Origin of the sequence: Sphingopyxis sp. DBS4 (genome assembly GCF_024628865.1) — a bacterium.
In the GTDB taxonomy this organism is placed as follows: domain Bacteria; phylum Pseudomonadota; class Alphaproteobacteria; order Sphingomonadales; family Sphingomonadaceae; genus Sphingopyxis.
This window is the reverse complement of sequence record NZ_CP102384.1, coordinates 2904076-2959007: the sequence shown is the minus strand read 5'-3', so window position 1 is coordinate 2959007 and position 54932 is coordinate 2904076. Positions and strand designations below refer to the sequence as shown.

General features: G+C 66.2%; 58 protein-coding genes and 1 tRNA gene (2 of these 59 only partly in view). 22 read left to right on the top strand and 37 right to left on the bottom strand.

Translation table 11 applies throughout. The features are described 5' to 3' along the window. The 5 genes from NP825_RS14095 to NP825_RS14075 all read right to left on the bottom strand — a co-directional run. Positions 1-1064 carry the 5' portion of a M28 family peptidase gene (locus NP825_RS14095; protein ID WP_257544598.1) on the bottom strand. Its footprint begins 256 nt before the window's first position, so the window shows 1064 of its 1320 coding nt (coding positions 1-1064); it begins with the start codon at positions 1062-1064; its stop codon lies beyond the left edge, outside the window. Positions 1065-1135: 71 nt separating this feature from the next. After that, entirely contained in the window at positions 1136-1660 is a 525-nt protein-coding gene (locus tag NP825_RS14090; RefSeq protein ID WP_257544596.1) for a hypothetical protein, read from the bottom strand. Between the two features lie 185 nt (positions 1661-1845). Further along, positions 1846-2400: a hypothetical protein gene (locus NP825_RS14085; protein WP_257544594.1), complete on the bottom strand. Its 555-nt coding sequence runs from the start codon at positions 2398-2400 to the stop codon at positions 1846-1848. A gap of 179 nt (positions 2401-2579) precedes the next feature. Next, entirely contained in the window at positions 2580-3428 is an 849-nt protein-coding gene (locus NP825_RS14080; protein ID WP_257544591.1) for a glycine zipper 2TM domain-containing protein, read from the bottom strand. A 128-nt stretch (positions 3429-3556) separates the two neighbouring features. After that, positions 3557-4045: a GAF domain-containing protein gene (locus NP825_RS14075; RefSeq protein WP_257544589.1), complete on the bottom strand. Its 489-nt coding sequence runs from the start codon at positions 4043-4045 to the stop codon at positions 3557-3559. A gap of 150 nt (positions 4046-4195) precedes the next feature. Here NP825_RS14075 and NP825_RS14070 point away from each other — a divergent pair, with 150 nt between their 5' ends. Further along, a complete protein-coding gene (locus NP825_RS14070) occupies positions 4196-4495 on the top strand; it encodes a DUF4282 domain-containing protein (RefSeq protein WP_257544587.1) in 300 nt (99 codons plus the stop codon). A 161-nt stretch (positions 4496-4656) separates the two neighbouring features. Here NP825_RS14070 and NP825_RS14065 read toward each other — a convergent pair whose 3' ends face one another. From NP825_RS14065 to NP825_RS14015, 11 genes are all read right to left on the bottom strand, one after another. Next, positions 4657-6819, bottom strand: a complete 2163-nt coding sequence (locus tag NP825_RS14065) for a prolyl oligopeptidase family protein (RefSeq protein ID WP_257544585.1) — start codon at positions 6817-6819, stop codon at positions 4657-4659. 96 nt (positions 6820-6915) lie between these two features. Beyond that, positions 6916-8430 (bottom strand): TIGR01777 family oxidoreductase, encoded by a 1515-nt coding sequence (locus NP825_RS14060; protein WP_257544583.1) that lies wholly within the window; start codon positions 8428-8430, stop codon positions 6916-6918. After that, the gene (locus NP825_RS14055; RefSeq protein ID WP_257544581.1) at positions 8427-9134 is read right to left on the bottom strand and encodes a DUF4166 domain-containing protein; all 708 of its coding nucleotides are present in this window, start codon (positions 9132-9134) and stop codon (positions 8427-8429) included. Before NP825_RS14055 ends, NP825_RS14060 begins: the two co-directional genes overlap by 4 nt. 10 nt (positions 9135-9144) lie before the next feature. Further along, positions 9145-9720, bottom strand: coding sequence for a GbsR/MarR family transcriptional regulator (locus NP825_RS14050; RefSeq protein WP_257544579.1), 576 nt, complete (start codon positions 9718-9720; stop codon positions 9145-9147). Between the two features lie 396 nt (positions 9721-10116). Further along, complete coding sequence (rplQ, locus tag NP825_RS14045; protein WP_257544577.1) at positions 10117-10536, bottom strand: 50S ribosomal protein L17; 420 nt, start codon at positions 10534-10536, stop codon at positions 10117-10119. Positions 10537-10652: 116 nt separating this feature from the next. After that, positions 10653-11711, bottom strand: coding sequence for a DNA-directed RNA polymerase subunit alpha (locus tag NP825_RS14040; RefSeq protein ID WP_257544575.1), 1059 nt, complete (start codon positions 11709-11711; stop codon positions 10653-10655). A 100-nt stretch (positions 11712-11811) separates the two neighbouring features. Beyond that, positions 11812-12201: a 30S ribosomal protein S11 gene (gene rpsK, locus NP825_RS14035; RefSeq protein ID WP_003040416.1), complete on the bottom strand. Its 390-nt coding sequence runs from the start codon at positions 12199-12201 to the stop codon at positions 11812-11814. Positions 12202-12279: 78 nt separating this feature from the next. Continuing rightward, on the bottom strand, positions 12280-12648 hold the full coding sequence (gene rpsM / locus NP825_RS14030; protein ID WP_184098428.1) for a 30S ribosomal protein S13: 369 nt from the start codon (positions 12646-12648) through the stop codon (positions 12280-12282). 329 nt (positions 12649-12977) lie between these two features. After that, entirely contained in the window at positions 12978-13763 is a 786-nt protein-coding gene (locus tag NP825_RS14025) for a 3'(2'),5'-bisphosphate nucleotidase CysQ (RefSeq protein WP_257544544.1), read from the bottom strand. A gap of 10 nt (positions 13764-13773) precedes the next feature. Next, positions 13774-15117, bottom strand: coding sequence for a TldD/PmbA family protein (locus NP825_RS14020; RefSeq protein ID WP_257544542.1), 1344 nt, complete (start codon positions 15115-15117; stop codon positions 13774-13776). A gap of 100 nt (positions 15118-15217) precedes the next feature. Then, positions 15218-15616: a hypothetical protein gene (locus tag NP825_RS14015; protein ID WP_257544540.1), complete on the bottom strand. Its 399-nt coding sequence runs from the start codon at positions 15614-15616 to the stop codon at positions 15218-15220. 306 nt (positions 15617-15922) lie between these two features. Between NP825_RS14015 and NP825_RS14010 the strand changes: the two genes are divergently transcribed. Together NP825_RS14010 and NP825_RS14005 are read left to right on the top strand one after the other, a co-directional pair. Further along, a complete protein-coding gene (locus NP825_RS14010; RefSeq protein WP_257544538.1) occupies positions 15923-17857 on the top strand; it encodes a prolyl oligopeptidase family serine peptidase in 1935 nt (644 codons plus the stop codon). A gap of 71 nt (positions 17858-17928) precedes the next feature. Next, positions 17929-19191, top strand: coding sequence for a SulP family inorganic anion transporter (locus tag NP825_RS14005; RefSeq protein WP_257544536.1), 1263 nt, complete (start codon positions 17929-17931; stop codon positions 19189-19191). Between the two features lie 157 nt (positions 19192-19348). Here NP825_RS14005 and NP825_RS14000 read toward each other — a convergent pair whose 3' ends face one another. The 12 genes from NP825_RS14000 to NP825_RS13945 form a co-directional block, all read right to left on the bottom strand. Then, the gene (locus NP825_RS14000) at positions 19349-19963 is read right to left on the bottom strand and encodes a hypothetical protein (RefSeq protein WP_257544533.1); all 615 of its coding nucleotides are present in this window, start codon (positions 19961-19963) and stop codon (positions 19349-19351) included. 106 nt (positions 19964-20069) lie between these two features. Further along, positions 20070-20585 carry a demethoxyubiquinone hydroxylase family protein gene (locus NP825_RS13995; RefSeq protein ID WP_257544531.1) on the bottom strand — a complete coding sequence of 172 codons (516 nt, stop codon included), beginning with the start codon at positions 20583-20585 and terminating at the stop codon, positions 20070-20072. Continuing rightward, on the bottom strand, positions 20582-21064 hold the full coding sequence (locus tag NP825_RS13990) for a disulfide bond formation protein B (protein ID WP_257544529.1): 483 nt from the start codon (positions 21062-21064) through the stop codon (positions 20582-20584). Before NP825_RS13990 ends, NP825_RS13995 begins: the two co-directional genes overlap by 4 nt. A 109-nt stretch (positions 21065-21173) precedes the next feature. After that, positions 21174-22562 (bottom strand): S41 family peptidase, encoded by a 1389-nt coding sequence (locus NP825_RS13985; protein ID WP_257544527.1) that lies wholly within the window; start codon positions 22560-22562, stop codon positions 21174-21176. A gap of 110 nt (positions 22563-22672) precedes the next feature. Next, positions 22673-23890, bottom strand: coding sequence for a murein hydrolase activator EnvC (locus NP825_RS13980; RefSeq protein ID WP_257544525.1), 1218 nt, complete (start codon positions 23888-23890; stop codon positions 22673-22675). After that, on the bottom strand, positions 23887-24315 hold the full coding sequence (locus NP825_RS13975) for a 23S rRNA (pseudouridine(1915)-N(3))-methyltransferase RlmH (protein ID WP_257544523.1): 429 nt from the start codon (positions 24313-24315) through the stop codon (positions 23887-23889). Before NP825_RS13975 ends, NP825_RS13980 begins: the two co-directional genes overlap by 4 nt. A gap of 32 nt (positions 24316-24347) precedes the next feature. Then, positions 24348-24731, bottom strand: a complete 384-nt coding sequence (gene rsfS, locus NP825_RS13970; protein ID WP_257544520.1) for a ribosome silencing factor — start codon at positions 24729-24731, stop codon at positions 24348-24350. After that, the gene (locus NP825_RS13965; RefSeq protein ID WP_257544518.1) at positions 24728-25381 is read right to left on the bottom strand and encodes a nicotinate-nucleotide adenylyltransferase; all 654 of its coding nucleotides are present in this window, start codon (positions 25379-25381) and stop codon (positions 24728-24730) included. Before NP825_RS13965 ends, rsfS begins: the two co-directional genes overlap by 4 nt. Further along, positions 25378-25674: a type II toxin-antitoxin system RelE/ParE family toxin gene (locus NP825_RS13960; RefSeq protein ID WP_257544516.1), complete on the bottom strand. Its 297-nt coding sequence runs from the start codon at positions 25672-25674 to the stop codon at positions 25378-25380. Before NP825_RS13960 ends, NP825_RS13965 begins: the two co-directional genes overlap by 4 nt. Next, the gene (locus tag NP825_RS13955) at positions 25671-25925 is read right to left on the bottom strand and encodes a CopG family ribbon-helix-helix protein (RefSeq protein ID WP_257544514.1); all 255 of its coding nucleotides are present in this window, start codon (positions 25923-25925) and stop codon (positions 25671-25673) included. Before NP825_RS13955 ends, NP825_RS13960 begins: the two co-directional genes overlap by 4 nt. Before the next feature lie 91 nt (positions 25926-26016). Next, positions 26017-26583, bottom strand: coding sequence for a hypothetical protein (locus NP825_RS13950; RefSeq protein ID WP_257544512.1), 567 nt, complete (start codon positions 26581-26583; stop codon positions 26017-26019). 47 nt (positions 26584-26630) lie between these two features. Beyond that, positions 26631-27914: a glutamate-5-semialdehyde dehydrogenase gene (locus tag NP825_RS13945; RefSeq protein WP_257544510.1), complete on the bottom strand. Its 1284-nt coding sequence runs from the start codon at positions 27912-27914 to the stop codon at positions 26631-26633. 227 nt (positions 27915-28141) lie between these two features. On the opposite strand from NP825_RS13945, the gene NP825_RS13940 reads away from it, so the two are divergent. The 5 genes from NP825_RS13940 (at position 28142) to NP825_RS13920 (ending at position 32011) form a co-directional block, all read left to right on the top strand. Then, positions 28142-29275 (top strand): DUF3667 domain-containing protein, encoded by a 1134-nt coding sequence (locus NP825_RS13940; RefSeq protein WP_257544508.1) that lies wholly within the window; start codon positions 28142-28144, stop codon positions 29273-29275. Positions 29276-29326: 51 nt separating this feature from the next. Continuing rightward, positions 29327-30958 (top strand): alkaline phosphatase, encoded by a 1632-nt coding sequence (locus tag NP825_RS13935; RefSeq protein WP_257544506.1) that lies wholly within the window; start codon positions 29327-29329, stop codon positions 30956-30958. Positions 30959-31024: 66 nt separating this feature from the next. Continuing rightward, the gene (locus NP825_RS13930; RefSeq protein ID WP_257544504.1) at positions 31025-31348 is read left to right on the top strand and encodes a helix-turn-helix transcriptional regulator; all 324 of its coding nucleotides are present in this window, start codon (positions 31025-31027) and stop codon (positions 31346-31348) included. Next, the gene (locus NP825_RS13925) at positions 31345-31782 is read left to right on the top strand and encodes an SRPBCC domain-containing protein (protein ID WP_257544502.1); all 438 of its coding nucleotides are present in this window, start codon (positions 31345-31347) and stop codon (positions 31780-31782) included. The genes NP825_RS13930 and NP825_RS13925 overlap by 4 nt, the downstream gene beginning before the upstream one ends. A 10-nt stretch (positions 31783-31792) precedes the next feature. After that, positions 31793-32011, top strand: a complete 219-nt coding sequence (locus NP825_RS13920) for a hypothetical protein (RefSeq protein ID WP_257544500.1) — start codon at positions 31793-31795, stop codon at positions 32009-32011. Here NP825_RS13920 and NP825_RS13915 read toward each other — a convergent pair. Further along, positions 32002-32925 carry a crotonase/enoyl-CoA hydratase family protein gene (locus NP825_RS13915; protein WP_257544498.1) on the bottom strand — a complete coding sequence of 308 codons (924 nt, stop codon included), beginning with the start codon at positions 32923-32925 and terminating at the stop codon, positions 32002-32004. The genes NP825_RS13920 and NP825_RS13915 overlap by 10 nt on opposite strands. Before the next feature lie 325 nt (positions 32926-33250). Here NP825_RS13915 and purC point away from each other — a divergent pair, with 325 nt between their 5' ends. From purC to NP825_RS13900, 3 genes are all read left to right on the top strand, one after another. Continuing rightward, positions 33251-34027, top strand: coding sequence for a phosphoribosylaminoimidazolesuccinocarboxamide synthase (gene purC, locus NP825_RS13910; RefSeq protein ID WP_257544496.1), 777 nt, complete (start codon positions 33251-33253; stop codon positions 34025-34027). A 141-nt stretch (positions 34028-34168) separates the two neighbouring features. Further along, positions 34169-35314, top strand: a complete 1146-nt coding sequence (locus tag NP825_RS13905) for a diguanylate cyclase (RefSeq protein WP_257544494.1) — start codon at positions 34169-34171, stop codon at positions 35312-35314. A gap of 42 nt (positions 35315-35356) precedes the next feature. Continuing rightward, positions 35357-38257, top strand: coding sequence for a pitrilysin family protein (locus NP825_RS13900; RefSeq protein WP_257544491.1), 2901 nt, complete (start codon positions 35357-35359; stop codon positions 38255-38257). 179 nt (positions 38258-38436) lie between these two features. Here NP825_RS13900 and NP825_RS13895 read toward each other — a convergent pair whose 3' ends face one another. From NP825_RS13895 to NP825_RS13885, 3 genes are all read right to left on the bottom strand, one after another. Continuing rightward, a complete protein-coding gene (locus NP825_RS13895) occupies positions 38437-38859 on the bottom strand; it encodes an addiction module antidote protein (RefSeq protein ID WP_257544489.1) in 423 nt (140 codons plus the stop codon). Positions 38860-39140: 281 nt separating this feature from the next. Continuing rightward, complete coding sequence (gene bfr, locus NP825_RS13890) at positions 39141-39623, bottom strand: bacterioferritin (protein ID WP_257544487.1); 483 nt, start codon at positions 39621-39623, stop codon at positions 39141-39143. Positions 39624-39723: 100 nt separating this feature from the next. Beyond that, positions 39724-39897 carry a bacterioferritin-associated ferredoxin gene (locus NP825_RS13885; RefSeq protein WP_095387519.1) on the bottom strand — a complete coding sequence of 58 codons (174 nt, stop codon included), beginning with the start codon at positions 39895-39897 and terminating at the stop codon, positions 39724-39726. 181 nt (positions 39898-40078) lie between these two features. Between NP825_RS13885 and purS the strand changes: the two genes are divergently transcribed. Together purS and purQ are read left to right on the top strand one after the other, a co-directional pair. Then, the gene (gene purS / locus NP825_RS13880) at positions 40079-40309 is read left to right on the top strand and encodes a phosphoribosylformylglycinamidine synthase subunit PurS (protein WP_058812514.1); all 231 of its coding nucleotides are present in this window, start codon (positions 40079-40081) and stop codon (positions 40307-40309) included. 22 nt (positions 40310-40331) lie between these two features. Beyond that, positions 40332-40997 carry a phosphoribosylformylglycinamidine synthase subunit PurQ gene (purQ, locus tag NP825_RS13875; protein WP_257544476.1) on the top strand — a complete coding sequence of 222 codons (666 nt, stop codon included), beginning with the start codon at positions 40332-40334 and terminating at the stop codon, positions 40995-40997. Here purQ and NP825_RS13870 read toward each other — a convergent pair. Together NP825_RS13870 and NP825_RS13865 are read right to left on the bottom strand one after the other, a co-directional pair. Then, the gene (locus NP825_RS13870; RefSeq protein WP_257544474.1) at positions 40959-41354 is read right to left on the bottom strand and encodes a hypothetical protein; all 396 of its coding nucleotides are present in this window, start codon (positions 41352-41354) and stop codon (positions 40959-40961) included. The two genes, purQ and NP825_RS13870, sit on opposite strands and share 39 nt — an antisense overlap. Positions 41355-41361: 7 nt before the next feature. Continuing rightward, positions 41362-42111, bottom strand: coding sequence for a queuosine precursor transporter (locus tag NP825_RS13865; protein ID WP_257544472.1), 750 nt, complete (start codon positions 42109-42111; stop codon positions 41362-41364). A 71-nt stretch (positions 42112-42182) separates the two neighbouring features. On the opposite strand from NP825_RS13865, the gene NP825_RS13860 reads away from it, so the two are divergent. Continuing rightward, positions 42183-42259, top strand: a tRNA-Arg gene (locus tag NP825_RS13860). A 337-nt stretch (positions 42260-42596) separates the two neighbouring features. On the opposite strand, the gene NP825_RS13855 is transcribed toward NP825_RS13860, so the two are convergent. Continuing rightward, positions 42597-42764 carry a hypothetical protein gene (locus NP825_RS13855; protein WP_257544470.1) on the bottom strand — a complete coding sequence of 56 codons (168 nt, stop codon included), beginning with the start codon at positions 42762-42764 and terminating at the stop codon, positions 42597-42599. Between the two features lie 188 nt (positions 42765-42952). Between NP825_RS13855 and ahpC the strand changes: the two genes are divergently transcribed. Together ahpC and ahpF are read left to right on the top strand one after the other, a co-directional pair. Further along, on the top strand, positions 42953-43516 hold the full coding sequence (ahpC, locus tag NP825_RS13850; protein ID WP_257544468.1) for an alkyl hydroperoxide reductase subunit C: 564 nt from the start codon (positions 42953-42955) through the stop codon (positions 43514-43516). A gap of 146 nt (positions 43517-43662) precedes the next feature. Then, positions 43663-45246 carry an alkyl hydroperoxide reductase subunit F gene (gene ahpF / locus NP825_RS13845; protein WP_257544466.1) on the top strand — a complete coding sequence of 528 codons (1584 nt, stop codon included), beginning with the start codon at positions 43663-43665 and terminating at the stop codon, positions 45244-45246. Here ahpF and NP825_RS13840 read toward each other — a convergent pair whose 3' ends face one another. Then, positions 45247-46164, bottom strand: a complete 918-nt coding sequence (locus NP825_RS13840) for an AraC family transcriptional regulator (protein WP_257544464.1) — start codon at positions 46162-46164, stop codon at positions 45247-45249. Between the two features lie 93 nt (positions 46165-46257). Between NP825_RS13840 and NP825_RS13835 the strand changes: the two genes are divergently transcribed. After that, positions 46258-47001, top strand: coding sequence for an SDR family oxidoreductase (locus NP825_RS13835; protein ID WP_257544462.1), 744 nt, complete (start codon positions 46258-46260; stop codon positions 46999-47001). A 5-nt stretch (positions 47002-47006) separates the two neighbouring features. Here NP825_RS13835 and glpD read toward each other — a convergent pair whose 3' ends face one another. Further along, positions 47007-48518, bottom strand: coding sequence for a glycerol-3-phosphate dehydrogenase (glpD, locus tag NP825_RS13830; RefSeq protein ID WP_257544460.1), 1512 nt, complete (start codon positions 48516-48518; stop codon positions 47007-47009). Positions 48519-48700: 182 nt separating this feature from the next. Here glpD and zwf point away from each other — a divergent pair, with 182 nt between their 5' ends. The 5 genes from zwf to NP825_RS13805 all read left to right on the top strand — a co-directional run. Further along, a complete protein-coding gene (gene zwf / locus NP825_RS13825) occupies positions 48701-50104 on the top strand; it encodes a glucose-6-phosphate dehydrogenase (protein ID WP_257551468.1) in 1404 nt (467 codons plus the stop codon). Positions 50105-50310: 206 nt separating this feature from the next. Then, positions 50311-52152, top strand: coding sequence for a phosphogluconate dehydratase (gene edd / locus NP825_RS13820; RefSeq protein WP_257544457.1), 1842 nt, complete (start codon positions 50311-50313; stop codon positions 52150-52152). A gap of 101 nt (positions 52153-52253) precedes the next feature. Then, positions 52254-52874, top strand: a complete 621-nt coding sequence (eda, locus tag NP825_RS13815; protein WP_257544455.1) for a bifunctional 4-hydroxy-2-oxoglutarate aldolase/2-dehydro-3-deoxy-phosphogluconate aldolase — start codon at positions 52254-52256, stop codon at positions 52872-52874. 189 nt (positions 52875-53063) lie between these two features. After that, on the top strand, positions 53064-54626 hold the full coding sequence (locus NP825_RS13810) for an HAD-IB family hydrolase (protein WP_257544453.1): 1563 nt from the start codon (positions 53064-53066) through the stop codon (positions 54624-54626). A 105-nt stretch (positions 54627-54731) separates the two neighbouring features. Then, a protein-coding gene (locus NP825_RS13805) for a glycerol-3-phosphate 1-O-acyltransferase (RefSeq protein ID WP_257544451.1) crosses the window boundary here: on the top strand, positions 54732-54932 show its beginning. It continues 2142 nt past the right edge of the window; the window shows 201 of its 2343 coding nt (coding positions 1-201); its start codon is at positions 54732-54734; its stop codon lies off the right edge, out of view.

The following is a 54932-nucleotide window of genomic DNA, read 5'->3' as shown; positions in this document are numbered from 1 at the left end:
ACCTGCGCCGGCGCGGGCGGGGCGTCGGCCAGCTCGGTGACGAGCGCGGCGTTGAGCGCGGTGACGCGGGCAAGGTAGGGAAAGTCCATCGCGTCGACCGTATCGCCGTGGGTGCGGCCGTTCTCGGTCCGCAGATCCTGATGCTGCCGGTCGTAATTCTCGATCCCGACGGTGAAGCGGATAGCCGGATAGCCGAGTTCGAGCGACGGCATATGATCACCGCCGCGGCGGAAACGGTCGGGGCGCCGCACCGCGAGCACCTCGAGTCCGATCGCGGGATGGTGCTCGGCGGCGCGCACCGCCGCCTTGGCGAGCGCGCGCGACGGGCCGTCGTCCTCGCCGCCGATGCCGCGCCGCGCGAGTTGCGCCGCCAGATCCTCCGACGCGCGGATGCCTTCGCTGAACACGCGGACGCGGTCGTCGACGACCGTGCCGTCGGTGCCGCGGGTGTTGCCGACGATGTCGTTGTTGAGCATCGCGGCAACCTGCCACCCCTTTTCCCTGGCATGGCGCGCGAGCAGCTTGCCGCCCCACAGGCCCTGCTCCTCGCCCGACAGCAGCGCATAGACGATCGTCGCACGATGCTTGTGCTGGGACAGCAGGCGCGCGGCCTCCAGCACCAGCGCAGTGCCCGACCCGTCGTCGTTGGCGCCGGGCGCATCGGCGGTGATGTTCATGACGTCGGTCACCCGGCTGTCGATATGGCCGGCGATCATGATGACGCGGTCGGGGTCGCTGCCCTTTTGAATCGCCAGCACATCCTCGACGATGACGCCGTCGGGCGCGCGCGGCCCCTCGAAGCGGTCGCTGATCCGCTCGACAGTGAGGCAGCCGCCGCACGCCTTCGACAGCCGCGTGAATTCGGCGGCGCCCCAATTGCGCGCCGCGCCGATGCCGCGCCTGGGATCGGTCGTGGAAGATAGCGTATGGCGGGTGCCGAAGGAGACGAGCTTTTCGACCAGCGCCTTTAGCCGCGCCGGGTCGGCGGCCGGGGTTTCGTCGCTGGCGGCGACGACGGCCGGGGTGGCGAGAAGCAGCGCGGCTGCGAGTGCGTATCGAAGCATGCCGCTTCATGCGGCGTTGCGCGCGCAAAGAAAAGCCCCCTCCTTTTCACGAGGAGGGGGCTTTCGTCTCCCTACCGCAGGCCAGAATAATCGATATCGACGACGCGGCCATAGCGGATGTCGCAGCTGAACTTGCCCTTGTCGTAAGAACCGCCGCGGCCCCAGCGGCCGCCATAGCCGTCGCGGACGACGACGCGGCCCTTGACCTTGTAGCCGTCGCGCTTGCGGTCGATGCTCGTCACCTGGGTGACGTCGGTGCGGCCGTAGCGGCTGGTGCCGCGCTCGACCGCGCGCACGCACTGACTGACCGCGCTGCGGCTGTTGCCATAGCGGTTATAGTCATAGCCATAGCCGTAGCGCGGATCGTCGTAGCGGCCGCGATAGCGATCGTCATAGCGATCGTAACGGTCATTATCGGACGCCGACAGGATTGCGGCGAGACCGCCGAGCACGACGGCGCCCGCGATGATCTCGCCCGCGCCGATCCCGTCGCGATCATAGCGGTCGCGCGCCGCGGCGGGCGCGGCGCTGACCAGCATCGCGCCGGCGGTGGCCGCACCAATCGCGGCCTTGGTGAAGGAAGTTTTCATAGCCATGGTTCGGTCTCCAATGAGCGCAGGCGGCACCCGTGCAGCCTGTTGGAGCCCTTGTAGCGAGTCGGCGGTGACACGGCCCTGAACCTTTCGCTTATCTGCGGTTCAGCCTTGGTTTTGCCGGGGTTCATAAAGGAAAAGGACCCCCCGCCGACGCGAAGGGCCCTTTTTGCGATACAGGCCGTTCGTCAGCCGAAACTGACGTCGACGACCCGCCCGTTCTTGTAGCTGCATCCAAAGTTCTTCACCTCGCCGCCGAGCCGCGAGGCGGTGCCGGTCACATACCAGCCGCCATTGTTCGGCTCGGTGCCCGTGATGCTGTCGACGCGCGCGTCGTTGCCCATCTCGCCCTCGACCGCCCAACTGCATGCGTCGGAAGCGCGCGCTTCGGCCTCGCCGTCGCCATAGGGGCGAACCTCGGTGGTGCCGCTGCCATAGGCGCCGCCGTCGTCATTGCCCTGCGGTTCGTAGTTCGGCGCATCCTGGCGCGGCTCGCGATAGGGCGGCTCATAGGGATAGTCGCGGTCGCGGGGCTGGGTCTTGTCCTTGCTCGCGGCGCCGATCACGGCAGCGATGGTGCCGAGGACCAGCAGGCCGCCGATCACTTCGCCGGTGCTGACATGATCGCGGTCGCGATAGCCCCAGCCACCGTGACCATAGCGGCCGCGTGCTTCGGCGGGAACCGCGGCCACCGAAGTCAGGACGATCGCCGTCGCGGTGGCGAAGCTGGTGAACTTACGCATCGAGGGACACTCCCACGTGCGGGGTCAGGACGATCCGGCCCGCAATCAGGTCGCTCTAGGCGCCTCATGCTTTCGCGGCGCTGAACCGGTTTCGGCGCAAGACGAAGCGAAAGGCCCGCCATCCCGAGGGACGACGGGCCTTCCGGGACCAGATGAGTCGACCAGACCTGTCCGGGCAATCAGCAGGCGCAGCGCGGCTTGGGCCGCGGCTTCCACTTGCGCTTGGCGACCGTGCGTTTGCGCACCGGCACGGTCTCATAATAGGTGCGGGTGCTGGTCTCGACCCGCTCGGTCACGACCGGCGCGCCGGGGATGATCGTCGTGACGACGACGCCCGGAGTGTAATAACCATAGCTGCCATAGCCATAGCTCTGGGCATAACCGCCCTGATAAGGGCCGCCGGGGTAATAGCCGCCCGGATAGCCGCCGTGATGGTGACGGCCGCGGCCCGCCCACCATTCGTCGCATTTCTTCTTGTCGGCTTCGCTCCCGACCGCGGCACCGGCCAGCGCGCCGAGCCCGCCGCCGATCAGCGTTCCCGCAGTGCGGTCGCCGCGCCCGGCGACGCGGTTGCCGACGACGCCCCCCACGACACCGCCGACGACCGCCCCGGTCACCGTGCCGCCCCGGCCGCAGCGCCTTGCCATCTCCGCATCCTGCGGATCGTAACCGCCCGCATAGGGGCCGTCATAATAGGGATCATATTCGGGCGGCGGCGGATAGCCCGCGCCCGGGCGGCCCTCGACCGTCCCTTCATAGCTGCCGTCGTAGCGGCGGCCATCGGGCGCTTCATAGGTACCGTTCCACGTGCCGGTCCAGCGACCCTCGGCATCATAGGTGCCGCTCACCTGGCGATAGTCGACCTCGCTCGGGACGCGATCGGGATAGCCGGTATAAACGCGCGCGTCGGGCGCCGTCGGGCTGCCGTAGTCGAGCCTGGTATCGTTGGCGGCGGGTTCGGCGCTGTTCGCGTGGCCTGCAAGCAGCAGCGTTCCCGCCGCGATGCCCAGAAGCAAAATCGTCCGCATGCCAAACTCCCTGCTACCCTGGCCGTCGATCCGCAACGGCGGCGACAAGCGATTGGTTAACAGCCTGTTAGCAAATCGAGCCGATTTTCGCGAATCCGTTAACCCTGAGTTTGGCGTCCCAATTTGGGTCAGGGAGCGAGCGCGGGCGCAATCCGTGCGACGAGCGCCTCGGCCCCCGCCTGATCCTCGGCGGTGAAACGCGATGGGTGCGGACTGTCGAGGTCGAGCACGCCGATCAGCCGGCCCTCGACGACGATCGGCACGACGAGTTCGCTGCGGCTGTCGGCGTCGCAGGCGATATGGCCGGGAAAGGCGAAGACATCCTCGACGCGCTGGGTTTCGCGAAGCCGCGCCGCGGCGCCGCAAACGCCCTTGTCGAGCGCGATGCGGATGCATGCGGCCTTGCCCTGAAAGGGGCCGAGGACGAGTTCGGTGCCGTCGAAGCGATAGAAGCCCGCCCAGTTGAGATCGGGGATCGCCTGCCAGATCAGCGCCGCGACATTCGCCATGTTCGCGATGCCGTCGGGCTCGCCGGCGACGAGAGCGGCGGCGGCGTCGGCGGCCTCGGCCCAGAGTGCGGCAGGATCGGTGGCGGTGAACGACAGGGCATAGGACATGGCGCTGCCTATGTCGGGGTGCGAGGGACGTTTTGCAACGACATTCGGCGATGTCGCCTCGGGCTTCCTATTCGGCGGAAAACGTGCAAGCTTGGGTTGGGGCATCGGGGCAGGGGCCGCGATGCTGGTGTCGGAGTAGGGGAGAAGATAATGAACGGTTTTGAAATCGGTGATCTTTTCAAGTTCGACAAGATGGTCGCACCGACGGTGCTGAAGATCGTCTATTGGCTGGGGCTGATCGGTATCGCGCTGGCCTGCCTCATGTCGATTATCGGCGCCATCTCGATGATGTCCTATTCGGCGGCCACCGGTCTCGGCACGCTGATTCTGTCGATCATCGCGCTCGCGTTCGGTGCGCTGGTCTGGCGCATCGTCATCGAGATTTACATGGTGATCTTCAGCATCAACGACCGGCTGGGCGAGATCCGCGACCGCCTGCCTCCCAAATAAGCGAGCTTGACGGCGGCGTCATTCCCGCGAGTGGAAAATAGCCGTGTGCTCCCGCGAAGGCGGGAGCCCATCTCCTGCCGGTGCAAGATGGAACCGGCAGGAGATGGGTCCCCGCCTTCGCGGGGACACAGGCTTTTCCGATCGAAGACTCTCCAGCGGCCCTATTCGACCGCCAATCCGGTCCATTTCGCGGCAAAGGCGTATTTGTCGGCCGCTTCGGCAATGATCTTGTCGGTCGGCTTGCCCGATCCGTGGCCGGCGCGCGTCTCGATGCGGATCAGGTGCGGTTTGGGACCGATGTCCGCGTGCTGCAACGCGGCGGTATATTTGAAGCTGTGACCCGGCACGACGCGGTCGTCGGTGTCGGCGGTGGTGACGAGGATCGCCGGATAGGCCGTGCCGCCCCTGATATTGTGATAGGGCGAATAGGCCAGGAGGTTGCGGAAATCGGCTTCCTTCGACGGATAGCCATAATCGTCGACCCAGTAGCGCCCCGCGGTGAAGCGGTCGAAGCGCAGCATGTCCATCACGCCGACGGCGGGCAGCGCCGCGGCGAACAGGTCGGGGCGCTGGTTGGTGACCGCACCGATCAGCAGGCCGCCGTTCGACCCGCCCTCGATCGCGAGCTGGCCTTTGCCGGTGATCCCTTCGCCGATCAGATATTCGCCCGCGGCGATGAAATCGTCGAAGACATTCTGCTTCTTGTCGAGGCGGCCGGCGTCGTGCCACGCCTTGCCATATTCGCCGCCGCCGCGCAGATTCGCGACGACATAGACTCCGCCCGCGTCCATCCACGCGAGCTTGGTGGGGGAGAAACCGGGGGTCATCGACACATTGAAGCCGCCATAACCATAGAGCAGGGTCGGCGAGCCTTTCGAGCGATCGAGGCCCTTTTTCATGACGACGAACATCGGCACCTCGGTGCCGTCTTTCGACTTGTAGAAGCGCTGCTCGACCGAGAATTGCTTGGGGTCGAAAGTCAGCTTGGGTGCGGCGAACACCTCGCTTTTCCCGGTGACGGTATCGAGGCGATAGATCGTCGTCGGGGTCGCGAAGCTCGAAAAGGCATAGAAGGTTTCGGGGTCCTTCGGATTGCCGCCAAAGCCCGCCGCCGACCCGATATCGGCGAGGTGGATGGCCGAGATCGGCTGGCCGTCGAGCCCGACCATCTCGGCCTCCGACTTCGCATCGCCGAGATAGGACAGGATGATGCGATCGCCGACGCGCGAGGCGCCGACCAACGTCGCCTCATTCTGCGCAACCAGTTCGGTGAGTTCGCCGGGTTTGCGGATATCGAGCGACACGAGCCGCTGACGCGGTGCGTCCTTGTTGGTCAGGAAGGTGAAGCGCGTGCCTTCGTTGGCGACATATTCCCAATTGTTCGCATAATCGTCGACGAGCGCGATCGGCTTGCCCGCACCCTTCTTGCCGATCGGATACAGGGTCAGCGCATAGCGTTCGTCGGTGCCCTCGGACCCGGTGACGAGCAGATATTTGCCGTCGTCGGTCACTTGCGCGCTGTTGTTGAGCTTCGGCTTGTCGGGGGTCGCGTGGATCAGCGTGTCGGCGCTCTGCGCGGTGCCGAGGCGGTGGAAATAGACCGCGTGATTTTCGTTGAGCGACTGAAAAGCCTCGCCTTCCTTCGGTTCGGGGAAGCGCGAATAGTAAAAGCCGCTGCCGTCCTTCGCCCAGGCGAGCCCCGAGAATTTCACCCAGCGGATCTCGTCGCCGGTATCCTCGCCGGTCGCGACGTCCTTGACGCGGACGATGCGCCAGTCGGTGCCGCCGTCCTGCACCGAATAGAGCAGGTGCGTGCCGTCCTCCGACGGCTCCCATTCGGCGAGCGCGGTGGCGCCGTCCTTCGCCCAGCCGTTGGGATCGATCAGCACCCGGCCCTCGCCCTTCAGCCCGTCGCGGACGAACAGCACCGATTGCGGCTGCAACCCGTCGTTGCGGCTGTAGAAATAGCGCGATCCCGCCTTGCGCGGCAGGCCGAAGCGCTCGTAATTATAGAGCTCGGTCATCCTCTCCTTGAAGCTCTCGCGCCCCGGCAGCGTTGCCAGATAGGCATCGGTGACCTTGTTTTCGGCCGCGACCCACGCGGCGACCTTGGGGTTGACGCGGACATCGTCTTCCAGCCAGCGATAGGGGTCGGCCACATCGACGCCGAACTGCGGATCGACCGTGTCGCCGCGCGCGGTCGCGGGATAGGCGAACGCGGGTGCGGGTGCGGCGGCGGATGAGGTATCGGCTGCGTGGGCGGCTCCGGGGGCGGTCATCAGCAGGGCCAGCGCCAGCGGCGCGCGAAAAGGGGTACGGGGCATGGCAAGGCGATCCTCATCGTCAGAGTAATATTCGTGCGCCGCACTGTAAGGATGGAAAAGGACGGGGCAAGTGCGATCTCGTCCCGGGGCCTGACCCTAGGCGGCGATAGGCAAGGCAGCCGCCGCTTCACCCGCAACCGCCGTCTTTCGCCCGTCATGTTCGACCGGCGGGCTGTTGCCGACGATCCGGTCGAACGCGGCGTCGATCGTGGGGTAGGCAAAGACGAACCCGCTTTCGAGCGCGGCGTGCGGCAGCACATATTGCCCGCTCAGCAGCAATTCCTCGGCAAAGTCGCCAAGCGCCAGCCGAAGCGGCGCTGCCGGGACCGGCACGATCGCCGGCCGTCTCAGCGCGCGCGCGAGCGCCGCGGTGAAGGCGGCGTTGCTGACGGGTGCCGGGGCGGTCGCGTTGACCGGGCCGGCCAGGCTGGGCGTGGCGATCGCGTGGATGATCAGACGCACCATGTCATCGCGGTGTATCCAGCTCATCCCCTGCCGCCCATGGCCGAAACGACCGCCGAGTCCGAATTCGAAGGGGGTCAGCATCCGCGCGAGCATCCCGCCTTCGGCCGCCAGTACCAGCCCGGTACGCAGCGTGACGAGACGGATGCCGGATGGTAACCCGCGCTGCGCGGCCGCTTCCCATGCGGCACAAAGCCGCTGTGAAAAACAAGGGGTGCCGCCATCGGCTTCCGTGAGCGGCGACGCATCGCGCAGGCCATAGATGCCGATCGCCGATCCCGACACGATGACCTCGGGCTTGTGATCGAGCCGCGCGGTAAGCCGCATGACCGCCCGGGTGACGGCGAGACGAGATCGGAGGATGCGCCGCCGCTTGCGCAGGGTCCAGGGCGAATCGGATATCGGCTCGCCTGCCAGGTTGACGATCGCGTCGATCCGGCAGCGCGCGTCGATGACGTCGAGGCTGGCGACGGGGCGCACCGCCGGGGGCAGCGCGGCCTTGGCCGGGTCGCGCGTCAACACCATCACCTCGTGTCCGCCCGCCGCGAGCGCCGCGACCAGACGGCGACCGATAAAGCCGGTGCCGCCGGTTACCAGAATGCTGTGCCGGTCGAGCAGCGCCGACGCCAGGCTGGCCGGATCGGTCTCGATCAGGCGGCGTGCGCGCGCTGCGGCGGCGAGGTCGCGCATTCCGAACAGGATGACACCGGCCGCGGCGGCAAGGCAGGCCCAGCTCAGCCAGCCATGGTCGGCGCGCGGCAGCGCACTCGCCTCGCCGGCCCATCCGAGGAGTTGGGGCACCAGCATCGCGAGGATGACGCCATAGTTGAGCGTCAGCAAAGTGTGCGTGACGCGTTCGGTTGCCGGGAGCAGGCGCGAGCGATCCTCCTCGACGAAGTCCCACAGGGTGATGACCAGCTCGACAAGGAACAAGCCGATAAGTGCGGCTGCCCAGTTCCCCCGCGGCTCGAACCAGCCGAGGGTGATGAACAGCACCGCGTAGAGCAGGTTGCGAACACCGTGGAGGATCAGCTCGGTCCGCTGCGATGCGCGCCAGGCCAGACGCTCGGTCCCTTCATGGTGATAGAGGGTGTCAAAGGCGCCCATTGCCATTTGCACCATCACTGCGGTCCACAACCAGCCCGTCATGATAGGTCTCCTTCGCCGGGGGCCGGGTCGCGAAACCGCCCGACCTGGTGCATGATCTCGCCGAACCAGCGGTGGTGCAGCGTCAGCGTGAAGAGGAATTCGCCGCTCCCGATATCGATGTGGTCGATGGTCAGCGCGCCGGGGCACAGCCAGGCAGGCAGGCGCCATCGGTGCCCCCCGAACTGCCAGAAATAGTCGGCTGAGTGAAAGGTCAGGCCATCGGGTCGCGCCGCGATGTTCAGGGTCATGCCAACGCCTCCGCCGACATGCTCTTCCAGTCCCGTTTCGCCGGCGAAGCGCTTGGCGCTGTGGATCACCTGGGGGAAGCCGTGGCGCCGGGCATAATGGCGCGTCCAGCATTGACCCCCGCGATGATCCTCGCCGACGGTGACCACCGCCGCGACGCCGACATCGCCCGACAGCGGCAGCGGAGCGCCGATGACGCGGCACAATTGCGCGAAGACCCATCCCGCGGGCGTGCGTTCGGAGGCGATGATCTCGCCGCGATAGATGGCGAGGCGAAGGCCGGTCAGCCGCTTGGAAAAGCGCCGCCGTACCGTTTCGGGTAGCGCCGCCCAGTCGTCGGCGGGAAGCAGGCGGCGAAAGCGATAATCATAGAGGGGCGCGCCATCGTCAGGATCGCGTTCGTGCCGAGCGAAGGAAAGGCCGCCTTCCAGGCTCTTTTGCTGCCGCAATTCTCCCACGATCCGTCTCCTATTTTGCCGCTTTGCCCTTGCCGGGCCGCCAGTTGATCAGCTTCGTCACCCCGGCACCGAGCTTGATCAGCCGCATCAGCGCGGGTTTGGGCACCTGCAGCATCTCATCGTGCCAGCGGCTCATCACCGTCACGAAATCGAGCATTTCGCCAAGCCGGGCTTTCGCGTCGGCACTGAGGTCGGGGTCGGTCGCGGCGCGGGCGACGCAGGCTTTCAGTGCGGCCTCGGCCGGGTCGACCTCGCGCGCCTTGCGACCCGCCGCGATGCGGGTGACCATTTCCCATATGTCCTTTTCGGCGGTGAAATGGTCGCGCCGGTCGCCGAGCAACGGCACGCGCTCGATCAGCCGCCAGCCAAGCAGTTCCTTGATCGAATTGGAGACGTTCGAGCGCGCGAGCCCGAGCAGCTCGGCGATCTCCTCGGCGTGCAGCGCGCGGTCGCTGACGAAGAGCAGCGCGTGGATCTGCGCCACCGACCGGTTGACGCCCCATTGGCTGCCAAGATTGCCCCAGTGGAGAATGAACTCGGTAGCAGCCGGGGACAGCTTTGCCGTATGTTCGATAATTTCTGTCATAACAGAAATATCTGATGAAAGGGATGTAATGTCAAGCGGCGGCTTTTTTCGGGAATGGCCGGTCTCGACCGATTGCGGACCTATCTTTCATCGTCATGCCGGACTTGATCCGGGATCCATTCTCGCAGCGCCGGTTGATGGATCCCGGATCAAGTCCGGGATGACGAGAGCCTGAAAGTCGCGCGCAGCATCTCTTATCTTCGTCATTCCCGCGAAAGCGGGAACCCAGAGCGTGCGTCGGCTGACCCCACTCCGGGTTCCCGCTTTCGCGGGAATGACGAAAGTTGGGAAGGGGTTGCTCCCCACCCCAATGCAGCCTCGCCTTCGACCCAAAAGAAAAGGGCGGCCATCCTTTCGGACGCCGCCCTTGATCCTGTGTCGCTGGAAATCCGCGTCTTACGCGTCTTCCAGTTCCTCGTCGGTCAGCACCGGGCCCGAATCCTGGCCCTTGGCATCGACGTCGCGGTCGACGAATTCGATGATCGCGATCGGCGCCGCGTCCGAGGCGCGGATGCCGGCCTTGATGATGCGGGTGTAACCGCCGTTGCGGTCCTTGTAGCGCTCGGCGAGGACGTCGAACAGCTTCACGAGCTGGGTGTCGTCCATCAGGCGGCTCATCGCCAGACGGCGATTGGCCAGACCGCCGCGCTTCGCGAGCGTGACCAGCTTTTCGATATAGGGACGCAGTTCCTTCGCCTTGGCGACGGTCGTCGTGATCTGCTCATGCTTGATGAGCGAGGCCGACATGTTGCGGAACAGGGCCGTGCGATGTGCGCTCGTGCGCTGAAGCTTCCGGCCACCCGATTTATGACGCATGATATAGTCCTTCGTTCGTTAAGAGCCCGTGTGAGGTAGCCCAGACCAGGTTGCTTGCGGGGCAACCCATTCCCGTTGCAGCTGGACCCCGGCGTTCGCCGGGGCACAGTCTGGAATTACCCAAGCAGTTCCTGCTCGAGCTTCTTTGCCATTTCCTCGATATTTTCCGGCGGCCAGCCGGGGATATCCATGCCGAGGCGCAGACCCATCGACGACAGCACTTCCTTGATTTCGTTCAGGGACTTGCGGCCGAAGTTCGGGGTGCGAAGCATTTCGGCTTCGGTCTTCTGGACCAGATCGCCGATGTAGATGATGTTGTCGTTCTTGAGGCAGTTTGCGCTGCGAACCGACAGTTCCAGCTCGTCGACCTTTTTGAGAAGGAAGCGGTTGAGTTGGTTGACGTCGGACTCGTCGGCGGTGGTCGACGGCGCCGCCATGCCGATCATGCCGCTGTCGTTCATCGCTTCTTCGAAGTGGACGAAGACCTGAAGCTGGTCCTGGAGGATGCGCGCGGCGTAAGCGACGGCGTCTTCCGGGGTCACCGTGCCGTCGGTTTCGACGGTCAGGCTCAGCTTGTCGAAGTCGAGTTCCTGGCCGATGCGCGCATTGTCGACCTTGTAGGCGACCTGGCGGACGGGCGAGAAGAGCGAGTCTACCGGGATCAGGCCGATCGGCGCGTCGGCCGGGCGATTGGCGGTCGCGGGGACGTAGCCCTTGCCGGTGTCGGCGACGAGTTCCATGTTCAGCGTCGCGCCGTCGTCGAGGTGGCAGATGACATGGTTCGGGTTCATCACCTTGATGTCGCCCGACACCATGATGTCGCCGGCCTTGACGGTCGCGGGACCAGTGGCCGAAAGCTGCAGCCGCTTCGGGCCTTCGCCTTCCATCTTGAGCGCGATCTGCTTGACGTTGAGGACGATGTCGGTGACATCCTCGCGCACGCCGGCCAGGCTCGAGAATTCGTGCAGGACGTTCTCGATCTTGATCGATGTGATGGCCGCACCCTGGAGCGACGAGAGCAGAACGCGGCGCAGCGCGTTGCCGAGCGTCAGGCCGAAACCGCGCTCAAGCGGTTCGGCGACGAAGGTCGCCTTGCGCTTGCCGTCGCCGCCGGCCTTGATTTCCAGGTTGCTGGGCTTCTTCAATTCCTGCCAGTTCCGGATATTGACAGTCATGGACTTCCCTTTGCTTTGGGCGGGACGGGCAGGGGTCGGCTACCCATCCAGCGAGAGATTTGGTGCGGGCGAGCCCCGGCGGGGCGCGCCCGAAAAGGCGTCAGACGCGGCGGCGCTTGGCCGGGCGGACACCATTGTGCGGGATCGGCGTCACGTCGCGGATCGACGTGATGTGGAAACCGACCGCCTGCAAGGCGCGGAGCGCCGATTCACGACCGGCGCCGGGGCCCTTGACCTCGACTTCGAGGGTGCGGACGCCGTGCTCGGCGGCCTTCTTGCCCGCATCTTCGGCGCAGACCTGCGCCGCATAGGGAGTCGACTTGCGGCTGCCCTTGAAGCCCATCATGCCGGCGCTCGACCAGGCAATTGCATTGCCCTGCGCGTCGGTGATGGTGATCATCGTGTTGTTGAAGGTCGCGTTGACGTGGGCCACACCCGACGAGATATTCTTGCGTTCGCGCCGACGAAGGCGCTGCGGTTCACGAGCCATGTTGAAATCCTGTCCTAAATCCTGAAGCGGGCCGGGGCGCAGCCGTCGAAGGGCGGCCACCGGCGCGGAAAAACCGGCTTACTTCTTCTTGCCGGCGATCGGCTTCGCCTTGCCCTTGCGGGTGCGCGCATTGGTGTGCGTGCGCTGGCCGCGGACGGGAAGGCCCTTGCGATGACGCAGGCCGCGATAGCAGGCGAGGTCCATCAGGCGCTTGATGTTCATCGCCGTGTTGCGGCGAAGGTCACCCTCGACCGTGTGGTCGGCGTCGAGCGTTTCGCGGATCTGGAGGATTTCGGCGTCCGAAAGATCCTGGATGCGACGGCTGTGGTCGATGCCCAGCTTGTCGGCGATGTCGACGGCGGTCTTGCGGCCGATGCCGTGGATATAGGTGAGCGCGATGATAACGCGCTTGTTGGTGGGCAGGTTGACGCCCGCGATACGTGCCATGCTGTTCTTTCTCCTGCTCCACAGGACTCGCTGGCAGACGAGTCCTATCTCAAAGCGTCTGATTTCCAACGCAAAAAACGGACCACGAATACGCTAGCCGCGTTTCGCCGTCCGGTCAGGCTGTCGGAATGCATGCGCAACTAAGGTGAGTCGGGCCGAAAGTCAAGCAATGTGCCCGGCTTTGCGGTGGGCCGAAGGGCGATGGCCTGCCTTAAAGCTACAAAGGATACGGACGGAACGCTCGAAACTGTATCCTTTGTCGCCTTAAGCCCTCTTTGGCGCGGCGATAATCGATACTGGCATCGACCGACAAAGTAGGAAAGCGCCGATTACGAAGTCAACGCTACCGCGCGTTCGTGCAGCCGCCCCACGACGGCGCGGTGGATCCCGGGGGCGCAGGCGATGACGCCGAAGGCCTGCGCGCGCGGGGTGTTGAAGACCAGCGGCTCGCCGAAAGCGTCGGTGACGACCGCGCCCGCTTCGGTCGCGATCAGTGCCGCGGCGGCGACGTCCCATTCGAACCCCCAGCGCAGCGTCGCGACCAGGTCGGCGCGGTCGTCGGCGACGAGCGCCATGCGCAACGCGATGCTGTTCGGCTTGGTGACCATGATCAGGTCGCGGTCGATCTTGGGCAGGCTGTCGGCGGGGACGCGCGATCCGTCGAAGATCATCCGGCGGCTCGCGCGCAGCGCCTCGCCGTTGAGCGTCGCGCCATGCCCCTTTTGTGCGACCCACAATTCGTCCAGCGCGGGGGCATAGAGGACGCCGAGTTCGGGCGTGCCGTCGACGACGAGCGCGACCGACACGCACCAGCCGGGGCGGCCGCGGATGAAATCGCGCGTGCCGTCGATCGGATCGACGCACCACATCGCGCGGCACGCCAGGCGGTCTTCATTGTCGGCGGTCTCTTCGGACAGCCAGCCGGCGCGCGGCTCGATCGCGCCGAGCACCGCCTTCAGCCGCGCATCGACCGCCAGGTCGACGTCGCTGACCGGATTGTCGTGCGACTTGTTCCAGACGCTGACCGCCTTGCCCTCGCCGCGCCAGCGCGCCATCGCCATGTCGCCGACCTCGCGGGTCGCGGCGATCACGGCTTCGAGGTTATGGCCGGGCATGGCGGAAGGCCTAGGCGCTCGCGACGGTCATGCCGTCGATACGGAGGGTCGGCGCATTGACCGCGTGGCGAAATTCGAGGTCGTTGGCGGGGATGAGCGCGGCGAACATATCGACCAGATTGCTCGCCACCGTAAATTCGGCAATCGGGCCCGCGATCCGACCGTCGCGGATGACGAAGCCCGACGCGCCGCGACTATAGTCGCCGGTGACGGGATTGACGCCCTGGCCGATCAGCTCGGTCAGATAGACGCCTTCCTTGATGTCGGCCATCAGCTCCTCCGGGCTCAGCGCCCCCGCCGCGAGGTGAAGGTTGCTGGCGGTCACGCCCGCCGCGCCGCCGCCGCGGCTGGCATGGCCGGTGGGCTGGAGGCCGAGCTGTTTCGCCGACGCCGTGTCGAGCAGCCAGCCGGTGATCTTGCCCCCGGTCACGATGTCGCGCGGTGCGGTCGGCAGGCCCTCGCCATCGAAGGCGCGGCTCCGCAGGCCGCGCGGCCGGTGCGGATCGTCGCGGATGACGATGGCGCTGTCGAAAAGCGGCTGGTCTTCCTTGCCGAGCAGGAAGCTGGTGCCGCGCGCGACCGCAGGCCCGGCAATCGCGGAGAGAAGATGGCCGACGATGCCGCCGCTGACGCGCGGATCAAGCAGCACCGGCACCTTGCCGACCGGCGCCTTGCCGGGATTCAGTCGCGCCACGGCGCGGATGCCCGCGCGCGTGCCGATCGCTTCGACACTTTCGAGATCGGACAGGTGGTGCGCGCTGTGCCAGCCATAGTCGCGCTGCATCGCCGCGCCTTCGCCCGCGATGACGCTCGCCGACAGGCTGTGTCCGCTCGACCCATAGCCGCCGGCGAAGCCGTGGCTGGTCGCGAGCGCGAAGCGGGTGCGGCTGTGGCTGGCGCTGCCGCCTTCGCTGTTGGTGACGCCTGCAACCGCGCGCGCCGCTTCCTCGACCGCGAGGGCGGCTTCGCGCAGCGCCTGCGGATCGGCTTCGCTGCCGTCGTCGAGATCGAAATCGGGCACTGGCCCCTTGAACAGCCGGTCCTCGGGTGCGAGGCCGGCATAGGGATCTTCCGGCGCCTCACGCGCCATGGCGACGCAGCGCTCGACCAGTTTGGCGAGCTCGCCGGCATCCATGTCGGCGGTCGACACGCTGGCGCTGCGCTGGCCGACGAAGACACGGAGCGAAATGTCCTGTCCTTCGGACCGCTCGACATCCTCGAGCGCGCCGAGGCGCATCGAGACCGAGGTGGCGGCGTTGCAGTAATAGAGCGCGTCGGCGGCGTCGGCGCCGGCTTTCGTCGCGGCGTCGCAGAGCATCTGCGCGCGATCCAGGGCTTCGGAAACGGTCAGCATGTCCGCGCCCTATACGGCGCGCGGGCCAGCGTCAAAATCTATGTCGGATTCGATACCTCCGTCATCCCGGCCTTCGCCGGGATGGCGAGATGGGAAAGGATCAGCGCGCGATCGCGGCGATGGCGTCGGTAGCGGCCATCGCGCCGCTGACCCACAGAAAGGGCAAAGTCAGCGCGGCGGCCCACAGGCGGCGGACGTCGCGGCGGAAACGCGCGTGGAGGCCCCAGCTCGCCAGCGCCTGGCGGCTGAGATGATACCAATGGCGTTCGGTCATCCGCGCGATCGGGACGGCGAGCGCGAGGAGCATGACGAGCGCCACCGCGATCAGCGCCGACGGCGCTCCGGCGGCGACTGCGCTCGTCACGAGCCATATCTGCAAGGCGGCAAAGGCGATGAGGGCGGCGGCGGCGTGGACGGTCATGCGGCGACCCAGGCTGCGTGCCGGCGGTACGCTTGCAGTCGATCGGCGCCAGAGGCGCGGTCCGAACGTCGATGCCATGTTTTCAGCCCCTCCGGCTGGCGATTCCCAGAAACGCCACGTTTTGCCCCAAAAATTCCCAAGTCAAGACACTCTGCCAGCGATTCGTTAATTTTTGCATTCGCTTCGTCGCGGATTCGCCACGAATCCGGGTTGGGATGCCTCAATCGCTGCCATATCGGCGCTATTCGCCGTATTTTGTGACCATTTCGCGATGAACGGCCCTGGCCGGTCGATGGTGAAGCGGTTTCCGCCCGCAACCTTTGCATCAGATAGCCGAGCGGGTATCGCTTGCCGCTCGTCTTCGGCAGCAGGGGAAAATCATCGATGCGTTATCTGGCCGCTCTCGCCGCCCTGACCCTACCGCTCGCGTCCGCGGCCGCCGCCGACGGCGAAGCGGCGGTCGAACCGCGGCCTGCGGCGCTCGTCGCCGACGGCGTGCCCGCGGTGCCCGCCGAGCTGACCGCCGCGACGCGCCCCTATATGGAATATCGCGGCGCCGCCTTCGTCGGCTGGAATCCCGCCGACAAATCGATGCTGATCGCGACGCGCTTCGGCAACACGACGCAGCTTCACCGTGTCGCCCGCCCGCTGGCCGCGCGCGAGCAATTGACCTTCGAAGCGGAACCGGTCGCACATGGCGGCTGGTCGCCCGCCAATGGCGACGTGATGCTGGTCCAGAAGGACGTCGGCGGCAGCGAATTCTATCAGATCTATGCGATGAACGACGGGCGCCTTCGCCTGCTCACCGACGGCAAGAGCCGCAATTCGCTCGATGCGTGGAGCAAGGACGGCAGCCTCGTCGCTTTCACCTCGACGCGGCGTAACGGCCGCGACAACGATATTTACGTCATGAACCCGCGCGATCCCGCGTCGATGCGGATGGCGGCGCAGGTCGACAGCAACGGCTGGTCGGTCGCGGGCTTCGCGCCCGACAAGAGCTGGGCGCTGGTCGTGCGATCGGCCTCGATCGAAAAGACCGACCTGTTCCGCCTCGACCTCGCAAGCGGCAAGATGACGCCGATCGGCGATCACAAGAAGAAGATCGCTTTCGAGGGCGCGTCCTTCGCGCCCGACGGCACGATCTGGGCCACGAGCGATGCCGGCAGCGACGTGCTGCGCCTCGGCACCCTCGACCCGAAGACCGGCGCCTTCACGCCGCGCGGCCCGGCCGAAAAATGGGACGTCGAGGCGTTCGACATCTCGCCCGACGGGCGCTTCATCGCCTATGCGATCAACGAGGCGGGGGTGAGCCGGTTGCGCGTGCTCGATGTCGCGAGCGGCGCCGCGCGGACGGTCGATGGGCTGCCCGCGGGCGTGATCGGCCATCTCGAGATTGCGCCGTGGGGCGCGATCGGCCTCGGCTTCACCTCGGCGCGTAGCGCCGCCGACGCCTATAGCGTCGATCCCGAAACGCTCGCCGTGACGCGCTGGACGCAAAGCGAGACCGGCGGGCTCGACGCCGCGCGCAACATCGAGCCCGAACTGGTCACGATCAAGAGCTTCGACGGTCTGGAGATGTCGGGTTTCCTCTATCGCCCCGATCCCGCGAAATTCCCCGGCAAGCGCCCGCTGATCATGCACGTCCACGGCGGGCCGGAAAGCCAGTGGCGCCCCGAGTATCTGGGCAGCACCAACTATATCGTGGGCGAGTTGGGGGTCGCCTATTTCTACCCCAACGTCCGCGGCTCGACCGGCTATGGCAAGCGCTTCGTCGGCCTCGACAACGGGCCGTTCAAGCGCGAGGACAGCGTCAAGGACATGGGCGTGTTCCTCGACGCGCTGGCGAAGGATCCCGGGCTCGACGCGGCACGCTTCGGGCTGACCGGGCGCAGCTATGGCGGCTATATGTGCTATGCCGCCGCGACGCATTTCGCCGACAAGCTGCGCGCGAACCTGTGCGTCGTCGCCATCTCGAACTTCGTGACCTTCCTCGAGAATACGCAGGAATATCGCCGCGACCTGCGCCGCGTCGAATATGGCGACGAGCGCGACGCCGCGCAGCGGGCGAAGCTGATGGAAATCTCGCCGCTCACCCGCGTCGCCGACATCAAGAAGCCGCTGTTTGTCGTCACCGGCGCCAACGACCCGCGCGTCCCGGCATCGGAGGCCGAGCAGGTCGTGGCCGCCGTGCGGGGGAACGGCGGCACCGCCTGGCATCTGGTCGCGACCAACGAGGGGCATCAGTGGGGCAAGAAGGAGAATGTCGATTACACCTTCTGGACCTCTCTGCTTTTCTGGAAGCAATATCTGCTGAACTGACGCACGCGACTTGACCGCAGTGCGGGCCGAGGCCTAGCGGCTTTTGGCAGGTTCTTGCCCAAGGAGATGCGATGCGCCGGCCCAAGCTGCTGGATACGATGCGCGATTACAGCTGGCCGCTGTTCCGCGCCGATGCGTTGGCCGGGGTCAGCGTCGCGCTCGTCGCGCTACCCCTCTGCATCGCGATCGCCATTGCGTCGGGCAGCACGCCCTTCGTCGGGCTCGTCACCGCGATCATCGGCGGCTTCATCATCTCGGCGACGAGCGGCAGCCGGGTGCAGATCGGCGGGCCGACCGGCGCCTTCATCGTCGTCGTCTATGGCGTCATCCAGAATCACGGGATGGACGGGCTGATCGTCGCGACGATCATGGCGGGGATCATCCTGACGATCGCCGGCTTCTTCCGCGCCGGCCGGCTGATCGCGCTGGTGCCCGAGCCGGTGATCGACGGCTTCACCATCGGCATCGCGACGATCATCGCCGCCAGCCAGCTCCAAGACGCGCTCGGCCTGTCGGCGGGCAAGGTTCCCGCCGACATGATCCCGAAGATCGAGGCGCTATGGGCAGCGCGCGCGACACTCAGCCCGGCGGCGCTGGGCGTCACCGCCGCGACCGTCGCCGCGATCCTGCTGCTGCGGCGCTGGCGTCCGCGCTGGCCGGTGCTGGTGATCGCGGTCGGCCTTGCTTCGCTGGCGGTCGCCGCCTTTCACCTGCCGGTCGATACGGTGGGGTCGCGCTTCGGCGCGCTGCCGTCGGGGCTTCCAGCGCCCCACTGGCCGCAGGTGACGGCGGATCGTCTGATCGAACTGCTGCCCTCGGCCTTCACCATCGCCTTTCTCGCGGGGGTCGAATCCTTGCTGTCGGCGATCGTCGCCGACCGCATGTTCGGCGGCCATCACCGCCCGAGCGCCGAACTGCTCGCGCAGGGCTATGCGAATATCGTCTCGCCTTTGTTCGGCGGGCTTCCCGTCACCGGCGCGATCGCGCGGACTGCGACCAACGTCCGCGCCGGCGGGCGCACACCTGTCGCGGGGATGGTACACGCGCTGGTGATCCTTGCGGTGCTGCTCGTCGCGGGAAAGCTTGCCGGCGCGCTGGCGTTGCCGGCGCTCGCGGCGGTGCTGCTCGTCACCGCGCTGAACATGGCCGAGCCGGAGAAGTGGCGCGAGCATCTCGCGCTGCCGCGCGACGAACTGCTATTGCTCGTGCTGACGCTGGTGCTGACGGTGTTCGCCGACCTGACGATCGCGATCGGGGTCGGGGTGGCGCTCGGCCTGCTGCTGCGCTGGTGGAAGGGACGCGGCCCGACGCCATGGACGCCGCGCGAGGGGTGAGCGGCCGGGTTTCCTGACCGTCCGCCTCCTTGAAGGAATCGTCATCCCGGCGAAGGCCGGGATCTCGCCGATGCGTCAGGCCGAGACGGTGAGATCCCGGCCTTCGCCGGGATGACGAGATAAGGAAGGCGATATTTCAGCCTAAGCCGATCACGTTCTAATTCTTCGGCGGCACCGGCAGGTCGCCTGCGTCGGGTTCGGCTTCCGATGATGCGGGGGCGGGCCCTTGGCCGCTGGCCTGGCGTTCGAGCTCCTCGGCCGCCTTCTGCCGTTCGGCGAGCGCTTTCTCCTCGGCGACCACCGCAGCTTCGACCTCGTCCGCCGCGGCGTCGATGCCCGCAATCCGCTTGGCGCGTTCGTCGGCGATCATCGCCTGCCAGTCGGTCTTGTCGGCTGCCTGGCGCTCGGCCTTGGCGCCCGCGAGGAGCGCCTGCGTGCAGCCGGTGAAGCCGCCGAGTCCGACCGGCGAGCAGCTGTCGGTGCCGAAGCGGCCGACGCGCTCCATCGAGGTCACGCGGTTGAGCCACGCCTGATTGCGCGGGTCGAGCGGATCGCCACCGCGGAAGATCTGCGGCACGCGATACCGATCCTGTTCGGGCAGGCGGTTGCAGACGACGATCTCGTCGGGGCTCGACTGCTCGCACTTGTCGTCGCCATAGATGATCACCTGATTGATCTTGTCGGCGTTCACCGTGTTGGTTTCCTGCGCGGCGGCAGGGAAAGCGGCGAGGCTGCTGGCGAGGAACAGCGCGGCGAACGGCAGGCGGGTCATCACTTTTTCCTTCATTGCGTTTCGGCCGGAATGGCACGCGCTCTCTGCATAGTCCATGAACATCCCGTCATCCTTCGCACCCGGCGATGACGGGGGAGATTATCTATCAGATACGCTTGGACAGCGCGATGGCTGCGCGGCAGCCCGCGCGAATCGCGAGGCTGAGCAGCGGATAGCCGGGCGAGCTTTCGGCCCCTGCAGCGAGCGCGGCTTCCTTGTGTTCGAGCTCCTCGGCGCGGAAATCCTCGACCGCGGCGCTGAGTTCAGGGTCGCTGTCGCCGAGTTCGTCGATCTGATGGCGATAATGCCGGTCGATCTCGGTCTCGACCGCGGCGGTGCAGGCCATCGCGGCGCGCGGTCCCATTGCCGCGGTCACCGCGCCCAGCGCAAAGCCCGCGACGTTCCAGACGGGCTGGAGCGCGGTCGGCCGCACGCCGCGGCGTGCGACCATCGCGTCGAAGAAGGCGCGGTGTCGTTCTTCTTGTTCGGCCATATGCGCGATCTCGCGCGCCATCGGGTGACGGTCGCCCATCACCGCGAGCTGGCCGGCATAGATGCGCGTCGCGCCATATTCGCCGGCCTGGTCGACGCGGATCATCGAGGCGGTACGGTGCTTGCTCATGCCGCCGATGTGGTCCGGCGGCGCAGCAAGGTCAAGACGAGCGCGGCGGCGGCGAGCGAGAAGATCGCATTGAAGCCGGCGAGCGAGATGCCGAACAGCCGCCACTGCGCGACGTCGCAGCGGATGATCGGCGCCGCCATGATCTCGTCGAGCGAAATCGGGCCGCTATGGCTGGTGCTGCACGTCGTCAGCCCTTCCCACAATCCATATTCGACCCCGGCGTGGAAAATGCCAATCGCACCGCTGACCGCGATTGCGACGGCGGCGAGCAGAGTCAGCGCGCGCATGACCTTGTCGTTGCGATTGAGGAGCAGCGCGAGCAACGCCAGCACGATCGCCGCTTGGTGCGGCCAGCGCTGCCAATAGCACATTTCGCACGGATGGAGGCCAAAGCCGAACTGCGACACGAGCGCGCCGCCATAAAGAAGCAGCGGCGCGGCGAGCGCGACGAGCGGCGCGGCAAGGCGGGATTGGAGCATCAACACTTACCTTGAACTATAGTCATTCCGGCGAAGGCCGGAATCTCGCCGGTGCGTCAGATACAGAAGGCGAGGTCCCGGCCTTCGCCGGGACGACGGATTGAACAAATCAGTTGCGTGCGGCCGGTTTCGCGGGCGGCTTGCCGCCCTGCGCCAAGCGCGGGGTCGCCGGGCCGATCCGCCCGATCGTCTGCAGCGCATAATAGAGCTGATAATCCTTGATGCCCTTGGCCTTCAGCTCGTCGGCGGTCGCGGTGAAGCGCGGATCGTCCTTCTCGTCCTTTTCGAGCAGGCTGTTGTCGACCTTCTTCTCGTTGATCAGATGGCGGCGCAGGTCGCTTTCGCGGAAGCGCGGGCGATCCTTGTAATCGGGGTCCGAAAGCTGTGGCACGCGAATGTCGGGCTCGATCCCGCCTTCCTGCACGCTGCGGCCCGAGGGGGTGTAATAGCGCGCGGTCGTCAGGCGGAGCGCGGTGGTGTCGGTCAGTGGCAGCACCGTCTGCACCGATCCCTTGCCGAAGCTGCGTTCGCCCATGATCACCGCGCGATGCTGATCCTGCAGCGCGCCCGCGACGATTTCGGAAGCGGAGGCGGAGCCCGCGTCGATCAGCACGATCATCGGCGCGCCGCCGGCAAGGTCGCCGGGTTCGGCGAAATAGCGTTCGATATCTCCCTTCTTGCGCCCGCGCTGCGAGACGATCTCGCCGCGGTCGAGGAAGATGTCGCTGACCCCCACCGCTTCGTCGAGCAGCCCGCCGGGGTTCGAGCGCAGGTCGAGCACCCAGCCGCGCGGTTTGTGGCCGAGCGACTTTTCGACCGAGATCATCGCGGCCTTGAGGTCGCGGGTCGCGTCGGCGGAGAAGCTGGCGATGGTCAGCACGCCGACATCGTCCTTCACTTCCCATTTGACCGGCTTCACGTCGATGATCTCGCGGGTCAGCGTCATCTCGATCGGCTTGTCCTGACCCTCGCGCACGACGGTGATCTCGACCTGGGTGCCGGGACGCCCGCGCATCTGCTCGACCGCTTCGTCGAGGGTCATGCCGAAGATCAGTTCCTTGTTGATATGCGTGATATAGTCGCCCGCCTTGACGCCCGCGCGGTCGGCGGGTGTGTCGGCGGTCGGCGCGATCACCTTGACGACGCCGTCCTCCATCGTGACCGACAGGCCGAGCCCGCCATATTCGCCGTCGGTCTGGGTGCGGAGATTGGAATAGTCGCGCGCGTCGAGATAACCCGAATGCGGGTCAAGGCTGGCGAGCATCCCGTTGATCGCGCCCTCGATCAGCTTGTCGTCGCTGACCGGCTCGACATAGTTGGATTTGACCTCGAGAAAGACATCCATGAAGCGGGCGATTTCCTGTTGCGTCGAGGCGTCGACGGTCGCCATCGCCCCGGTCGCGAGCGGGACGAGCGCGAGGGTCGAAAGCGCCGCGGCGCCCTGCCACAGCGCGAAACGGCGCCGGGAAGAGGAGGCAGTCTGGGTCGATTCGGTCATGGTCATCTTTCAATCGCGCAGGCGTGAACCCGCCTTATAATCCCCGACGGGCCATCGTCCTACGGAATTTTGGGGGCGTCAAGCGCGAGTTCCGGGACAGAGACATGGGGTCACCCCAACATTCGGGCGATATCCACGGGCCGTCCGGCGCGCCGCAGTTCGACGGTAATCCGACTGTCGTCGGACCCGGCGCGGCCGATCGGCGCCCCGGCATCCAGCGTGTCGCCGACCCCCGCCGACAGCGCGATCATCCCGGTGACCAGCGAAATCCAACCGCCGCCATGGTCGATGATGACGATCTTGCCATAGCCGCGATAATCGCCCGCGAAGCTGACGCGCCCCGGTGCGGGGGCGACGACCTGCCCGCCCGGGCGCGCCGCGATGGTGATCCCGCGCGAGCGGACGCCGCTGTCATTGACTTCGCCCAGTCCCGCGACGATGCGCCCGACAACGGGCAGGCGATAGACGCCGCGCGCAAGCTCGGCCTCGGCCGGTGCAGGCGGAGCCGTCCGCATCACCGCGCTCGTCGGATCGCGCGGGCGCGGGATCGGGCCCGCGAGCTGGGCCAGTTCGCCGCGCACTGCGCCGTCGGTTTCGAGTGCATCCATCAGTTCGACGATGTCGCGCGCCTTTTCGCCCAGCCCGAGGGCGCGGTCGGCTTCGAGCTGGGCGCTGCTCATCAACTCGCGCGAGCGCAGCCGTCCCTCGTTTTCGAGCCGGGTCAGCGCGTCGCGGCGCTGGGCGAGTTCGGTCTTGCTCGCAGCGAGTGCCTGCAGCGCGATTCCCTGCTGCTGGCGGACGGCGCGTAGTTCGGCAAGCTCGCGGCGCACGCCCGCCGTCCGTTGCGCGATCACCGGCATGGCGGCGTCGATCACGGCGCGCGCATGCACCATGTCGGTCAGCGATCCGGGCTGGGCGAGTACGCTCACCGGGGGTTGGCGGCTGAGTTGCTGCAACGCGGCGGTAAGCTCCAGCAAGGGCTGCCGCTGCTCGGCGAGCCGCGCCTCTTGCCCCTTCAGCCGCCGTGACACCAGCGCGATGCGCGCTTCGCCGGCATTGATGTCGGCTTCGGCCGACTGGATGCGTGCGGCGAGGGCGGCGCTGCGCTTCTTCAGCCGCTCGGCCTCGTCGTGTGCGGCGGTCGCCTGCGCTTCGAGCGCGGCGCTGCGCGTCATCGCGTCGGCCGATTGCCGCTTGGCGGTCAGAAGCTGCTCGCGCTCGCGCGCTGCGATCGCCTGAGGGTCGAAGACATCGTCGCTTTGCGCGACCGCCAGCGTGCCGCCGACGGCTGCGAAGCCCAGCGCCAGCGGGAAGGCCCAGCGCCTCATTGCCGCCCCTCGCGGTGATAGGGGTGCCCTGCAATGATGCTGGTCGCGCGCCACAATTGCTCGGCGAGCATCGCACGCGCCATCAGGTGCGGCCAGGTGGCGCGGCCGAACGCGATGACCCGGTCGGCACCCTCGCGCTCGGCGGGCGTGAAGCCATCGGCGGCGCCGAGGCAGAAGCGCGCCTCGCGCACCCCGCCGTCGCGCCATTTTTCCAGCAATTTGGCGAATTCGAGCGAGGAGAGCTGTTCGCCGCCTTCGTCGAGCAGGATGGTGCGGCTATTCTCTGTCGCGGCGGGCATGCGTCCGCCGGTATCGGGAAGCTCCGAAATCTTCTGCGCCCAGGTCACGCGCTTCATGTAGCGCTCGACCAGCTCGGCCTCGGGCCCGCGCCCGATGCGCCCGCGCGCGATGATGTGCAGCAACATGACGCCTCGCCTACGTTAGCGAGGCAAAGGCGTCAATTTACCGCGGCAACCGGCGGCGCGTCGCCGAACGACCACATGCGCTCGAGGTTGTAGAAGCTGCGCACCTCGGGGCGGAACAGGTGGACGATCACGTCGCCCGAATCGATCAGCACCCAGTCGGCGTTCGGCAGCCCCTCGATCCGGACGCTGCGGCCCGTTTCCTGCTTGATGCGCTGCGCCAGCTTGTCGGCGATCGCCGAGACATGACGCGTCGACCGGCCGCTCGCGATCACCATATGATCGGCGATGCTGCTCTTGCCGGCAAGCGGGATGGAGATGGTTTCCTGGGCCTGATCCTCGTCCAGCTGGTGGAGAATCAGCGCGTGGAGCGCGTCCACGCTGTTGGCGGGTGCGGCATCCTTACTGGCGGCTATCAAGCGGTTTCATTCCTTTCATCCATGGCCAGCCGCGAATGCGTGACAGGGTCGCGCATCGCGCGGCCTGCATAGCTCTCGAACCAGCGGGGGTTGGCCTGCCGTATTGCAGTTGCGGATCGCACGTCGGGCGAAAAACGCAGGAACACGAGGGCAGGCGGTCTCCAGTCCGTCCAGTGACGTTTCTGGTCCGCGGGCCGGACAAAGCGCCGCAGCCAACCCATCGCCTTCGCAGCGTGGGTGCGGCCATTATAGCCCGGACGCGCGATTACCGCAATCGGCATCAATCGCGCGATCCCCCGCCAGTCGCGCCAGCGGGGCAATTGGGCCAGATTGTCGGCGCCCATGATCCAGATGAAGCGGCGATTGGGATAGCGCTGCACGAGCTTTTTCAGCGTATCGACGGTGTAGCGGGTGCCGAGTTCGGCCTCGATCGCGGTCGCGCGGATCGGCGAACGCCGCGCCATGCGCTGCGCCGAGGCTAGGCGGGCGGCAAGCGGCGCCATGCCCTTTGCGGGCTTCAGCGGATTGCCCGGCGAGACGAGCCACCACAGTTCGTCGAGATCCAGCGCTGCGATCGCATCGAGGCTGATCGCCCGATGCCCGCCATGCGCCGGGTTGAAGCTGCCGCCGAGGAGCCCGGTGGTGATCAATCTTGAGGGACCGGGCGCCAATCGTTGCGCTCTTGACGCACACGCAACACTTCTATTCCGTCATTCGCTGTCCGATAAATCAGGATGTGACGACTTTTACGCGGCCGCCACTTGCGCCAGCCCTCAATTTGCAGCGGCGATCCGCCATGAGGGTGATCCAACAGCCAGTGCGCCGCCTCAATCAAGCTGGCAATGATCTGTCGTGCGAAGACGGGACTATAGGTTTCCACCAGATATCTCTCGATGGCGTGGAGGTCGTTTATAGCCGCTTCGGTCCAGATCACCCGCTTCATGCGGCGTTGCGCTTGCCCAGCTTTTCGGCGAACATGGCCTCAACTTGTTCCTGTGTGAAATAGCGGCCCTGCTCGATGTCACGTTCGCCCTCGCGGACGAATTCGATGAACTCCAATTCCTCCTCGATATAGCGTTCGATGGCTTTCGCAATCACCCATGCCCGGCTGCGATCCAGTTCTTTTGCTAGCGTGTCGATTCGAGCCGAAAGATCGGACGTTACGCGCGTGGAAATGACGGTCGGTTTGGTCATGCGGCTAGCGTATCACTTGTATACAAATGATTCAAGATTGCATCTGCCTCGGGGTTCGTTTGCGCTCAGCGCGATGCGGCTTTGACTGCGCTCAGTTGGCAATATTGGCCGGTCGGTTTGCCGTTTGCGTCCAATATCCTCGCGGCGCCGTAAAGACGCAAGCGATGCTCGTTAAGCGATGCCCCTCGGTCCGCGATATTCGTGCGGAATCGCCTAGCGCATGCCTTGCCGAACGGGGTCGCTTCGATGCAGGCGCGGTAGGCCGAAAGAGCGAGCGGCGAAAAGGGGATAACGCTACATTTTCTTCATAATCGGTCATGTCGGCGTTTGAGATGCCCCATGGGCGGCGGAGACTGTGTTCGGCCCAATCTTTCGCAACGTCGATAGGCGGATCGGTGGCATAGCGAGGCGCGATCTCGACTCGCAGAAGATCAAAACAAGGCGGCAAGGCGTCAGCGATGGGTTCAAAGTTAAGTGAGATGACGGTTTCGCCCGACGGTTTTGATGGTCGCAGACGTTCGTTGCGGTCAAGCGCGCTATAGACCCCCGGAATCAGGACATTATATACCAGCCTCTGCGTTTCTTCCTCATCGGCGAAGGCCAAATGAAGAGCATCGCGCGCTACAAGCCAGAGAAACGGCAGCGCGGCGAGCATCAAGGCAAGCGTGACGAGATACGGCCATCGCCTGCGCTTTCGCGGTGGGCTCAAGGCCGCGTCTGCCCCGTCCCCCGCACCAGCCACTTATAGGTGGTGAGCCCTTCGAGCGCGACCGGGCCGCGCGCGTGCAGCCTTCCCGTCGCGATGCCGATTTCGGCGCCGAGGCCGAATTCGCCGCCGTCGGCGAACTGGGTCGAGGCGTTGTGCATGACGATCGCGCTGTCGACTTCGGCGAGGAAGCGGTCGGCCGCCGCCGCGTCCTCGGTGACGATCGCGTCGGTGTGGCGGCTCGAATGCGCGTCGATATGCGCGAGCGCGCCCGCGAGGCCATCGACGATGGCGATCGAGACGATCGCGTCGAGATATTCGCTGTCCCAGTCGCCCGCCGATGCCGCATCGACATGCGGGCTGAGCGCGACGACATCGCGGTCGCCGCGCACCTCGCAGCCCGCCTGGACCAGCGCGTCGACGATGGCGAGCGGCGCGGGATAGGCGCGGTCGATCAGGATCGTCTCGGTCGCGCCGCAGATGCCGGTGCGGCGCATCTTGGCGTTGACCGCGAGCGGCAGCGCTTTCGCCGAATCGGCGGCGCCGTCGATATAGAGGTGGTTGATCCCGTCGAGATGCGCGAGCACGGGCACGCGCGCTTCGTCCTGCACGCGCGCGACGAGGCCCTTGCCGCCGCGCGGAATGATGATGTCGACCAACCCCTGCGCGCGCAGCAGCGCGCCGACCGCGGCGCGGTCCTGCGTCGGGACGAGTTGCACCGCGTCGGCGGGCAGGCCGCTTGCCGCGAGGCCGGCGGCGAGCGCCGCGTGGATCGCGCGGTTGCTGTGCACCGCCTCGCTGCCGCCGCGCAGGATCACCGCATTGCCCGACATCAGGCCGAGTGCGGCGGCGTCGGCGGTCACATTGGGGCGGCTTTCATAGATGATGCCGACAACGCCGAGCGGCACGCGAACGCGGCTGAGTTCCATGCCGTTGGGGCGCACCGCGCGGTCGATCTCGCGCCCGACCGGATCGGGGAGCGCCGCGACGGCATCGACCGCATCGGCGATCGCGCTCAGCCGATCCTCGTCGAGCCGCAGCCGGTCGAGCATCGCCGCGGTCAGTCCGCCAGCCTGCCCAGCCTCCATGTCGCGGGCGTTGGCGTCCAGGATTTTCGCCGCCTGCGTGCGAAGCTGCGCCGCGCCTGCGCGCAGCGCCGCCGCCTTTTCCGTGGTGGACGCGACCGCGAGCCGCTTCGCCGCTACGCGTGCGCGCGCGCCCATGTCGGCGATCAGCGCGTCGGCGTCGGCGGGGCGCGGCGAGGTGAGGGCTTCGGCGTTCATCGCGCGGCCCTATCATGATTCACGCGGGTGCCGAAAGCCCTCGTTGCGCAGGTTGCAACGCCCCATTAGAGCGGGTAGCCAATCGTGATCGTCATGGCGGGAAGCTGCAGGCGACAAAGCAATCTCCAGCCATCGGCGAGACAGCAGCATGGCTGGAGATTGCTTCGTCGCTTCGCTCCTCGCAATGACGCCGGGATCGATCCAACAATCCTATCCAGTCGGGGCGCATGAGCGGGGACATCGAAAGCATCGGGGCGGCGATCACGGCGGGGCTGGCGGGCTCGGCGGTTGAGCCCAGGCACGGCGGCACCGGGGGGCACGGCGGCGCACGCTGCCTCAATTGCGGGACGAGCCTCGTCGGGTCGCATTGCCATCGCTGCGGGCAGAAGGCCGACGTCCATCGCAGCTTCGGCGCGATCGGGCACGACCTTGTCCACGCGATCTTTCATTTCGAGGGCAAGCTGTGGAACACGCTGCCGCTGCTCGCGTGGCGGCCTGGCGACCTCACGCGGCGCTATATCCACGGCGAGCGCGCGCGCTTTATTTCGCCGCTGGCGCTGTTCCTCTTTGCAGTGTTCCTGACCTATGCCGTGCTCGCGATGGTCGGCGCGGGCGGCGGGCTCGGTCAGGAGTTGAACAAGGCCGCCGCCGAACAGACGCGCGCGGCGGCGATCAAGGACAGTATGCAGGACGAGGTCGATCGGATCGACATCGAACTGGCGAAAAAGGACTTGCCCGCGGCGCGGCGCGGCGAATTGCAGGCCGAGCGCGACACGCTCCAGAAGAGCGCCGGCTATCTGGGCGTAACGCGCAGCCGCAGCGCAGAGGAACGCGAAGCCGACCGCGCCGCAGGCCCGCCGGTGCTTGCCAACCCGGTCGAGCAGGTAAGGACGAGCGCCGATTTCGTCACGCGGAACAAGGTCGGCTCCGGCATCCCGTTCATCGATCACGGCATGGAAAAGGCGTTCGCGAATCCCGCGCTGATCCTCTACAAGGTGCAGGCGAACGCCTATAAGTTCGCGTGGGCGCTGATTCCGCTGTCGCTGCCCTTCCTATGGCTGCTCTATCCGTTCAGCCGACGTTTCCACACATATGATCATTTCGTGTTCGTGACCTATTCGATCAGCTTCATGCTGCTGATGTTCGTGGTCGTGCGCTTGCTCAACCTGACGATGTTTGGCGAGATCGCCACCTTTGCCGCGCTGCTCTATGTGCCTTTCCACATGTATCGCCAGCTTCGCGGCGCCTATCGATCGTCGCGGATCGGGGCGTTGGCGCGAACGAGCCTGTTGCTTCTCTTCAGCCTGTTCGCGGTGATCATGTTCATGCTGCTGCTGCTCGCGCTCGGCGCCGCGGGCTGACGAGGAGTTGTAACGCGGATCGGGCAAAGACCCGGCAAAGGGAGACATGCGATGCACCAGCTCTGGGGTGAAATCGACCGGCGCCTGCTCATCAAGCTCGGCACTGCGGGGCTTGCGGCGATGGCGCTGCCCGGCGCTGCGCAGGCGATGGCGGCGCAGGGCTTTACCCATGGCGTCGCGAGCGGCGAGCCCGGCACGAACAGCATCCTGCTCTGGACGCGCTATGCCGCGCCGTCGGACACGCGGCTGACGGTCGAGCTGTCCGCAACGCCCGATTTCACGGCGGTGGCGGGCGGCGGCAGCGTCACCGCCCAGGGCGAGCGTGACCATACCGCCAAGGTCACCGTCGACGGGCTCGCGCCGGGTCGCTGGTATTTCTACCGCTTCATCGCGCCCGACGGCACCACGTCGCCGACCGGTCGCACCCGCACTTTGCCGCAGGGGCCGACGAGCGCTTTCACGCTCGCGCTCTTCTCCTGCGCCAACATGCCGTTCGGCTGGTTCAACGCCTATGGCCATGCGGCGGCGCGCGGCGACATCGATCTCGTCGCGCACGTCGGCGATTATTTCTACGAATATCGGGCCGGAGATTATCCTACGGCGAAGGAGGTGGTGCCGGGGCGGCTGGTGCAGCCGCCGCAGGAACTTGTGGCGCTTGCCGACTATCGCCTCCGCTATGCCGCCTATCGCGCCGACCCCGATCTGCAACGCCTGCATCAGCTTTTTCCGATGATCGCCCAATGGGACGATCATGAATTCGCCAACGATACCTGGAAGGGCGGGGCGGAGAACCACAATGCGGGCGAGGGAAGCTGGGCCGACCGCAAGGCGGCCGCCGAGCGCGCCCACAGCGAATGGATGCCGGTCGCGGAAACCCGCTGGCGCGACTATCAGGTCGGCGACCTCGCGACGATCTTCCTTCCCGAAACGCGCGTCACCGCGCGCGACGAACCGTTCGATCTCGGCGCGCTGCTGGAAGGAAAGAGCGACGTCGCGGCGACGCTCAAGACCTTCGCCGAAACCGCCTATCGCGACCCGCAGCGCCAGTTGATGGGCGCCGAGCAGGAAAAATGGCTGTTCGACGGCTTCACACAGTCGGTGAAGGCGGGGACGCGCTGGCAGGTCTGCGCGCAGCAGATCGTCATGGGGCCGCTCTTCACCCCGCCCGAATCGCGGGACTGGTTCGGTCCCGACCAGCCCGATTTCGTGAAGCGCCGCGTCGAGGTGGCACAGCTTGCCGCGAAGGCGGGGCTGCCGCTCAACATGGATGGCTGGGACGGCTATCCCGCCGCGCGCGACCGCCTGCTCGCCGCCGCGCAAAGCGCCGATGCCGACCTCGTCACCCTGTCGGGCGACAGCCACAATGCCTGGGCGTTCGACCTGGCGCACGACGGCCGGCCGGCGGGGATCGAGGTCGCCGGACAGAGCGTCAGTTCGCCGGGCTTCGAGGCCTATACCCCGGGCATATCGGACGAAACGCGCGTTTCCGCCTTGCGCGCCTCATCGCCGCAGCTTCGCTGGGCGAACACGCGCGATCGTGGTTACGTGACCGTCGCGCTGGCCCCCGATCGGGTGACCGCCGACTGGCATAGTGTCGCTTCGGTGCGCGCGCATGACCTTCAGCTGACGAGCTCGCACCGCATGACCGCGACGCGCGGGCGGCGGACTTATGACACGGCCTGACGCGAGCGCTTGACACATTCATAACTATATGGTTATGAGAAATCCATAGCCACGGAGTTATGGATTATGACCGCATCCCCCGACCTTCTGTTCCGGGCGCTCGCCGACCCGACCCGGCGTGGCCTGTTCGAGCGGCTTTGCCTCGATGGCGAGCAGACCGTCGCGGCGCTGACCAGCGGCGCGGGAATCTCGCAGCCTGCGGTGTCGAAGCATCTCGGCGTGCTCCGGCAGGCGGGGTTGGTGCTCGACCGCCACGAGGGGCGGCAGACGCATTACAGCGCGCAGCAGCGCGCGCTCGCGCCGCTGGTCGACTGGACCGGCCGCATGACTCGCTTCTGGGAAGCGCGGTTCGACGATCTCGAAGATTTGCTGAAAAGGATGGATCAATGAACGCATCGCCCGACGTCCGCACGGTCACCGTCGAACGCGAAATCCCGCATCCGCCCGAAAAAATCTGGCGCGCGCTGACGACGCAGCATCTGATCGAGGAATGGCTGATGAAGAACGACTTCGGCCTCGACCTCGGTCATCGCTTCCAGCTTCGCGGCGACTGGGGACAGGTCGAATGCGAAATCCTCGACGTCGATCCGGGGCGGATGCTGTCGTACAGCTGGAATCACCCGCACGCGGACCCCGCGTTCGACCTCGAAAGCGTCGTCACCTTCACGCTCGAACCCGCGGATGCCGGGACGCTGCTCCGCGTCGAGCAGACCGGCTTCCGCCCCGAGCAGAAGCAGGCGTTCGGCGGCGCGCAGGGCGGCTGGCGCATTCATCTCGAAAATCTGGAAAAAACCGTCGCGGCGCTCGATGGCGCGCGCGGATGAGGAGAGTGTCATGACCTGGATCCGGCCGTTCCACCGCTGGACGTCGATCGTCTTCACCGTGATCGTCGCCGCCATCTTCGCGACGCTCGGCATCGGCAGGCAGCCGGCGCAATGGGTCTATTATCTCCCGCTCGCGCCGCTGTTCCTGCTGACCCTGACCGGCCTCTACCTGTTTTTCCGCCCCTATTTCAAAGCGCGGCAGGTCAAGGCTGGGGCGCCTCAGCCATAGGGCGGGCTTTCCTCGAACTCGTCGAACCAGGGATAGTCGTTCGCGACGCTGGCGGTGAAATTGGGCGCGCGCTTTTCGAGGAAGCTCGTCACGCCCTCGACGGCGTCGGGGCTGCGGCCGCGTGAGAAGATGACGCGGCTGTCCCAGCGGTGCGCGCTCATCGGGTGCGGGGCGCCCATCATGCGCCAGAGCATGTGGCGGGTGAGCGCGACCGAGACGGGGGCGCTGTGCTCGGTCATCTCGCGCGCCTTGGCGATGGCGGCGTCGATCAGCGCGCCCGGCGCGTGGACCGACTGGACGAGGCCCTTTTCATGCGCTTCGGCGGCGGAGATCAGGCGACCCGAATAGCAGAGGTCGACCGCGTTCGCGATGCCGACGAGGCGCGGCAGGAACCAGCTCGACGCCGCTTCGGGGACGATACCGCGCCGCGCGAAGACGAAGCCGTAGCGCGCGGTCTCGCTCGCGAGGCGCGCGTCCATCGGCAGCGTCATCGTCGCGCCGATCCCGACCGCGGCGCCGTTGATCGCGCCGAGCACCGGCTTCTTCGCCGCGAAGATACGCATCGACACGCGCCCGCCGCCGTCGCGGACGAGCGGATGCGACCAGTCGATCGTGCCATCCTCCGCGACCGGGCTCGGCGGCGTGCCTTCGGGAAGCTGGCGCTGCTTGTCGGCGCGCTTGTCGTAATCGAAGGTGTCGCCGCCCGACCCCAGGTCGGCGCCCGCGCAATAGGCCTTGTCGCCATGGCCGGTGAAGATCACCGCGCGCACCGCGTCGTCGGCATCGCACTCGTCCAGCGCGTCGATGATCTCGGCCATCATGTCGGCGGTGAAGGCGTTCATCCGCTCGGGCCGGTAGAGGGTCAGGACGGCGATGCCGTCCTGCTTGTCGAGGCGAATCTCGTTGTAGCTCATGTCTCTCTCCTTGGGGATCGAGCCATGGTTGCAAGCCGGGCGGGCGAAGGCAAGCTCTAGTTTACGTAAACGTAAGTGGGTGAGGGGATGTGGCGTGGTCCGATACCCGGATTCGTCATTCCCGCGAAAGCGGGAACCCAGCAGCAACGCTGGAACGGGGTTCGCGCTTTCGCGGGAATGACGAGGGGAATGGCGGGACGCGATGCCGGGGATGACGCGCCCGCGCTTTGTCGCTATAGGCGCCGCATCGCCCCGGCGGCGCGCCTCTTGCCTGAGTCGCTTTCGCCGGGTTCTTCTTTTGGTTCCGACAGAAAGTCCGCGCGCCATGGCCCGTCGCCGCCAGATCTACGAAGGCAAAGCCAAGATCCTCTACGAAGGCCCCGAACCGGGTACGTTGATCCAGTATTTCAAGGACGATGCGACCGCCTTCAACGCGCAGAAGCGCGGGACGATCAACGGCAAGGGCGTGCTCAACAACCGGATTTCGGAGCATGTCTTCACGCTTCTCGGCAATATCGGCGTGCCGCACCATTTCATCCGCCGCCTCAACATGCGCGAACAACTCATCCGCCAGGTCGAGATCGTGCCGATCGAAGTGATCGTCCGCAATGTCGCCGCGGGCACGCTGTCGAAGCGGCTCGGGATCGAGGAGGGGACGCCGTTGCCCCGCACGCTGATCGAATATTGCTACAAGGACGACGCGCTCGGCGATCCGCTGGTGGCGGAGGAGCATATCGCCTGCTTCAACTGGTGCAGCCAGGACGAGCTTCACGATATCCAGGATCTGGCGATCCGCATCAACGACTTCATGTCGGGCATGTTCGCGGGCGTCGGCATCCGCCTCATCGACTTCAAGCTCGAATTCGGGCGGCTCTATGAGGGCGACTACAGCCGCATCATCCTGGCCGACGAGATCAGCCCCGACGGCTGCCGCCTGTGGGACATGGCGACGAACGAAAAGCTCGACAAGGACCGTTTCCGCCGCGATCTCGGCGGCGAGGTCGAGGCCTATCAGGAGGTCGCGCGTCGGCTCGGCCTGCTGCCCGAGGGCGGCGACAATGCCGTGCTCGACCTCGAAAGCCATCGCAAGAAGAAGAGCTGAGGCGGCGGCGCCAGGGCACCGAGCTTCAAATCTGCATCATCTCGATCCGCTCGACACGAACGGGACGGTGGGTCGGATTAAAGGCTCGATGCTCTAGCCATCCTTAAGGCTTGATTTACCACAGCTTGCTACCCCCGGCGCATGACGGGGGTCTTTCATTGGTTTGGTGCGCGGGTGTTTCCGCCGGTTCCGGGTGATATCCGGGACGATCTGGCGCTTTTGCGCGCGCATCGCATCGAGACGCTGACCCCGATGCTGTTCCTGATGCTGGCGGCGACGACGCCGACCGCCATCTATGCCGGCATCGCCACCGTTCATCCGATCATCCGTATCGGTTTCCCCGTCATCCTCGCGGGCGTCTGTCTGCTCGGCTTCGGCACGCTGATGAAGAATCGCGGCCGCCGCATGAGCCCGCGCCGGGCGCGGCGCGTCCGCATCGAGGCGACGTGGCTGTCGGCGGTGATGGGGGCGATGTGCAGCGTCTGGACGGTGGTCAACTGGCTCGCCGCCGCGCCCGAGAACCACAGCTATTATGCGATGATCATGGCGATGGGATCGCTCGCCACCGCTTACTGCTTGTCGCCGATCCGCTTCGCCGCGCTGGTCAACATCGCCATCGGGCTGGTGCCCGTCGCGGGGCTGATGCTGACCTCGGGCCATGCCCCCGAAGTGGGTGCGGGGACGAGCCTGATCGTCGCGACGATCTTTCTGATCCGCATGATCGTCCAGCAGCACGGCCAGCTCGTCGATCTGCTGATGCTCCAGCGCCAGATGCGCGAGCTTGCGCACAGCGATCCGCTGACCGCGCTGCCCAATCGCCGCGCCTTCGACCTCCGCCTCGCCGAGGAGATCGGACGCGCGCGCGAGGGCCGGCCCTTTGCGATCGCGCTGCTCGACCTCGACGGTTTCAAGCCGGTGAACGACCGGCACGGCCATGCGGTGGGCGATCAGCTCCTCTGCGAAATCGCGGTGCGGCTGCGCCGCGCCTGCGGCAAGGACGCGATGGTTGCGCGTCAGGGCGGCGACGAGTTCGCGATCCTCGTGCCCGCGGGATCGCCGCTGCTCGAAACCGCGCTCGCCGACCATATCCTCGCGGCACTCGCCGCGCCTTGCCGGATCGAGGGGCATGTGATCCGCGTCGGCGCGAGTGTCGGCGTCGCCGCCTGGCCCGAAAACGGACCGACGAGCCGCGACCTGTTCGAGGTCGCCGACCGCGCGCTCTATGCCGCCAAGGCGATTGATCGAAACATCAAGTCGTCCGTCGAAAGCGTGTCGCGCCGCGCCTAGGCGGCGCTTGACCCGCCGCGCGGGCGCCGTCACACCGGCGGCATGAAATTGCACCTGCTCCGGCGCGCGTCGCTCGCGCTGTCGCCCCTCGCCCTCCTCGCTGCCGGCCCCGCGCCCGTCCTTGCCAAACCGGCACCCGCGCCCGCCGCCGCGCCCGCCGCCGCGACCGTCAATCCGCAAACCGCCGCCGCCAGGGCCTGGAACTTCGCCGCGAGCGATATCACGGTCGATCCCAACATCGTCTTCGGCGTCCTGCCGAACGGGATGAAATATGCGCTGCTGAAGAACAGCACGCCCAAGGACAGTGTCCTCGTCCGCCTGCGCTTCGATGTCGGCAGCTTTGCCGAGGCCGACGACCAGCGCGGCCTTGCCCATTTCCTCGAGCATATGGTGTTCAACGGATCGACCCATGTGCCCGAGGGCGAGATGGTGAAGCTGCTCGAGCGCAAGGGCCTCGCCTTCGGCGCCGACACCAATGCGGTCACCGGCTTCGACCAGACCGTCTATCAGCTCGACTTGCCGAACGCCTCCGACGATCTGGTCGACACCGGCCTGATGCTGATGCGCGAGACCGCGAGCGAAGTGACGATCGACCCCGCCGCGGTCGACCGCGAGCGCGGCATCATCCTGTCCGAACGCCGCGCGCGCGACAGCTATCAGCTGCGCAGCCTGATCGACCAGCTCGATTTCCAGATGCAGGGGATGAAGGTCGCCAGCCGCATCCCGGTCGGCACCGAAGAGGTGATCAAGACCGCCCCCGCGTCGCGCATCCGCGATATCTATGACCGCTATTACCGCCCCGAGCGCGCGACGCTGGTGATGGTCGGCGATTTCGATCCCGCCGCGATCGAGGCGAAGATCAAGGCGCGCTTTTCGGACTGGAAGGGCCGCGGCCCCGCGGGTGCCGACCCCGATATCGGCGGCATCGACTTCAAGCGGCCCGAGGCGGCGGACGATTTCATCGATCCGGCGATCCAGGATTCGGTGACGATCTCCGCGTTCAAGCCGTGGGTGGACGAGGTCGACAGCAAGGCGAAGCGCGCGCGCAAGCTGGCCGAGGATGTCGGCGAGGCGATCCTCAGCCGCCGGCTCGCGAAGATCGCGCTCGACGAAAATTCGCCGATCCTCGCCGGCTATTTCAGCGACAATGACGGCTGGAAGCGCTTCGACCAGGTCAGCGTCGGCGCGGTCGCCAAGGAGGGCGCGTGGAAGGATGCGCTCGCGCTCGTCGAGCAGGAATGGCGCCGCGCGGTCCAATATGGCTTCACTCAGGCCGAGGTCGACGAACAGATCGCCAACCGCCGCACTGCGCTTAAAAATGCGGTCGCCGGGGTCGATACGCGGCGCAGCGACACGATGGCCGACGTGCTGGTCAAGGCCGCCGACGGCAGCTTCGTCGTCGTCCGCCCCGAAACCACCCAGGCGATGTTCGACGCGGTGGCGCCGACGCTGACCGCCGACGCGGTGACCGCGGCGTTCCGCAAGCGGATGGAGGGGCTCAGCCCGCCGCTCGCGCGCGTCACCGCCAAGGCGCCGATCAAAGGCGGCACCGGCGCGATCCTCGCCGCGCTCAACGCCTCGCAGCAGGTCGCGGTCAGCGCGCCCGCCGCGGCGGCGAGCGCGAAATTCGCCTATGACGATTTCGGCACGCCGGGGACGGTGGTCAGCGACACGCGGATCGACGACCTCGGCATCCGCCGGATCCGCTTCGCGAACAATGTGATGCTCAACATCAAGAAGACCGATTTCCAGAAGGACCGCGTCTATCTGTCGCTGCGCGTCGACGGCGGCAATCTGCTCGCGACGCGCGATGACCCGACGAAAGTCGCGCTGGCGGGCTCGCTGATGCTCGGCGGGCTCGAAGCGCACAGCTTCGACGAACTCCGCACGATCCTCGCCGGCCGAACGGTGAACCCGGCTTTCGGCGCAAGTGACGACGCCTTCGGCGGCAGCGCGCTGACCTCGCCCGAGGATTTCGGCTTGCAGGCGGGACTGATGGCGGCCTTCCTGACCCACCCCGGCTATCGCGCCGATGGACTGGCGCTGATCCGCCGCTATCTGCCGCAGCAATATGCCGCGAACGACGCCACGCCCGCCGCGGTGATCGGCCGCGACGCCGAGGGCATCCTCGCCGGTGACGATCCGCGCGAGCAGACGCCGCCGCTCGCCAAGGTGATGGCGCTCGACTGGGCGCAGCTCAAACCCGCGATCGCCGACAGCCTGGCGCATGGCGCGATCGAGATCGGGGTCGTCGGCGACATCGACGAGCAGGCGGCGATCGACGCGATCGCGAAGACCTTTGGCGCGCTGCCCGAACGCCGCGCCGCCTTCGACCCGCATGCCGACGCGCGCGTCCGCCATTTCGCAACCGACCGCAGCGAACGCACGCTGATCCACAAGGGGCCGGCCGAGCAGGCTGAGATCCGCGTCTATTGGCCCGCGCGCGACGACAGCGACCTGACCGAGGCGATGCGGCTCAACCTGCTGTCGCGGCTGATGCAGCTCAAGCTGACCGAGGAACTGCGCGAGAAACTCGGCGAAAGCTACAGCCCCGGTGCGGGGGTCAGCCTGTCGGACGAATATCCGGGCTATGGGCACCTCCTTGCGGCGAGCAACGTCGATTACAAGGATCTGGCGACGACGCGCGCGGCGATCTTTGCCATCGCGAAGGAATTGCGCGACGCGCCGGTCGACGCCGACCTGCTCGACCGCGCGCGCAAGCCGCTGCTCGAAAGCATGACCAAGGCGCGGCGCGAGAACAGCTATTGGCTGCCTTATGTCGCCGAGGCCACGAGCCGCGCCGACCGCCTCGACCGCAGCCGCAACAGCCTCGCCATCGTCGAAGCCGCGACGCCCGCCGAACTGCAGGCGCTGGCGCAGCGCTATCTGCTCGACGACAAGGCGCTGGTGATCAAGGCGGTCAGCGACAAGGCGGGGAAATAGCGAGGGCGGTGCGACTGTTAACGACCGGGAGCGGACCTATCTTTTCCCCTCCCTGTAAGGGAGGGGGCGGGGGTGGGTGGCCGCAGAAGGCGGCGCTCTTCCTTCCGGCTCGCTACGCTCGTACCCACCCCTAACCCCTCCCTTTCAGGGAGGGGGATATCCGCTGTCTCCTCCAGACTTTAAACCCGCCCGGGCGCTCTGGCCCGGACGAAATTCTCGAGCGTGGTGAACAGCATCGCGCGCGCGTCGCTGCCCAGCATTTCGGCGGTGAGCGTGTCGAACCGCGCTTGGTCGCCGCAGCTCGCGGCGCCGACCATCGCGGCGAGCAACGCTTCGTCGAAACTGACGCGCGGGCAGCAGGGCGGGGCGACCGCGAAGGGATCGGGCCAGATATGGCCGATCGCCTCGACCACCAGGCGATAGCGCCGCGCGGCCAGAATATTGCCCCAGCGCCGTTCGAGTTCGGGCATCGGGTCGCGTTCGCTCCGGCGGCAGAGAATACAGTAGCGCAGCGCAAGCACCGCTTGGGCGGCGTCGACCGGCAGATCGCGGATGAGCGGCTGTTCGGTGAATTTCCGGATCAGGTCGCTGCTGCGCTGCATGGGGTCTCCCTTGATGGTCTGTTCCCCTGTCCGCTTCGGGCGGAAAAAGATGCCGGCCGCTTTGGTGCAGCTGGAAGATGCAGCGGCCGGCAGGAGGGGACTGCCCGACCTTGCTATTGAGAATTATTCGCAAATACAAGCAAAAAAAGAGGCATCCGAAGATGCCTCTGAAAACTGCGGCTTTTCGACCTGTTCGTCATCCCGGCGAAGGCCGGGATCTCGCCGGTGCGTCGCTGCGTGAGGTCGAGATCCCGGCCTTCGCCGGGATGACAGGATTCGGCTCAATCCTCGCCGACCGGCTTCGACTGGAGCTGGATGTAATTCTCGATTCCCATCCGCTCGATCAGCTCGAACTGCTTTTCGAGCTCGTCGACATGATGCTCCTCGCTTTCGAGGATGTCGGAGAAGAGGTCGCGGCTGACATAGTCGCGGACGCTTTCGCTATGCGCGATCGCGTCGCGGAGCAGCGGGATCGCTTCCTCCTCGACCGCAAGGTCGGCCTTCAGGATTTCCTCGACCGTCTCGCCGACGCGCAGGCGCCCGAGCAGCTGGAAATTGGGGAGGCCGCCGAGGAAGAGGATGCGGTCGGCGAGCTTGTCGGCGTGCTTCATCTCGTCGATCGACTCTTCGCGCTCGAAATGCGCGAGGCGCGAGACGCCCCAATTGTCGAGCATGCGATAGTGCAGCCAGTACTGGTTGATCGCGGTCAGCTCGTTCTTGAGCGCTTCGTTGAGGAAGTCGATGACCTTTTCGTCGCCCTTCATGGTGTCAGTCCTGTCATTTTCTTGGGTGTGGGAGTGGCGGCATTATACCGCCCCATGCCCCTTCAGGCCAAGGGTGAAAATGGCAGAAATCTGCGAAAAATCAGGCGGTCGCGGCGACGTCGCTGATGATATTGCGAGCGAATGACAGGCACTGGCCGCACTTGGGTTTGCGACCCAGTTGCGCATAGGCGGCCTTGGCGCACCGCAACTGGCCGTTCTTCGCGACGTCGCGCAAATCCCGTTCCCTTATTGCGTTGCAGACACAGACGACCATGTGCGAATCCTTCTCAACAACTCTGATCTAGGGATAGTGCGAGCGATTCGCAACAGGAAAGATGCGATTGGTTCGCAGTCCGAAGAGGCGCATTTTTCGCCGCCGCGGCCCTTGCCCGCAACGTGATTCGCGGGCATAGGCGCGCCCATCTTCCCAAGCCCGCGCGCAAAGGTCCGCTCCGATGAAAGTGAATGTCTATGTGACGTTGAAGCCCGGGGTGCTCGACCCGCAGGGCAAGGCGATCCACCACGCGCTCGAAGGGCTGGGTTTCGGCGGCGTCGCGGACGTCCGCGCCGGGCGCTTCATCGAACTCGACGTCGCCGACGGCACGAGCGATGCCGATCTCGACGCAATGTGCGCGAAGCTGCTCGCCAACACGGTGATCGAAAACTACCGCATCGAACGCGCCTGAGCGCAGGACAGGAGCCCGCCCCATGAAGACCGCCGTCATCGTCTTTCCCGGCTCCAACTGCGACCGCGACATGGCCGTCGCGCTCGAAACCGTGACCGGCCGCGCGCCCGCGATGGTCTGGCATCGCGAGACCGGGCTGCCCGAGGGGACCGATTTCATCGCGCTGCCCGGTGGCTTCTCCTATGGCGATTATCTCCGCTCGGGGGCGATGGCGGCGCGCTCGCCGATCCTGCGCGCGGTCGCCGAGGCCGCGGGGCGCGGCGTGCCCGTGCTCGGCGTGTGCAACGGCTTTCAGGTGCTGACCGAAGCGCAGCTGCTTCCCGGTGCGCTGATGCGCAACGCGGGGCTCAACTTCGTCTGCCGCACCGTGCCGCTCAAGGTCGAGAACAGCCAGTCGCTGTTCACCGCATCCTATGCCGCGGGCGAGGAAATCCACATTCCCGTCGCCCACCACGACGGCAATTATTTCGCCGACGCCGCGACGCTCGACCGCATCGAGGGCGAGGGACGCGTCGCCTTCCGCTACACCGACGGCGTCAACGGCTCGGCGCGCGCCATCGCGGGCGTGCTCAATGATGCGGGCAATGTGCTGGGCATGATGCCGCACCCCGAGCGCGCGATCGACCGCGCGCACGGCGGCACCGACGGGCTACGCCTGTTCGAGGCGGCGCTCGGCGTTCTCGCCTGATATTGCGTCGGCGGGCTCTGCCCGAGCCCCTGCCACGGGCTGCAGCCAGCGCCCGACGACCAGCAGCACCGTCGGCCAGAACATCGTGTTCCAGATGTCGTGCCAGTGCGCCGCGTCGGGCTGGATCGCCGAATGGCTGTATTCCGCGGTCAGGTCGAGCCATTCGCCGCCGCCCGCCATGACCAGCACCGCCAGCCACGCCGCGAACCACCCGCCCCGCGCGCGCCAGGCGAGGCGGATCAGCACGAACAGCGCCATTCCGAAATAGATGTGCAGCGCATCCTTATCGAGGCCGGTCGCTTCGATTACCGACAGTTTGCGGGCCTCGAACAAGGAGGCCAGTTCGATCAGGGTCATGGAAACATCAAACCTTGGCGCCGAACGGATTGAAATCGGTGCCTTCATCGAACACGTCGACACCCTCGCGTCGTTTCAACGCCCCGACCACCAGATAGGTTGCGGGGGTCAGCGCGGCTTCCCATGCGGTCTTGATGAACCACTGCGACAGCACGACCTCGTAAAGCTGTTCGGGCGGCCAGCCCGCAAGCCCGTAAAAGGCGAGCGGGTAGAAGATCAGGCTGTCGAGCCCCTGGCCGACCACGGTCGAACCGATCGTCCGCATCCAGAGGTGACGTCCGCCGCTCCACATCTTCATCCGCGCGAGGACGTAGCTGTTGGCGAATTCGCCGACCCAGAAGGCAGTCATCGACGCGATGACGATCCGCCAGCTATTGCCGAAGACGAATTCATAGGATGCCTGCCCCGGCCATCCCTCGGCGGGCGGCAGTGACACGACGACCCACGCCATGAACGCCATGAAAGCGAGCGCCGCGAAGCCGGTCCAGATCACCCGCCGCGCGCGGGCATAGCCATAGACCTCGGTCAGCACGTCGCCGATGATGTAGCTGATAGGAAAGAAGAGCACGCCGGCGCCGAACGCCCATTGGGTGCCGTTCGGCAGCGTGATGTAGCTCGGCTTAGACGCGCCGATGATGTTGCTGAGCAGCAGGATCGCGACGAAGGCCGCCATCATGAGGTCGTAATAGCGGAAATGCCGGACGGCCGACGCACTGACGGGCGCGGGCTTCGCGGACGGGGATTGGGTTTCGGTCATCGCGCTCGCTGCTTAACGCGCTTTGCGCCCGGCGCAAACCACGCTATTCGCGCCGGGCACAGCCGTGCCGCGCGCCCGTAGCTCAGCTGGATAGAGCACCCGCCTTCTAAGCGGGTGGTCGCAGGTTCGAATCCTGCCGGGCGCGCCATTTTCCATCGCTCTCTACAGTGCGATATTCCAGCCAGCGGTACGCATCCTTCGCCCGCATCTGCGCAAGGCAGCGTTGGGGTGGGGAGCGGACATTACCCCATCTTCGTCATTCCCGCGAAAGCGGGAACCCAGAGCGTGTGTCGGCTGACCCCACTCTGGGTTCCCGCTTTCGCGGGAATGACGAATAGAGGGCACGTCCGCTCCCCACCCCATTTGAGACATCCAAAGGGGCGGCGATGGGACGCTAGGCGCAACCTAGAGAGTGATGGCGAAACGGTATTGCTCATCTCCGCTGGTCCCGCGCGCCATTGCTTCCGCCATCGCCGCCGCCGGCGCTATTCGGGCGCCTGCTCGGCGCGCTTCAGCTTGCGTGCCTTCTGCTCGTGCCGGACCGCCGCCTCGCGCAGGCGGCGTGCGAGAAAGGGGTCGTCCGACGCATTCGCTTTCAGCCGCGCGACACGCGCGAGCTGTTCATAATAGATGGAATCGCGAATCTGGTCCATTCGGGGGCAATTATCACGACCCCGTCACAAAAGACCTAACGCAATTCGGCGCTTTTTCCCGAATCGGGTCAGATCGCGGGGGATGAAGCATGATCGAAATTTTCGATCAAAGGGGCCGGTATTTTCACTTTCCGCATTGCAACAAACATGGCTAGGGGAGGGCTCCACCAACCAAGGAGCTCTCCCGAATGTCCGTTCTGAACACGACCCTCAAGCCTTTCAACGCCACCGCCTACAAGGATGGCAAGTTCGTCGACATCAGCGATGCCGACGTCAAGGGCAAGTGGGCGGTCTTCTTCTTCTATCCCGCCGACTTCACCTTCGTCTGCCCGACCGAGCTCGAAGATCTCGCCGACATCTATCCGCAGCTGCAGAAGATGGGCGTCGAAGTCTATGCCGTGTCGACCGACACGCATTTCTGCCACAAGGCCTGGCACGACACCTCGCCGGCGATCGGCAAGATCAACTATTACATGGTCGGCGACCAGAACCACAGCATCTCGAACAATTTCGAGGTTCTTCGCCAGGGCGTCGGCCTTGCCGACCGCGGCACCTTCGTCCTCGACCCCGAGGGCGAAATCCAGCTCCTCGAAATCACCCCCGAGGGCGTGGGCCGCAATGCCGCCGAACTGCTGCGCAAGATCAAGGCGCTGCAGTACTGGGTCAGCCACCCCGGTGAAGTCTGCCCCGCGAAGTGGGAAGAGGGCGCCGAAACGCTTGCTCCCTCGCTCGACCTCGTCGGCAAGATCTAACCTAATCGCCGAGTGAAAAACCGTGTGCTCCCGCAAAGGCGGGAGCCCAGAGCGGTCCGCAGCAAAGCTCGGTTCAGGACGCTCTGGGTCCCCGCCTTCGCGGGGACACACGGTCCTTTTATGCCATTCAACAGGAGCTCTCCCCCATGCTCGACGCCAATCTGAAGCAGCAGCTTCAAGGTCTGCTCACGAATCTTCGCGAACCGATCGAACTGCTGCCGTCGCTCGACGACAGTCCGAAGTCGGTCGAGCTGGCGGACCTCCTCGACCAGATCGCGACGCTGTCGGACAAGGTCAGCGTGTCGCAGACCGATGATGATGCACGCCGCCCGAGCTTCCTGATCCGCCGCGCCGGCCATCCCGAGATCGCCGTCCGTTTCGCCGGCATCCCGCTCGGCCATGAATTCACCTCGCTCGTCCTCGCGCTGCTCCAGGTCGGCGGCCACCCGCCAAAGGTCGCGCCCGAGGTGCTGGAGCAGGTCGCGACGCTGGACGGCGACTATCATTTCGAAACCTATTTCTCGCTGTCGTGCCAGAATTGTCCCGACATCGTGCAGGCGCTCAACCTGATGAGCGTCGTCAACCCGCGCATCACCCACACCGCGATCGACGGCGGGCTGTTTCAGGCCGAGGTCGAGGACCGCAAGATCATGGCGGTGCCGACGATCTTCCTGAATGGCGAGAATTTCGGCCAGGGCCGCATGGAACTCGAACAAATCCTCGCGAAGCTCGACAGCGGCGCCGAGGCGAAGGCGGCGGAGAAGATCGCCGCCAAGGATGCGTTCGACGTGCTCGTCGTCGGCGGTGGCCCCGCGGGCGCCGCGGCCGCGATCTATGCGGCGCGCAAGGGCATCCGCACCGGCATCGCCGCCGAACGCTTCGGCGGGCAGGTGCTCGACACGATGGCGATCGAGAATTTCATCTCGGTCCAGCACACGGAGGGGCCGAAGCTCGTCGCGCAGCTCGAACAGCATGTCAAAAATTATGACGTCGACATCATGAACCTTCAACGCGCCGAAAAACTGATCCCGGCAGAGCGCGAGGGCGGCCTGCACGAGGTTCGGCTAGCGAGCGGCGCGTCGCTCAAGGCCCGCACCGTGATCCTGTCGACCGGCGCGCGCTGGCGTCAGCTCGGCGTGCCGGGCGAGGACGAATATCGCAACAAGGGCGTGGCCTACTGCCCGCACTGCGACGGCCCGCTCTACAAGGGCAAGCGCGTCGCGGTGGTCGGCGGCGGCAACAGCGGCGTCGAGGCGGCGATCGACCTGGCCGGCATCGTCGCGCATGTGACGCTGATCGAGTATGACAGCCAGCTTCGCGCCGACGCGGTGCTCCAGCGCAAACTGGCGAGCCTGCCGAACGTCAAGATCATCACCTCGGCGCTCACCACCGAAGTGCTCGGCGACGGCGCGAAGGTGACGGGGCTCGCCTACAAGGACCGGGGCAAGGACGAGCCGCACCAGATCGAGCTCGAGGGCATTTTCGTCCAGATCGGCCTTGTCCCCAACACCGAATGGCTGAAGGACAGCGTGACTCTGTCGCGCCACGGCGAGATCGAGGTCGATCATCGCGGCGAGACGAGCCAGGCGGGCATCTTCGCCGCGGGCGACTGCACGACGGTGCCGTACAAGCAGATCGTCATCGCGATGGGCGAAGGATCGAAGGCGGCGCTGTCGGCGTTCGACTATATGATCCGTCTGCCCGCGGAAGCGGAAGCCGAGGCGGCCTGATCAGGCGCCCGATCCGTTCGGGGCTGTCGCCAGCGCATAGCGTTTCGGCGGCAGCCCGACCTGCCGCGTGAAGGCCGTGCTGAACGCGCTCGCCGACCCATAGCCGATGCGTTCGGCGATTTCGTCGAGCTTGCCCGTGCGGCGGCGCAGCATGTCCTTGGCGAGGCTCATCCGCCACCCCTGCACATATTCCATCGGCGGCACCCCGACGATCCGCGCGAAACGGTCGAAAAAGGCCGAACGCGACAGCGCGGCCTCCTTTGCGAGCATCGCGACCGTCCAGGGTCGCGCGGGCTCGTTATGGATACGCCGGATCGCCCCCGCCAGCCGGGGATCGCCGAGACCGCGGAGCAGCCCGGGCGGTGCCTCGTCGCCCGCCACCGCGCGCAGCGCCTCGACCAGCAGCACCTCCACCAGCCGTGCGAGCACAAGGTCGCGTCCCGGCCGCTCTTCGCCGGCTTCGGCGCGGATCATCCGGACCAGTGCCGCCAGTTGCCCGGCGCCACGTAAATGGATGAGCGCCGGAAGCTGTGACACAAGCAGGCCGGCATCGGGTGAGGCGAACAGGAAGTGGCCGCCCAGCATCCGCACATCGGGCGGCCCGTCCTGCAAGCCGTGGCGCACTTCGCCCGTTACGCCGATGGTCGCATGCGGGTCGAGCGCCACCGGCTCGGCCGGTTCGAAGCCCGACATGGTGAAGCCCGGCGTCGCGGGCAGCAGCAGGAAATCACCCGTTTCGAGCGTCAGCGGCGGCTGACCCTCCACGTCCAGCCGGCACGCACCGTCAAGGATGGTGCAGAAACTCGGATGTCCGAACGCCGCGTAGCGCACCGCCCAGCGGCCGGCGCCGCTGATCCCCTTGGAAAAGACGGTACTCGGGCGGAGCAGGGCGATGAGATCGGAGAGGGGGTCGAGCATATCAGGACTATCTATAATAAAATATGGATTATAGATTATAGATAGTCCTGCATGGTCTGGCTAGACGGTTTTCATCGCAACGCGAAAGGACGCATGATGAAGACCATCCTGATTACCGGCTGCTCGTCGGGCTATGGGCTTGAAACCGCCCGCCATTTCCATTCCCGTGGCTGGAATGTCATCGCGACGATGCGCACGCCGCGCACCGATCTGTTCGAGGCTTCGGATCGGATGCGTGTCCTCGCCCTCGACGTGACCGATCCCGACAGCATTGCGCTGGCGCTCGAACTGGCCGGCCCGATCGACGTGCTCGTCAACAATGCGGGCATCGGCCTGTTCGGCGCCCTTGAGCATTCGCCGATGCAAAAGATTCGCGACGTCTACGCGACCAACACGCTCGGCACGATTGCGATGACGCAGGCGGTGATCCCGCAGATGCGTGCGCGGGGGGCGGCGACGATCGTCAACGTCACCTCGTCGGCAACGCTCGCCTCGTTCCCGCTCGCTGCCGCCTATACGGGCAGCAAGACCGCAATCCAGGGGTTCACCGGCAGTCTTGCGCACGAACTCGCGCCGCTCGGCATTGCGGTGAAGCTGGTCGAACCCGGCTATGGCCCGACGACCGCCTTTTCGCAGAACACCGACATCAGGCTCAAGGATGTGCTGCCCGAGCCCTATGCCAGCTATGCCGCGCCGATCCTCGCCGCCATGGCCGAGCCGGCGCTGTTCACGACCGAAGCGGACGTGGCCGAGGCGGTGTGGGCGGCGGTGCATGACACGACTGGCCGTCCGCATTTTCCCGCCGGGGCCGATGCACAGGCGTTGATGGCGGCTTAGGCCGACTACGAGGGAACGGAGCGCTTCGCCTCCAGCCATGCCGCCAGCCTCGCTGCCTCCGCCTCCGTGAACAGCAGTCCCAGCTTGCTGCGCCGCCACAATATGTCCTCGACATCGCGCGCCCATTCGCGGGTCATCATCCATTCGATCTCGGCGACGCTCAGCCCATGCGCGATCTCGCCGCCGAGCGCGTCCCAGCCGTCGGCATCGCCGAGCCAGCGGCGCGCGTCGGTGCCATAGGCCTTGACGATGCGGTCGACCGTCGCGGCAGGCAGGAAGGGGTAAGCGAGTTTATATTCGGCCTTGAGCGCCGCCGCGCCGTTCGTCGGAAAATCGCCGCCGGGCAGCGGCGCCGTCGCGGTCCAGCGCTTGACCGACACTGCCTCCAGATGGTCCGACAGCTCGTCGACCGCATGTTCGGCGACATGGCGATAGCTGGTGATCTTGCCGCCATAGATGGTCAGCAGCGGCGCGCCTTCCTCCAGATCGACGTCGATCCGGTAGCCGCGCGTTGCCGCCTCGGGACGCCCCGATCCATCCTCGACCAGCGGCCGGACGCCCGAATAGGTCCAGACGACGTCGGCCGGGGTCACCGGCTCGCGAAAATATTCGCTCGCCCCTTCGCAAAGATAGGCGATTTCCTCGGTGCTCGCGCGGACGTCGCCCAGCGGGCCGTCATGATCCTGGTCGGTGGTGCCGATCAGCGTGAAATCGCGCTCATAGGGAATGGCGAAGAAGATGCGCCCGTCGGGAAGCTGGAAGAAATAGGCGTAGGGATGTTCGAACTTCCGGCGCACGACGATATGCGACCCGCGCACGAGCCGCATCTGATAGTCGGGCGGGGCGGACGCGCGGGCGAGCAGGTCGAGCACCGCCGGACCCGCCGCGTTGACGAGGCTGCGTCCGGTGAAGCGATAGCTGCGGCCGCGGTCGTCCGATGCCTCGACGACCCACAGCCCGTCCTCGACGCGCATCAGTTCGGCCCGCGTGTGCGTCCTGATCCGCGCGCCGCGGTCGGCGGCGTCGCGCGCGTTGAGCAGCACGAGCCGCGCGTCGTCGACCCAGCCGTCCGAATATTCGAACGCCTTGCGATATTGCGGTTGCAGCGGCGCCCCAGCTTCGTGGCGCTTGAGGTCGATCGAGCGCGTCGCGGGCAGCTTCTTCCGCCCGCCAATATGATCGTAGAGAAACAGGCCGAGCCGCAGCAGCCAGCGCGGACGGAGGCCCGCGCGATAGGGGAGGACGAAACGCAGCGGCCAGATGATATGCGGCGCGATCCCCCACAATATTTCGCGTTCCTTCAGCGCTTCGCGCACCAAGCCGAATTCATAATGTTCGAGGTAGCGCAATCCGCCGTGAATCAGCTTGGTCGACGCCGACGAGGTGCCGCGTGCCAGGTCGCCCTGCTCGATCAGCAGCACCCGCGCGCCGCGCCCCGCGGCATCGCGCGCGATACCGGCGCCATTGACACCGCCGCCGACGACGATGACATCATAGGGCTGTGTGCTGTCGGACATCGCCGCTCCCTATGGCAAATGCGGGGATTTTGCCAAGAGCGGACATCGTATGCGGCCTACGTATGCGCGTTGCATTCATCGCCAGCCTTCTCCAATCCACCGGAGCTACGAAGGGAACCCAAGTGAGCGTGAAAGTCGAAACCCTGATCCTGTTCGGCGCGACGGGCGACCTCGCGCAGCGCATGCTCTTTCCCTCGCTCTACAATCTTCATGTCGACGGGTTGCTCGCCGACGGGCTGACAATCGTCGCCTCGGGGCGCTCGAAGATGGATCGCCACGCCTGCCACGCGATGGTGCGCGAGGCGCTGACCGATCATCTGTCCGGCGACCGGCTCAACGACGCCGAGATCGCGGGCTTCCTCGAACGCATCGATTATTGCCCGGTCGATGCCGGTGCGGGCACCGGCTACGACGATCTCGCCGCGCTGCTCGGCGACCGGCTCGGCCGGCCGATCGGCGCCTATCTCTCGACTCCGCCGTCGATGTTCGGGCCGATCGCGCAGGGGCTCAAAAGCGCGGGGATCGCCTGCGCCGAATGCCGCATCGCGATGGAAAAGCCGATCGGTCACGACCTCGCCTCGTCGCGCGCGGTCAACGAACAGGTCGGCGATGCCTTCGCCGAGGATCATATCTTCCGCATCGACCATTATCTCGGCAAGGAAACGGTCCAGAACCTTCTCGCGCTGCGCTTCGCCAACATGCTGTTCGAGCCCTTGTGGAACGCGCAGGCGATCGACCATGTCCAGATCACCGTCGCCGAGACGGTGGGGCTCGAAGGCCGCGTCTCCTATTATGACGGCGTCGGCGCGCTCAAGGACATGGTGCAGAACCATATGCTCCAATTGCTCGCGATCATCGCGATGGAGCCGCCCGCGAGCGTGTCTTCGACCGCGGTGCGCGACGAGAAGGTCAAGCTGCTCCGCAGCCTCCGCAAGATGAGCGCGGCTGATGTGAAAGCGCACAGCGTCAAGGGTCAGTATACGAGCGGTGCGGTGAACGGCACTGCGGTCGCCGGCTATGCCGACGAGCTTGGCCATCCGTCGAACACCGAAACCTTCGTCGCGCTGAAGGCGTTTATCGACAATTGGCGCTGGAAGGGCGTGCCCTTCTATCTGCGCACCGGCAAGCGGATGCCTCAGCGCAAGTCGGAAGTGTTGATCCAGTTCAAGCCGGTGCCGCACAATATCTTCGCGCGCGGCGGCGCGGGAAAGCTCGACGCTAACATGATGATCATCAATCTGCAGCCTGAGGAGAATATCCGGGTCAAGGTGATGGCGAAGCAGCCGGGGCTCGATCGCGACGGCGTCAAGCTGAAGGAAGTGACGCTCGACGTCTCGCTCTCGCACAGCTTCGAAGGCGAGCGGCGGCGGATCGCCTATGAACGACTGCTGCTCGACTTCATCGAGGGCGAACAGACGCTGTTCGTGCGCCGCGACGAGGTCGAGGCACAATGGCAATGGATCGACTCGATCCTCGGCGCCTGGGCCGAGGTCGACATGGCGCCGCAGAATTACACCGCCGGAAGCTGGGGCCCGTCGAGCGCGATCGCGCTGATCGAACGCGATGGAGCGAGCTGGCATGATTGAGATTGTTTCCTCCCTTCTCCCCTTGCGGGAGAAGGATACGAAGCCTTGGCGCGTGGCGCCTAGGCGCAGTTGGATGAGGGGTATGCGAGCTTCCGGCTCGCGCGGTCGCGGTGCGACCGCAACCCCTCACCCAGCTCCGACTAGCGAGCAAGCTCGCAAGTCTGCGCATCCCTCTCCCGCAAGGGGAGAGGGTTTGGGAATATATGATGACTGACCTCCACCCCGCCATCGCCGCGGTCACCGACCGCATCATCGCCCGCAGCGCCCCGCGCCGCGCCGCCTATCTCGACCTGATGCAGTGTCAGCGCGACGCGGGCACCAACCGCGGCACCCTTTCGTGCGGCAACCTCGCGCACGGTTTCGCGGCGTCGGGAGAGGACAAGCCCGCGATCCGCTCGGGCGCCGAAATGAACATCGGCATCGTCACCGCCTACAACGACATGCTCTCGGCGCATCAACCCTATGGCCGCTATCCCGAGCAGATCAAACTCTTCGCGCGCGAGGCCGGCGCGACCGCGCAGGTCGCGGGCGGCGTCCCGGCGATGTGCGACGGGGTGACGCAGGGGCAGGCGGGGATGGACCTGTCGCTGTTCAGCCGCGACACCATCGCGCAGGGCACCGCGATCGCCCTGAGTCACGCGATGTTCGAGGGTGCGTTGCTGCTCGGCATTTGCGACAAGATCGTCCCCGGCCTCCTCATCGGCGCGCTGCGCTTCGGTCATCTCCCCGCGATCCTCGTCCCCGCGGGGCCGATGCCTTCGGGGCTCGCCAACAAGGAAAAGCAGCGCGTCCGCCAGCTCTATGCCGAGGGCAAGGTCGGCCGCGACGAGCTGCTGGAGGCCGAGGCGGCGAGCTATCACGGCGCGGGCACCTGCACCTTCTACGGCACCGCGAACAGCAATCAGATGATGATGGAGCTGATGGGGCTGCACATCCCCGCCGCCGCCTTCGTCAACCCCGGCACGAAATTGCGGCAGGAGCTGACCCGCGCCGCGACGCACCGGCTGACCCGGATCGGCTGGGACGGCGACGACTATCGCCCGCTCGCGCGCTGCATCAATGAGAAAGCGATTGTCAACGCGATGATCGGCCTGCTCGCGACCGGCGGCTCGACCAATCATGCGATCCACCTGCCCGCGATCGCGCGCGCCGCTGGGATCGTCATCGACTGGCAGGATTTCGACGAGCTCAGCCACGCGGTGCCGCTGCTCGCGCGCGTCTATCCGAACGGCGCGGGCGACGTGAACCATTTCCACGCCGCGGGCGGAATCGGCTTCGTCGTCCGGGAATTGCTCGGCGCCGGCCTGCTCCACGGCGACATCCTGACCGTCGGCGGCACGATGGCCGACTATGCGTCGGAGCCCGTGCTGACGGATAGCGAACTTCACTGGCAGGCCGCACCGGTCGAGAGCCGCGACGAGACGATGCTGCGCCCGGTGGCCGCGCCCTTCTCGCCCGATGGGGGGATGCGCCTGCTCGCGGGCAATCTCGGCCGTGCGATCATCAAGACGAGCGCGGTCGCCGAGGATCGCTGGACGATCGAAGCGCCGTGCCGGATCTTCGACGACCAGAATCAGGTGCTCACGGCGTTCAAGGCGGGCGAGCTCGACCGCGACACCGTCGTCGTCGTCCGCTTCCAGGGCCCGCGCGCCAACGGCATGCCCGAACTCCACAAGCTCACCCCCGCGCTCGGCGTGTTGCAGGACAAGGGGTTTCGCGTCGCGCTGCTCACCGACGGCCGCATGTCGGGCGCGAGCGGCAAGGTGCCCGCGGTGATCCATTTGTCGCCCGAGGCCTTGCCCGGTACTGACGGCATCAGCGGCCCGCTCGCTTATCTTCGCGACGGCGACATGGTGCGTGTCTGTGCGGTGAAGGGCGAAGTGACGGCGCTGGTCGACGAAGCCGAATGGGCGTCGCGCACGCCCGCCGCGCCGCCGCCGCCCGCGCTTGGCGTCGGCCGCGAACTGTTCGCGCTGTTTCGCATTCACGCCGACGAGGCGGAGAAGGGCGGGTCCGCGATGCTGGCGGCGATGGAGACTGTCGTTTGACTTTCCGTCATCCCGGCGAAGGCCGGGATCTCGACGGTGAGACCTGACGCAACGATGAGATCCCGGCCTTCGCCGGGATGACGATGAAAGATAAGTTTGCAATGACCGATAAGTCCATCGACCAGATCATGCGGCTCGCCCCCGTCATCCCGGTGATCGTCATCGACCGTGTCGAGGATGCGGTGCCGATGGCCGAGGCGCTCATCGCGGGTGGCTTGCCGGTGCTCGAGGTCACGCTGCGCACCCCTGCTGCGCTGGATGCGTTGACCGCGATGAAGGCGGTAAAGGGCGCGGTCGTCGGCGCGGGTACCGTGCTCGATCCCGCGATGCTCAATAGCGCGATCCACGCCGGCGCCGAATTCATCGTCTCACCCGGCCTCACCGACACTCTCGGCAAGGCGGCGGTGGCGAGCGGCATTCCCTTTCTTCCCGGCACCGCCAACGCCGGCGACATCATGCGCGGCATGGACCTCGGCCTCTCGCGCTTCAAATTCTTCCCCGCGGCGACGAGCGGCGGCATCCCGGCGCTGAAGGCTCTTGCCGGTCCTTTCGGGAACGCGCGTTTCTGTCCGACCGGGGGCATCAGCGCCGCGACCGCGCCCGACTGGCTCGCGCTCGATCCGGTGCTGTGCGTCGGCGGGAGTTGGGTGGTGCCTGCGGGGCCGCTCGATCCGGCGAAGATCGAAACGCTGGCGCGTGAGGCGGCAGCGCTCAAACCTTGATGAAAAAAGACCGCGTGTTTCCGCGAAGGCGGGGACCCATCTCCGGGCGGTTCAAACTGGCACCGGCCGGAGATGGGCTCCCGCCTTCGCGGGAGCGCGGCGCTTTTTGGTGATCCGTGCGCCATTGATTAACCCCATCTTTGCTGCCATCGTGCAGGGAAAGGCGGCAATATAGCCGCTTGTGGGGAGATGCGCGTGCCGAGGCCACAGCCGCATTTGGAAGAAGTCCTGGCGTCCGAACCCGGATCGCATATCGCCGCGCTCTTCGATTTCGACGGAACGATCATCTCGGGCTACTCCGCGACCGCGATGCTGCGCGAAAAATTCCAGCGCCGCGAGATGTCGGTCGAGGAGATCGCCGAGACCGCGCAGGTGATCGCACAGCACAGCCTCGGCAACATCGGCTTCTCCGGCCTGATGTCGGCGGCCGCCAAATTCATGAAGGGCGTCGACGAGGAGAGCTTCACCCAATTCGGCGAAGAGCTGTACAAAAAACATATCGCGCGCAAAATCTATCCCGAAACGCGCGCGATCATCGAGGCGCATCAGGCGAAGGGGCACCGCGTCGCGATCATCTCGTCGGCGACGATCTATCAGATCGAACCGACCGCGCGCGACCTCGGCATCGCCGACATCAAATGTTCGGCCTATGAGATCGAGGACGGCGTCTTCACCGGCGAGATCGTCCGCCCCTTGTGCTTCGGCGAGGGCAAGGTGCTCGCGGCCGAGGAACTCGCCGCCGAATATGGCCTCGATCTCGATCAGAGCTTCTTCTATTCGGACAGCGACGACGATATCGAACTGCTCGAACGCGTCGGCAAGCCGCGCCCGCTCAATCCGAACATGAAGCTCAAAGGCATCGCCGACGAGCGGAACTGGCCGGTGCAGCGCTTCGCGAGCCGCGGCACGCCGTCGTGGGTCGACTATACGCGCACCATCTATGCGACCGGCTCGCTGATCGGTGCCTTTGCCGCCGGCCTCCCGATCTGGGCGCTGACGCGCTCGCAGCGCGAGGCGGTCAATTTCTCGATGGGCCTGTTCGGCGATTTCGCGACCGCGATCACCGGCGTCGAGCTGGAGGTCGAGGACGAGCGCTATCTCTGGTCGTCGCGCCCGTGCGTCTTCATCTTCAACCATCAGAGCAAGGCGGACGTGATGATCCTCGCCAAGCTCATCCGCCGCGATATGGGCGGGGTGGGGAAGAAGGAGATCAAGGACATCCCCATCTTGGGGAAGCTGATGGAATGGGGCGGCACCGTCTTCGTCGACCGCGCCGACGGCAAGAGCGCGATCAAGGCGATGGAGCCGCTGGTCGATGCGATCCGCAAGGAAGGCAAGTCGATCTGCATCGCGCCCGAGGGAACGCGCAGCCTGACGCCCAAGCTCGAACCCTTCAAGAAGGGCGCCTTTCATCTGGCGATGCAGGCGGGGGTGCCGCTGGTCCCGATCGTCATCCACAACGCGACCGACGTCGCGCCGAAGAACGAGTTCGTGATGCGCCCCGCGACGGTGCGCGTCACCGTGCTGCCGCCGGTCGATACCTCCGGGTGGAGCGTTAGGACGCTCAACGCGCATGTCCGCGAGGTGCGCAACATGTTCCTGCGCACGCTGGGGCAGGCGGAGGAAGAGAGCGAGGTTGCGGCGTCGCCTGCGGCAGCGAAACCGAAGCCGGCGAAGAAGGCCGCGGAAAAGAAGGTCGAGCCAAAGGCGGCGAAGAAGAAGGCTTCTCCCCGAAAGGAAAGGAAAGCCTAGCGCATGTACCACATCGTCATTGCGAGCGAAGCGAAGCAATCCAGAGCGGTCCGCTCAACCCTGGATTGCTTCGCTTCGCTCGCAATGACGGAGAAGGTGTAAGCCATGGCCGACGGCATCCCCCGCACCCCGGTCATGGCGGAGCAGGCGGCCGACCGGCTTTACATCATCGACGCGCGCAACGGAGCCGAGCGGCGCGTCCTGCTCGACTGGATTCATTCCACCTCGGGCGACGAAGCGCCCGCCTGGGCCAGCCTCGACATCGAGGATGGCGACCATGCGCTGCCGGTCGATGCGCTGCGGACG

Coding starts and splice junctions, on each gene's coding strand:
- zwf (WP_257551468.1), top strand. CDS start 48,701: ATGCTCTTTCCCTCGCTCTACAATCTTCATGTCGACGGGTTGCTCGCC.
- NP825_RS14085 (WP_257544594.1), bottom strand. CDS start 2,400: ATGCGTAAGTTCACCAGCTTCGCCACCGCGACGGCGATCGTCCTGACT.
- NP825_RS13920 (WP_257544500.1), top strand. CDS start 31,793: ATGACCTGGATCCGGCCGTTCCACCGCTGGACGTCGATCGTCTTCACC.
- NP825_RS14000 (WP_257544533.1), bottom strand. CDS start 19,963: ATGACCCGCCTGCCGTTCGCCGCGCTGTTCCTCGCCAGCAGCCTCGCC.
- NP825_RS14010 (WP_257544538.1), top strand. CDS start 15,923: ATGCGTTATCTGGCCGCTCTCGCCGCCCTGACCCTACCGCTCGCGTCC.
- NP825_RS13840 (WP_257544464.1), bottom strand. CDS start 46,164: ATGCTCGACCCCCTCTCCGATCTCATCGCCCTGCTCCGCCCGAGTACC.
- NP825_RS13940 (WP_257544508.1), top strand. CDS start 28,142: ATGAGCGGGGACATCGAAAGCATCGGGGCGGCGATCACGGCGGGGCTG.
- NP825_RS13925 (WP_257544502.1), top strand. CDS start 31,345: ATGAACGCATCGCCCGACGTCCGCACGGTCACCGTCGAACGCGAAATC.
- NP825_RS14060 (WP_257544583.1), bottom strand. CDS start 8,430: ATGACGGGCTGGTTGTGGACCGCAGTGATGGTGCAAATGGCAATGGGC.
- NP825_RS13870 (WP_257544474.1), bottom strand. CDS start 41,354: ATGACCCTGATCGAACTGGCCTCCTTGTTCGAGGCCCGCAAACTGTCG.
- purQ (WP_257544476.1), top strand. CDS start 40,332: ATGAAGACCGCCGTCATCGTCTTTCCCGGCTCCAACTGCGACCGCGAC.
- NP825_RS14070 (WP_257544587.1), top strand. CDS start 4,196: ATGAACGGTTTTGAAATCGGTGATCTTTTCAAGTTCGACAAGATGGTC.
- edd (WP_257544457.1), top strand. CDS start 50,311: ATGACTGACCTCCACCCCGCCATCGCCGCGGTCACCGACCGCATCATC.
- NP825_RS13915 (WP_257544498.1), bottom strand. CDS start 32,925: ATGAGCTACAACGAGATTCGCCTCGACAAGCAGGACGGCATCGCCGTC.
- NP825_RS13945 (WP_257544510.1), bottom strand. CDS start 27,914: ATGAACGCCGAAGCCCTCACCTCGCCGCGCCCCGCCGACGCCGACGCG.
- NP825_RS13975 (WP_257544523.1), bottom strand. CDS start 24,315: ATGTTGCTGCACATCATCGCGCGCGGGCGCATCGGGCGCGGGCCCGAG.
- NP825_RS13865 (WP_257544472.1), bottom strand. CDS start 42,111: ATGACCGAAACCCAATCCCCGTCCGCGAAGCCCGCGCCCGTCAGTGCG.
- NP825_RS13855 (WP_257544470.1), bottom strand. CDS start 42,764: ATGGACCAGATTCGCGATTCCATCTATTATGAACAGCTCGCGCGTGTC.
- purS (WP_058812514.1), top strand. CDS start 40,079: ATGAAAGTGAATGTCTATGTGACGTTGAAGCCCGGGGTGCTCGACCCG.
- NP825_RS13835 (WP_257544462.1), top strand. CDS start 46,258: ATGATGAAGACCATCCTGATTACCGGCTGCTCGTCGGGCTATGGGCTT.
- ahpF (WP_257544466.1), top strand. CDS start 43,663: ATGCTCGACGCCAATCTGAAGCAGCAGCTTCAAGGTCTGCTCACGAAT.
- NP825_RS13995 (WP_257544531.1), bottom strand. CDS start 20,585: ATGAGCAAGCACCGTACCGCCTCGATGATCCGCGTCGACCAGGCCGGC.
- NP825_RS14025 (WP_257544544.1), bottom strand. CDS start 13,763: ATGCCCGGCCATAACCTCGAAGCCGTGATCGCCGCGACCCGCGAGGTC.
- NP825_RS14075 (WP_257544589.1), bottom strand. CDS start 4,045: ATGTCCTATGCCCTGTCGTTCACCGCCACCGATCCTGCCGCACTCTGG.
- NP825_RS13990 (WP_257544529.1), bottom strand. CDS start 21,064: ATGCTCCAATCCCGCCTTGCCGCGCCGCTCGTCGCGCTCGCCGCGCCG.
- glpD (WP_257544460.1), bottom strand. CDS start 48,518: ATGTCCGACAGCACACAGCCCTATGATGTCATCGTCGTCGGCGGCGGT.
- NP825_RS14065 (WP_257544585.1), bottom strand. CDS start 6,819: ATGCCCCGTACCCCTTTTCGCGCGCCGCTGGCGCTGGCCCTGCTGATG.
- rpsM (WP_184098428.1), bottom strand. CDS start 12,648: ATGGCACGTATCGCGGGCGTCAACCTGCCCACCAACAAGCGCGTTATC.
- NP825_RS13810 (WP_257544453.1), top strand. CDS start 53,064: ATGCGCGTGCCGAGGCCACAGCCGCATTTGGAAGAAGTCCTGGCGTCC.
- NP825_RS13955 (WP_257544514.1), bottom strand. CDS start 25,925: ATGACCAAACCGACCGTCATTTCCACGCGCGTAACGTCCGATCTTTCG.
- NP825_RS14050 (WP_257544579.1), bottom strand. CDS start 9,720: ATGACAGAAATTATCGAACATACGGCAAAGCTGTCCCCGGCTGCTACC.
- NP825_RS13930 (WP_257544504.1), top strand. CDS start 31,025: ATGACCGCATCCCCCGACCTTCTGTTCCGGGCGCTCGCCGACCCGACC.
- rpsK (WP_003040416.1), bottom strand. CDS start 12,201: ATGGCTCGTGAACCGCAGCGCCTTCGTCGGCGCGAACGCAAGAATATC.
- NP825_RS14080 (WP_257544591.1), bottom strand. CDS start 3,428: ATGCGGACGATTTTGCTTCTGGGCATCGCGGCGGGAACGCTGCTGCTT.
- rplQ (WP_257544577.1), bottom strand. CDS start 10,536: ATGCGTCATAAATCGGGTGGCCGGAAGCTTCAGCGCACGAGCGCACAT.
- NP825_RS14005 (WP_257544536.1), top strand. CDS start 17,929: ATGCGCCGGCCCAAGCTGCTGGATACGATGCGCGATTACAGCTGGCCG.
- NP825_RS13905 (WP_257544494.1), top strand. CDS start 34,169: ATGACGGGGGTCTTTCATTGGTTTGGTGCGCGGGTGTTTCCGCCGGTT.
- NP825_RS13980 (WP_257544525.1), bottom strand. CDS start 23,890: ATGAGGCGCTGGGCCTTCCCGCTGGCGCTGGGCTTCGCAGCCGTCGGC.
- ahpC (WP_257544468.1), top strand. CDS start 42,953: ATGTCCGTTCTGAACACGACCCTCAAGCCTTTCAACGCCACCGCCTAC.
- NP825_RS13895 (WP_257544489.1), bottom strand. CDS start 38,859: ATGCAGCGCAGCAGCGACCTGATCCGGAAATTCACCGAACAGCCGCTC.
- purC (WP_257544496.1), top strand. CDS start 33,251: ATGGCCCGTCGCCGCCAGATCTACGAAGGCAAAGCCAAGATCCTCTAC.
- NP825_RS14015 (WP_257544540.1), bottom strand. CDS start 15,616: ATGGCATCGACGTTCGGACCGCGCCTCTGGCGCCGATCGACTGCAAGC.
- NP825_RS14090 (WP_257544596.1), bottom strand. CDS start 1,660: ATGGCTATGAAAACTTCCTTCACCAAGGCCGCGATTGGTGCGGCCACC.
- eda (WP_257544455.1), top strand. CDS start 52,254: ATGACCGATAAGTCCATCGACCAGATCATGCGGCTCGCCCCCGTCATC.
- NP825_RS14020 (WP_257544542.1), bottom strand. CDS start 15,117: ATGCTGACCGTTTCCGAAGCCCTGGATCGCGCGCAGATGCTCTGCGAC.
- NP825_RS13900 (WP_257544491.1), top strand. CDS start 35,357: ATGAAATTGCACCTGCTCCGGCGCGCGTCGCTCGCGCTGTCGCCCCTC.
- NP825_RS14040 (WP_257544575.1), bottom strand. CDS start 11,711: ATGACTGTCAATATCCGGAACTGGCAGGAATTGAAGAAGCCCAGCAAC.
- NP825_RS13985 (WP_257544527.1), bottom strand. CDS start 22,562: ATGACCGAATCGACCCAGACTGCCTCCTCTTCCCGGCGCCGTTTCGCG.
- NP825_RS13935 (WP_257544506.1), top strand. CDS start 29,327: ATGCACCAGCTCTGGGGTGAAATCGACCGGCGCCTGCTCATCAAGCTC.
- NP825_RS13960 (WP_257544516.1), bottom strand. CDS start 25,674: ATGAAGCGGGTGATCTGGACCGAAGCGGCTATAAACGACCTCCACGCC.
- bfr (WP_257544487.1), bottom strand. CDS start 39,623: ATGAAGGGCGACGAAAAGGTCATCGACTTCCTCAACGAAGCGCTCAAG.
- NP825_RS13885 (WP_095387519.1), bottom strand. CDS start 39,897: ATGGTCGTCTGTGTCTGCAACGCAATAAGGGAACGGGATTTGCGCGAC.